The 56,131-nt window shown below is 70.0% G+C and carries 51 protein-coding genes (2 of these 51 only partly in view); 15 read left to right on the forward strand and 36 right to left on the reverse strand.

The genetic code is table 11. The features are described 5' to 3' along the window. Positions 1–956 carry the 5' portion of a deoxyguanosinetriphosphate triphosphohydrolase gene (locus tag ACLBXO_RS00620; protein ID WP_447684154.1) on the reverse strand. The gene continues 295 nt to the left of window position 1, outside the view, so the window shows 956 of its 1,251 coding nt (coding positions 1–956); its start codon is at positions 954–956; its stop codon lies off the left edge, out of view. Between the two features lie 153 nt (positions 957–1,109). Between ACLBXO_RS00620 and ACLBXO_RS00625 the strand changes: the two genes are divergently transcribed. From ACLBXO_RS00625 to ACLBXO_RS00635, 3 genes are all read left to right on the forward strand, one after another. After that, on the forward strand, positions 1,110–1,436 hold the full coding sequence (locus ACLBXO_RS00625; RefSeq protein WP_020092036.1) for a HesB/IscA family protein: 327 nt from the start codon (positions 1,110–1,112) through the stop codon (positions 1,434–1,436). Between the two features lie 145 nt (positions 1,437–1,581). Next, entirely contained in the window at positions 1,582–3,492 is a 1,911-nt protein-coding gene (locus tag ACLBXO_RS00630; protein ID WP_447684155.1) for a hypothetical protein, read from the forward strand. A 70-nt stretch (positions 3,493–3,562) separates the two neighbouring features. Further along, positions 3,563–4,078, forward strand: a complete 516-nt coding sequence (locus ACLBXO_RS00635; RefSeq protein WP_331318024.1) for a DUF2165 family protein — start codon at positions 3,563–3,565, stop codon at positions 4,076–4,078. A 66-nt stretch (positions 4,079–4,144) separates the two neighbouring features. On the opposite strand, the gene ACLBXO_RS00640 is transcribed toward ACLBXO_RS00635, so the two are convergent. The 5 genes from ACLBXO_RS00640 to ACLBXO_RS00660 all read right to left on the reverse strand — a co-directional run bounded on the left by ACLBXO_RS00640 (position 4,145) and on the right by ACLBXO_RS00660 (position 9,200). Next, positions 4,145–5,371, reverse strand: coding sequence for an MFS transporter (locus ACLBXO_RS00640; protein WP_447684156.1), 1,227 nt, complete (start codon positions 5,369–5,371; stop codon positions 4,145–4,147). A 340-nt stretch (positions 5,372–5,711) separates the two neighbouring features. Beyond that, positions 5,712–6,542 (reverse strand): isocitrate lyase/PEP mutase family protein, encoded by an 831-nt coding sequence (locus ACLBXO_RS00645; protein ID WP_447684157.1) that lies wholly within the window; start codon positions 6,540–6,542, stop codon positions 5,712–5,714. A 173-nt stretch (positions 6,543–6,715) separates the two neighbouring features. Next, positions 6,716–7,450 carry an ABC transporter ATP-binding protein gene (locus ACLBXO_RS00650; RefSeq protein ID WP_447684158.1) on the reverse strand — a complete coding sequence of 245 codons (735 nt, stop codon included), beginning with the start codon at positions 7,448–7,450 and terminating at the stop codon, positions 6,716–6,718. Further along, a complete protein-coding gene (locus tag ACLBXO_RS00655; protein WP_331318018.1) occupies positions 7,431–8,168 on the reverse strand; it encodes an ABC transporter permease in 738 nt (245 codons plus the stop codon). Before ACLBXO_RS00655 ends, ACLBXO_RS00650 begins: the two co-directional genes overlap by 20 nt. Positions 8,169–8,219: 51 nt before the next feature. Next, entirely contained in the window at positions 8,220–9,200 is a 981-nt protein-coding gene (locus ACLBXO_RS00660) for an ABC transporter substrate-binding protein (protein ID WP_447684159.1), read from the reverse strand. 186 nt (positions 9,201–9,386) lie between these two features. Here ACLBXO_RS00660 and ACLBXO_RS00665 point away from each other — a divergent pair, with 186 nt between their 5' ends. Further along, positions 9,387–9,764, forward strand: a complete 378-nt coding sequence (locus ACLBXO_RS00665; RefSeq protein ID WP_447684160.1) for a 4a-hydroxytetrahydrobiopterin dehydratase — start codon at positions 9,387–9,389, stop codon at positions 9,762–9,764. A 12-nt stretch (positions 9,765–9,776) separates the two neighbouring features. Here the strand turns inward: ACLBXO_RS00665 and ACLBXO_RS00670 are convergent, their stop codons facing one another. The 4 genes from ACLBXO_RS00670 to ACLBXO_RS00685 all read right to left on the reverse strand — a co-directional run bounded on the left by ACLBXO_RS00670 (position 9,777) and on the right by ACLBXO_RS00685 (position 15,465). Continuing rightward, complete coding sequence (locus ACLBXO_RS00670) at positions 9,777–9,998, reverse strand: hypothetical protein (protein WP_331318013.1); 222 nt, start codon at positions 9,996–9,998, stop codon at positions 9,777–9,779. Between the two features lie 178 nt (positions 9,999–10,176). Then, positions 10,177–13,242 carry an efflux RND transporter permease subunit gene (locus ACLBXO_RS00675; protein WP_331318012.1) on the reverse strand — a complete coding sequence of 1,022 codons (3,066 nt, stop codon included), beginning with the start codon at positions 13,240–13,242 and terminating at the stop codon, positions 10,177–10,179. A 22-nt stretch (positions 13,243–13,264) separates the two neighbouring features. Continuing rightward, a complete protein-coding gene (locus ACLBXO_RS00680; RefSeq protein WP_331318010.1) occupies positions 13,265–14,365 on the reverse strand; it encodes an efflux RND transporter periplasmic adaptor subunit in 1,101 nt (366 codons plus the stop codon). Next, positions 14,362–15,465 carry an efflux RND transporter periplasmic adaptor subunit gene (locus ACLBXO_RS00685; protein ID WP_447684161.1) on the reverse strand — a complete coding sequence of 368 codons (1,104 nt, stop codon included), beginning with the start codon at positions 15,463–15,465 and terminating at the stop codon, positions 14,362–14,364. The genes ACLBXO_RS00680 and ACLBXO_RS00685 overlap by 4 nt, the downstream gene beginning before the upstream one ends. Positions 15,466–15,562: 97 nt before the next feature. On the opposite strand from ACLBXO_RS00685, the gene ACLBXO_RS00690 reads away from it, so the two are divergent. After that, the gene (locus ACLBXO_RS00690) at positions 15,563–16,126 is read left to right on the forward strand and encodes a TetR/AcrR family transcriptional regulator (protein ID WP_331318008.1); all 564 of its coding nucleotides are present in this window, start codon (positions 15,563–15,565) and stop codon (positions 16,124–16,126) included. Positions 16,127–16,136: 10 nt separating this feature from the next. Here the strand turns inward: ACLBXO_RS00690 and ACLBXO_RS00695 are convergent, their stop codons facing one another. The 3 genes from ACLBXO_RS00695 to ACLBXO_RS00705 are packed head-to-tail and all read right to left on the reverse strand — an operon-like array spanning position 16,137 to position 19,530. Further along, positions 16,137–17,201, reverse strand: coding sequence for a sensor histidine kinase (locus ACLBXO_RS00695; protein ID WP_447684162.1), 1,065 nt, complete (start codon positions 17,199–17,201; stop codon positions 16,137–16,139). Continuing rightward, positions 17,198–17,650 carry a response regulator gene (locus ACLBXO_RS00700; protein WP_447684163.1) on the reverse strand — a complete coding sequence of 151 codons (453 nt, stop codon included), beginning with the start codon at positions 17,648–17,650 and terminating at the stop codon, positions 17,198–17,200. The genes ACLBXO_RS00695 and ACLBXO_RS00700 overlap by 4 nt, the downstream gene beginning before the upstream one ends. Next, positions 17,647–19,530, reverse strand: a complete 1,884-nt coding sequence (locus ACLBXO_RS00705) for an MHYT domain-containing protein (RefSeq protein WP_447684164.1) — start codon at positions 19,528–19,530, stop codon at positions 17,647–17,649. The genes ACLBXO_RS00700 and ACLBXO_RS00705 overlap by 4 nt, the downstream gene beginning before the upstream one ends. Positions 19,531–19,931: 401 nt before the next feature. Between ACLBXO_RS00705 and ACLBXO_RS00710 the strand changes: the two genes are divergently transcribed. Beyond that, on the forward strand, positions 19,932–20,624 hold the full coding sequence (locus tag ACLBXO_RS00710) for a hypothetical protein (RefSeq protein WP_447684165.1): 693 nt from the start codon (positions 19,932–19,934) through the stop codon (positions 20,622–20,624). Positions 20,625–20,629: 5 nt separating this feature from the next. Here ACLBXO_RS00710 and ACLBXO_RS00715 read toward each other — a convergent pair whose 3' ends face one another. Further along, complete coding sequence (locus ACLBXO_RS00715; RefSeq protein WP_331318002.1) at positions 20,630–20,908, reverse strand: hypothetical protein; 279 nt, start codon at positions 20,906–20,908, stop codon at positions 20,630–20,632. A gap of 471 nt (positions 20,909–21,379) precedes the next feature. Between ACLBXO_RS00715 and frc the strand changes: the two genes are divergently transcribed. Beyond that, positions 21,380–22,657 carry a formyl-CoA transferase gene (gene frc, locus ACLBXO_RS00720; protein ID WP_331318000.1) on the forward strand — a complete coding sequence of 426 codons (1,278 nt, stop codon included), beginning with the start codon at positions 21,380–21,382 and terminating at the stop codon, positions 22,655–22,657. Between the two features lie 191 nt (positions 22,658–22,848). Next, entirely contained in the window at positions 22,849–23,781 is a 933-nt protein-coding gene (locus tag ACLBXO_RS00725) for a methionyl-tRNA formyltransferase (RefSeq protein WP_331317998.1), read from the forward strand. A gap of 12 nt (positions 23,782–23,793) precedes the next feature. Here ACLBXO_RS00725 and ACLBXO_RS00730 read toward each other — a convergent pair whose 3' ends face one another. After that, entirely contained in the window at positions 23,794–24,465 is a 672-nt protein-coding gene (locus tag ACLBXO_RS00730) for a class II aldolase/adducin family protein (protein ID WP_447684166.1), read from the reverse strand. 113 nt (positions 24,466–24,578) lie between these two features. Next, positions 24,579–25,856, reverse strand: coding sequence for an oxalate/formate MFS antiporter (oxlT, locus tag ACLBXO_RS00735; RefSeq protein ID WP_012319745.1), 1,278 nt, complete (start codon positions 25,854–25,856; stop codon positions 24,579–24,581). Between the two features lie 480 nt (positions 25,857–26,336). Between oxlT and ACLBXO_RS00740 the strand changes: the two genes are divergently transcribed. The 4 genes from ACLBXO_RS00740 (at position 26,337) to ACLBXO_RS00755 (ending at position 29,371) form a co-directional block, all read left to right on the forward strand. Next, positions 26,337–27,029, forward strand: a complete 693-nt coding sequence (locus ACLBXO_RS00740) for a GntR family transcriptional regulator (RefSeq protein ID WP_331317994.1) — start codon at positions 26,337–26,339, stop codon at positions 27,027–27,029. 389 nt (positions 27,030–27,418) lie between these two features. After that, entirely contained in the window at positions 27,419–27,568 is a 150-nt protein-coding gene (locus ACLBXO_RS00745) for a hypothetical protein (protein WP_447684167.1), read from the forward strand. Positions 27,569–27,940: 372 nt separating this feature from the next. Then, positions 27,941–28,750, forward strand: coding sequence for an HD-GYP domain-containing protein (locus ACLBXO_RS00750; RefSeq protein ID WP_447684168.1), 810 nt, complete (start codon positions 27,941–27,943; stop codon positions 28,748–28,750). 126 nt (positions 28,751–28,876) lie between these two features. Further along, the gene (locus ACLBXO_RS00755) at positions 28,877–29,371 is read left to right on the forward strand and encodes a CAP domain-containing protein (RefSeq protein WP_447684169.1); all 495 of its coding nucleotides are present in this window, start codon (positions 28,877–28,879) and stop codon (positions 29,369–29,371) included. Between the two features lie 11 nt (positions 29,372–29,382). On the opposite strand, the gene recJ is transcribed toward ACLBXO_RS00755, so the two are convergent. The 7 genes from recJ to ACLBXO_RS00790 form a co-directional block, all read right to left on the reverse strand. Beyond that, positions 29,383–31,200 carry a single-stranded-DNA-specific exonuclease RecJ gene (gene recJ / locus ACLBXO_RS00760; RefSeq protein WP_447684170.1) on the reverse strand — a complete coding sequence of 606 codons (1,818 nt, stop codon included), beginning with the start codon at positions 31,198–31,200 and terminating at the stop codon, positions 29,383–29,385. A 130-nt stretch (positions 31,201–31,330) separates the two neighbouring features. Further along, entirely contained in the window at positions 31,331–32,728 is a 1,398-nt protein-coding gene (locus ACLBXO_RS00765; protein ID WP_012319751.1) for an NAD(P)(+) transhydrogenase (Re/Si-specific) subunit beta, read from the reverse strand. Positions 32,729–32,732: 4 nt separating this feature from the next. Then, a complete protein-coding gene (locus ACLBXO_RS00770) occupies positions 32,733–33,188 on the reverse strand; it encodes a proton-translocating transhydrogenase family protein (protein ID WP_020092006.1) in 456 nt (151 codons plus the stop codon). Positions 33,189–33,212: 24 nt separating this feature from the next. Beyond that, positions 33,213–34,442, reverse strand: coding sequence for a Re/Si-specific NAD(P)(+) transhydrogenase subunit alpha (locus ACLBXO_RS00775; protein ID WP_447684171.1), 1,230 nt, complete (start codon positions 34,440–34,442; stop codon positions 33,213–33,215). A gap of 205 nt (positions 34,443–34,647) precedes the next feature. Continuing rightward, positions 34,648–34,941 carry an aa3-type cytochrome c oxidase subunit IV gene (locus tag ACLBXO_RS00780; protein ID WP_012319754.1) on the reverse strand — a complete coding sequence of 98 codons (294 nt, stop codon included), beginning with the start codon at positions 34,939–34,941 and terminating at the stop codon, positions 34,648–34,650. Between the two features lie 122 nt (positions 34,942–35,063). Next, complete coding sequence (locus ACLBXO_RS00785; protein WP_331317983.1) at positions 35,064–36,425, reverse strand: ABC1 kinase family protein; 1,362 nt, start codon at positions 36,423–36,425, stop codon at positions 35,064–35,066. Positions 36,426–36,534: 109 nt separating this feature from the next. Beyond that, positions 36,535–38,406 carry a M3 family oligoendopeptidase gene (locus ACLBXO_RS00790; protein ID WP_447684172.1) on the reverse strand — a complete coding sequence of 624 codons (1,872 nt, stop codon included), beginning with the start codon at positions 38,404–38,406 and terminating at the stop codon, positions 36,535–36,537. Between the two features lie 248 nt (positions 38,407–38,654). On the opposite strand from ACLBXO_RS00790, the gene ACLBXO_RS00795 reads away from it, so the two are divergent. From ACLBXO_RS00795 to ACLBXO_RS00805, 3 genes are all read left to right on the forward strand, one after another. Continuing rightward, complete coding sequence (locus ACLBXO_RS00795; RefSeq protein ID WP_331317981.1) at positions 38,655–40,139, forward strand: sigma-54-dependent transcriptional regulator; 1,485 nt, start codon at positions 38,655–38,657, stop codon at positions 40,137–40,139. A 246-nt stretch (positions 40,140–40,385) separates the two neighbouring features. Beyond that, a complete protein-coding gene (locus ACLBXO_RS00800) occupies positions 40,386–42,413 on the forward strand; it encodes a L,D-transpeptidase family protein (RefSeq protein WP_447684173.1) in 2,028 nt (675 codons plus the stop codon). 142 nt (positions 42,414–42,555) lie between these two features. Further along, positions 42,556–44,055 carry a DUF882 domain-containing protein gene (locus ACLBXO_RS00805; protein ID WP_447684174.1) on the forward strand — a complete coding sequence of 500 codons (1,500 nt, stop codon included), beginning with the start codon at positions 42,556–42,558 and terminating at the stop codon, positions 44,053–44,055. An 81-nt stretch (positions 44,056–44,136) separates the two neighbouring features. Here ACLBXO_RS00805 and ACLBXO_RS00810 read toward each other — a convergent pair whose 3' ends face one another. The 13 genes from ACLBXO_RS00810 to bchC all read right to left on the reverse strand — a co-directional run. Beyond that, on the reverse strand, positions 44,137–44,388 hold the full coding sequence (locus ACLBXO_RS00810) for a hypothetical protein (protein ID WP_447684175.1): 252 nt from the start codon (positions 44,386–44,388) through the stop codon (positions 44,137–44,139). A 193-nt stretch (positions 44,389–44,581) separates the two neighbouring features. Beyond that, positions 44,582–47,272, reverse strand: a complete 2,691-nt coding sequence (gene ppdK / locus ACLBXO_RS00815) for a pyruvate, phosphate dikinase (protein ID WP_447684176.1) — start codon at positions 47,270–47,272, stop codon at positions 44,582–44,584. Positions 47,273–47,437: 165 nt separating this feature from the next. After that, positions 47,438–47,581, reverse strand: coding sequence for a DUF3096 domain-containing protein (locus ACLBXO_RS00820; protein ID WP_012319762.1), 144 nt, complete (start codon positions 47,579–47,581; stop codon positions 47,438–47,440). A gap of 111 nt (positions 47,582–47,692) precedes the next feature. Further along, the gene (gene pufC / locus ACLBXO_RS00825) at positions 47,693–48,796 is read right to left on the reverse strand and encodes a photosynthetic reaction center cytochrome PufC (protein WP_331317974.1); all 1,104 of its coding nucleotides are present in this window, start codon (positions 48,794–48,796) and stop codon (positions 47,693–47,695) included. Between the two features lie 10 nt (positions 48,797–48,806). Continuing rightward, positions 48,807–49,787 carry a photosynthetic reaction center subunit M gene (gene pufM / locus ACLBXO_RS00830; protein ID WP_331317973.1) on the reverse strand — a complete coding sequence of 327 codons (981 nt, stop codon included), beginning with the start codon at positions 49,785–49,787 and terminating at the stop codon, positions 48,807–48,809. Positions 49,788–49,864: 77 nt separating this feature from the next. After that, entirely contained in the window at positions 49,865–50,689 is an 825-nt protein-coding gene (pufL, locus tag ACLBXO_RS00835; protein ID WP_331317972.1) for a photosynthetic reaction center subunit L, read from the reverse strand. 80 nt (positions 50,690–50,769) lie between these two features. Next, positions 50,770–50,961 carry a light-harvesting antenna LH1, alpha subunit gene (gene pufA / locus ACLBXO_RS00840; RefSeq protein ID WP_012319766.1) on the reverse strand — a complete coding sequence of 64 codons (192 nt, stop codon included), beginning with the start codon at positions 50,959–50,961 and terminating at the stop codon, positions 50,770–50,772. Positions 50,962–50,971: 10 nt separating this feature from the next. Continuing rightward, a complete protein-coding gene (gene pufB / locus ACLBXO_RS00845) occupies positions 50,972–51,208 on the reverse strand; it encodes a light-harvesting antenna LH1, beta subunit (protein ID WP_012319767.1) in 237 nt (78 codons plus the stop codon). A gap of 127 nt (positions 51,209–51,335) precedes the next feature. Beyond that, on the reverse strand, positions 51,336–51,557 hold the full coding sequence (locus tag ACLBXO_RS00850) for a hypothetical protein (protein ID WP_331317971.1): 222 nt from the start codon (positions 51,555–51,557) through the stop codon (positions 51,336–51,338). Between the two features lie 35 nt (positions 51,558–51,592). Then, positions 51,593–53,059 carry a chlorophyllide a reductase subunit Z gene (gene bchZ / locus ACLBXO_RS00855; protein WP_447684177.1) on the reverse strand — a complete coding sequence of 489 codons (1,467 nt, stop codon included), beginning with the start codon at positions 53,057–53,059 and terminating at the stop codon, positions 51,593–51,595. Next, positions 53,059–54,588, reverse strand: coding sequence for a chlorophyllide a reductase subunit Y (bchY, locus tag ACLBXO_RS00860; RefSeq protein WP_447684178.1), 1,530 nt, complete (start codon positions 54,586–54,588; stop codon positions 53,059–53,061). The genes bchZ and bchY overlap by 1 nt, the downstream gene beginning before the upstream one ends. Positions 54,589–54,593: 5 nt before the next feature. Next, a complete protein-coding gene (locus tag ACLBXO_RS00865) occupies positions 54,594–55,598 on the reverse strand; it encodes a chlorophyllide a reductase iron protein subunit X (protein WP_447684179.1) in 1,005 nt (334 codons plus the stop codon). Continuing rightward, positions 55,595–56,131 carry the 3' portion of a chlorophyll synthesis pathway protein BchC gene (gene bchC, locus ACLBXO_RS00870; RefSeq protein WP_447684180.1) on the reverse strand. The gene runs 402 nt beyond the window's last position, so 537 of the gene's 939 nt are visible here — the last part of the coding sequence; its start codon lies beyond the right edge, outside the window; the stop codon is at positions 55,595–55,597. Before bchC ends, ACLBXO_RS00865 begins: the two co-directional genes overlap by 4 nt.

Below are 56,131 nucleotides of genomic sequence, written 5' to 3' on the forward strand. Positions count from 1 at the left end.
CGCATGATGTCGGCGTCGGCCGCCGCGATCTCCGGTGAGAACGCGATGACCGGCTGATCCGCGTTGCGGATGTCCTCGACGCGCTGCGGATCCAGGGCGGCGATGCGGCGACCGCCCTCGCGGATGACGTCCTCGACGAAGCGGGTGATCACCCGTCGGGCCAGCTCATGGATCATCCGCGACGGCTCCAGGCCCGGATGCAGCCGGTCGATCTCGCCGAGCAGCCCGGCCAGGAACGGGACCGCCCGCAGTTCCGGGATCTCGAACAGGCCGGCGCGCAGCCCGTCGTCGAGGTCGTGGGCGGCGTAGGCGATGTCATCCGCCAGGGACGCGGCCTGGGCCTCGGGGCCGGCCTGGCTCCAGAGGTCGAGGGGATTCAGCGCGTCGTATTCCAGGATCGCTGCCGCGATACCCCGGGCGGCGTAGCGGGGCGTCGGCCGGCCGTCCTCTGCGGTGAGCAGCGGGCCGTTGTGCTTGACGAGGCCCTCCAGCGTCTCCCAGGCGAGGTTCAGCCCGTCGAAGCCGGCGTAGCGCCGCTCCAGTCGCGTGACGATCCGCAGCGCCTGGGCGTTGTGGTCGAACCCGCCGTGGCGGGCCATGCAGGCGTCGAGGGCGTCCTCGCCGGTATGGCCGAAGCAGGTGTGGCCGAGGTCGTGGCTGAGGGCCAGCGCCTCCGCGAGGTCCTCGTCGAGCCCGAGGGCGCGGGCGAGCGCCCGGCCGATCTGGCTCACCTCCAGGGTATGGGTCAGGCGGGTGCGGTAATGGTCGCCCTCGTGATGCACGAAGACCTGCGTCTTGTGCTTCAGACGCCGGAACGCCGTCGAGTGGATGATCCGGTCCCGATCGCGCTGGAAGTCGCTGCGGGTCGGAGATCCGGCCTCCGGGATCAGGCGTCCCCGCGTCTGGGCCGGATCGGTGGCGTAGGGCGCGCGCCAGCGCTCACCGTTCGGTCGCACGGGATCCGCTCTGAAACGCACGCACCCTGGTCATGACGGCTCCCCGCCCGGCGCGTTGCGGCGCCGGCTTGCGGCCCATATCTTGTGGGCCGAGGCGCCTTCGGCAACGGGCCGGGCGCGCCGTCCACTGAACGAATGCGTGGCCAGAGACCGATGGCTGAGATCACCCTGACCGCCCGCGCGGCCAAGCGCATCAACGAGATCATGGTGGCGGAGCCGGCCGGCTCGTCGCTGCGGATCAGCGTCAATGGCGGCGGCTGCTCGGGTTTCTCCTACGCTTTCGACATCACCCGCGCCCGGGAGGCGCAGGACGTCGCGATCGAGCGCGACGGCGCCACCGTGATCGTGGACCCGGTCTCGCTCGAGTACATGAGCGGCTCGACCATCGATTTCGTGAACGACCTGATCGGCCAGTCCTTCAAGATCGAGAACCCGCTGGCCACCGCGTCGTGCGGCTGCGGAACGTCCTTCTCGTTGTAGCGCCCGGCGTGGCGCCGCCGCGCCGTTGCGTCCGTACGACACCGGTCCCGGCACGATCGCCCGGGCCGACGCGCGCGATTGCCTCGCCCGGCAAAACGCGGCACGGCTAGGGTATTCCCGCGAGAGCCCCGGTCCGGACCCTGCCATGAACCACCCGAAGGCCCGTTTCCGCCTCCGGTCGGCCTGGGCGACGGCCGCCGTGCTGGCCCTCCTCGGGCTCGCGCCGACGCCGCTCACTGCGCAGGAAGGCGCCGCCGCCGTCCAGGACGTGACGGTGACCGACGTGGTGATCCCGCTCGGCGGCACGCTGCTGAAGGCGCCGAAGCTGACGGCGAGCGGCACACGCCTGTCCAAGGAGGACCTCGCAGCGATCCTGCGGCCCGATTCCAACGTGCCCTGGGAGCAGCGGCTCGCCCGGCTCGATGCCGGCAGCCTGACCGCTCCGGTCCTCACCTCCGAGAACGCGGGTCCCGGCGACAACCGGCAGACCGTCACCTACCGCGACGTGGTCGCCCGCGACATCCGGGCCGGCCGCGTCGGGGAGCTGACGGCGGCCGGAGCGACGGTCAGCTCCGTCGCGGGGCCGAACCACGGGTCCGGAACCTACGGTCAGGTGCGCGCCACGGATCTGGATCTCGCGGCGCTCAGCCGGCTCTACACGGTGCCCGGTGACGGCAAGGGACCAGTCCAGCGCGTCTACGGGACGATCCAGGTCTCGGACGTCACCTACTCGGACGCGCGCGGCACCACCGTGAAGATCGCCCGCCTCGACGGCCGGGATCTCGGCGGCCGGCAGGTGCCGGACGGCTGGGGTGGCGCCTTCGCCATCGTGGCGAACGGCTTCGACGACTCCAGCGACCGGCGCCCGCTGGCCGCCGCCGCCGCCGATCTGATCGACGCCACCTCGATCGGCAGCCTTGAGATGCAGGGCCTGAGCGTCAGCGATACCGATCCGAAGGGGCCGGTGCTGTTCGAGATCGGCCGAGCCGCCTACACGTCCGCGGGCTCGGAGGGCGGCACCACGCTGGACAACCTGTCGATGAGCCGCGGCGCCCTGCGGATCCATGTCGGCCGCGTCGCCGCGCTGGGGACATCCCTGGCGCCGACCGTCGCGACCCTCCAGGGTATCGCCGCCGAGCCGACGGGCGGGGTCGGCTTCTCCGACGTCGAGATGCGCCGGCTGACACCGAAGCTCGGCACGCTCACCCTCACCGACCTGTCGATCGATCTGCCGCCCGAGGCCGAGGCGGCGCCGCCGCGCGACGTCCGGCCCCCGGCCCGCGGCGCCCTGCCCGAGCCGGGCCGGGGGCCGCGGCCGCCCGAACCCAGGCCGGCTGACAGGACCGGGGATCCCCTGGCGGTCACGGTATCGCCGCGGCCGGCCCCCCGCATCGCCCTGCGCGAGGCGGCCCTGGCCTTCGGCCCGATGACCGAGGGCGTGCCAAGCGCCACCCGCATCAGCCTCACCGGCCTGAGCCTGCCCGCGGATCTGCTCGCGGGCGCGCCGCTCGTCGGCCTGCTGCCGGCCTACGGCTACCGGGACCTCGACCTCAACCTCGTGGCCGACGCGAGCCTGGACGAGAAGGCCCGCGACCTCGCCCTGCGGGAGGTCACGATCTCCGGGCGCGACATCGGCACCGTCCGCCTGTCCGGCACGCTCGGGGGCATCGGGCCCGAGCTGTTCTCCGGAACCCTGCCGGCGGCGACGATGGTGATGTTCTCGGGCAGCGCCAAGACCCTGGATCTGACGGTCGAGAATGCCGGCCTGTTCGAGCGCTTCCTGGCCGCGCAATCGAAGGATCTCAGCCTCAAGCCGGACGAGCTGCGCAAGGAATACGTCACCGCCAGCCTGCTCGGCGTGCCGATCATCCTGGGCAACAGCGCGGCGGCCAAGGGGATCGGCGCCGCCATGGGCCAGTTCGTGATGAAGCCCGGCAAGCTCGTGGTGCATGCCAAGTCCAAGGAGCCGGCGGGGATCGGCTTCATCGATCTCGGAGCGGCGCGATCGCCGGCCGCCGTCCTCGACCGGCTGGAGGTCGAGGCGAAGGCGAACTGAGGGACGCGGCGACCGGGGGAGGCTCGGGCCGTCACCGGTCGCGGTGCCCGTCTGTCAGGAGGGGCCGATCGTGCTCGCCATCCGTCTCTCGAAGGCCGCCCTCGTCGGTGCCCTCGCGCTGACCTGCACGCTCGTCGTCTACGGCAACGTCGTAGAGCCGGCGGTCAACCTCGCCTTCGTGCAGCACGTGCTGTCGATGGATACGATCCTGCCGGATTCGGGGATCGCCGACCGCTCGATCACCGATCCAACGCTGCAGCGCGGCGCCTTCACGCTGATCGTCGCCGCGGAGGCGCTGACGGCGCTCCTGCTCTGGATCGGCGTCGGGCTGATGCTCGGTCGGCTCCGGGCCCCGCGCGACGACTTCGCCCGGGCCAAGAGCTGGGCGATCGCCGGCCTGAGCGTCGGCTTCCTGCTCTGGCAGGCCGGCTTCCTGGGCATCGGCGGCGAGTGGTTCGGCATGTGGATGTCGAAGTCCTGGAACGGCCAGCAATCCGCCTTCCGCTTCGCCATGACGGTACTCGGCGTGCTGATCTACGTCGCCCTGCCGGAGGCCGAGGATCCCGACGGGATCCGCGGGGGCTGAAATGCTGGCGGCACCAACGCGGCACGCTTCCGCTGGTCCTGCCGGAGTCGAGCCTCCGCGTCGGGCTCACGCTGCGCCGGATCGGCCCGCGCCGCGCGCCGTCGTGAGCGCCAGCGCCGCCGCGGCGAGCGCCAGGGGCGCGAACGACACCCGGAGAACCGTGTCCCAGCCGTAGCTCGTCAGCAGGCCCCCGGACGAGAACGAGCCGACGGCCACCATCCCGAACACGATGAAGTCGTTGATCGACTGAACCCGCGTCCGCTCCTCCGGGCGATGGCACTCCAGCACCATCGCGGAGGCGCCGACGAAGCCGAAGTTCCAGCCGACGCCCAGGAGGATCAGGGACAGCCAGAAATGCCCGACATCCACGCCCGCCAGCCCGACGAGCGCGGCCGCGCCCGTCAGGGTGAGGCCAGTTGCCACGACGCGGGACGCGCCGAAGCGCGTGATCAGCCGCCCGGTGAAGAAGCTCGGCCCGTACATGGCGATGACGTGCCATTGCAGACCGAGATTGGCCTCCTCCTGGGCGTGGCCGCACAGGCGCATGGCCAGCGGGGCGGCCGTCATGACGAAGTTCATCAGCAGGTACGACACGGCCCCGCAGATCACCGCGATGACGAAGCGTGGCTGAGCCAGGATGACGGCCAGCGGGCGCCCGCGGGAGCTAGCCTCGGCGGCCGGCCGCGGCAGGCGGACCCCGGCCAGGACGAGGGCGGCCGCACCGGCGACGGCCGCCTGGGCCAGGAAGGTGGCGGCGAACAGGTGGGGGGCCCACAGGTTCATGGTGTGGGTGACGAGTTGCGGCCCGATCACCCCGCCGAAGACGCCGCCGGCCATGACGGCCGAGAGAGCCCGCGGCCGCCGTTCGGCCGGAACGCAGTCCGCGGCGGCGAACCGGAACGAGAAGACCACGGCCGCGTAGGCGCCTCCGAAGAACATCGCCGCGCAGAACAGCCAGAAATTGGCTGTGGCGATCGCCAGAGCCGAAAGCAGGCCGACGAGCACCCCGCAGCCGGTGCCGACCGTGAACACGGTCCGGCGCCCGTAGCGCCTGGCGACGCTGCCGGTCGGGAGCGCGCAGGCGGCCATCCCGACGACGAAGATCGAGATCGGCAGCGTGGCCAGGAGCTTGCTCGGCGCCAGCATGTTGCCGACGACGGCACCCGTCGCGAAGACGACGGTCGAGTTCGCCCCGGCAAGGGCCTGCGCGACGGCCAGCCTGACCACGTTGCCGCTCCCCGACCGGCTGGCGGTGGGTGCGCGGTCGATGGCGGAATGGGACACGCGGGACATCGGGACGCTCGAGTTTCGACCAGCCGCCCCTGTCAATCGGGCGGGCGACATGTGGGGCCGATCGCGAAGGATCAGCTTCGACGCGCGCATCGGTACAGCGCCGGCTAGCAGGCGTACATGCGCGAGCCGGCGATGGCGTGATCGGCCGCTCGGTCGGGCCGCTGACGGAATGGGCGAGACGACGTCGGCAGCGTGTGCGTTGTCGTGAGTCGCATTCTCGCGCACTGAGCCGAGGCCGGGCTGATCGAGCTGCGGTCCCACGTGGTCGGGATCGTCGACCGGGCCAGCCTCGCCACGGCCGGTCGGCGGTGTCGCGGCGCGTGCCGCGCAGCGGCCGCGTCTAGCGCGGCTCGTCCGCCATGTAGGCTCTCGCCTCGCTGCCCGGCATGGCCTCCGCCGCGTAGGTGAAGGTGCCCCGCTCCAGCACCTCGCGGGCGGCGCGCGCGAGTCCGCCGAGGGCCGCCCGCGCGAACGACCCGCCGACGCTGATCCGCTTCACACCGGCCGCCGCCAGCTCGGCCACCGTGTGCTGCCGCGGCGACAGGCCGGCGACGACGTTCACCGGACGGCCCACCGCGGCGCAGACCGTCCGGATGGCCTCGAGGTCAGGCAGGTTCGGGGCGTAGAGCACGTGCGCCCCCGCCTTCTCGAAGGCCTGGAGGCGCCGGATCGTGTCGTCGAGATCGGGCCTGCCGCACAGGTGGTTCTCGGTGCGCGCGGTCAGCACGAACGGGAGCCCGCGCGCGGCCTCTGCCGCGGCGGCGACCCGCTCGACGGCGAGGTTGAAATCGAAGATCGGCTCGGCAGCGTCGCCGGTCGCGTCCTCGATCGAGCCGCCGACCAGCCCGATCTCGGAGGCCCGGGCGATCGTCAGCGCGCACGCGTCCGGGTCGGCCCCGAACCCGTCCTCCAGATCGGCCGTCACGGGCAGGTGGGTCGCGTCCACGATGGCGCGGGCGTTCTCCAGGATCGCGTCGCGCGACAGGGAGGCGCTGGAGTCCCGCCGTCCGATGGCGAACGCGAAGCCGGCGCTCGTCGTCGCCAGGGCCTCGTAGCCGAGGGCGGTCAGGATCCGCGACGAGCCCGCGTCCCAGGGATTCGCCACGACGAACACCCCCGGCCGCTCGTGCAGCGCCACGAAGGCCCGATATTTGGCATCCAGGTCGGCCATGCGCACCTCCGTCGATCGACCCTACGCTCCGCAGGCCGCCCGGGGAAATGGCCGATGCGGCACCCGATCGATGTCGGGGCTCCGGACGGATGGTCGTTCGGATCGGCCGGTGCCCGGATCTCAGCCTTCGATCCGGGCGCGGCCGGTCGTGCGATCGACTCGCGCACCGCGCGTCACTGCGCGATGATCGCGGGATGTTGCGCGGCGAGGTTCGCCCGGGTCGCCTCGGCCCAGGCGCGGTCGCGCGCCCGGCGCGGCCGGTCGAGGCGCACGTCGGCGATGAGGCTCGCCGGTCGCCGCGAGACCAGCAGCAGGCGGTCGGCGATCCCGATCGCCTCGGCGACGTTGTGCGTGACCATCAGGACGCTCATGCCGGTTCGGTCCACCGTGTCGACCACGAGGCCGCGCAGCTCGGCGGCGGCGGCGTCGTCGAGGGAGACGAACGGCTCGTCGAGGACGAGGACGCGCGGGCCGTCGACCAGCGCGCGCGCCAGCGCCACGCGCCGCTGCATGCCCAGCGACAGGGCCTTCGGGTAGCGCGACCGCCAGGCCGTCAGGCCGAGCCGAGCGAACAGATCGTCGAGGTCACGGCCGCGCCGCGCCCGGGGCAGACCGAGGCGGACGTTGTGCTCGACGCTGCGCCAGGGCAGCAGCCGCGGGTCCTGGAACACGATGCCCGCCCGGTCCGCGCCGGAGACGCGGCCCTCGAACGCGGTGTCGAGGCCGAGCAGGATCCGCAGGGTGGTGGTCTTGCCGGCGCCAGACGGTCCGATGAGACAGACGATCTCCCCGGCAGCGACGCCGAAGGTCAGGTTCCGGACAGCCTCGACCGGCTCGGCCCGCGCGGGCCGGTACCATTTGGACGCGATCGCGACCTGGAGGACGGGGTCAGCGCCAGCGACGGACATACGCTTCGAGCCGCTGGAGGAGGAGGACGTCGATGCCGATCATCACGGCCATGAAGACGAGGCTGTAGCCGATGATGGCCGCCACGTCGGTGCTCTGGACGAAGTAGTAGTTGATCGCGAAGCCGACTCCGTCCGGGCGCCCGAGCAGCTCCACCACCAGCACGATCTTCCAGGCGAGCGACAGGCCCGACCGCGCCGCCGTGACCATGTAGGGCTGGAGCTGCGGGATCAGGATATCGAGGGCCCAGCTGCGCCGGTCGAGCCGGTAGGCGCGGGCCATCTCGTCGAGGCCGGGATCGAGGTTCCGCGCCCCCTCCCGCACGATCACCGCGACGTTCGGCAGCTTGTTCAGCACCACCGCGAGGATCGCCGCGGTCTCGGTCAGCCCCACCCAGACATAGGCCAGGACCGTGATCACCAGGGCGGGCGTGTTGAGGAGGACGAGCAGCGGCGTGTCGAGGGTGAGGTCGGCGGCCTTGGAGCGCCCGAGCGCGACGCCGAGGAGGACGCCGAGGACCATCGCCACGGTGAAGGAGATCGCCACGCGGAGGAGCGTCATGCCCACGTTGTGCGCGAGGTCGCCGCGCTCCGCCTCCTGAACGATGAAGCGCAGCACCGCGAGGGGCGCCGGCAGCAGGCGCGAGCCCGCCTCCAGCGCGGCGATCTGCCAGGCGGCGAGGAGCACGGCCAGGGACGCGATGCGGGTCAGCGCGCCCATGCGGTCCCGGTGCTCGGGACGGCCGAAACGCGTGCCCGCCGGGCGGGCGCCTCAACCATTGCGGCCGGTGTAGTAGAGATCCGGCGGGAGCGCGTCGCCCTTGCCGACGAGGCGGGCGCCGCCGAGCCGCGCCATCACCGCGTAGAGCTTCTCGGCGTCGGCGCGCTCCTCCGCGATGGTGCGGCGCGGGATGCCGGCGAGGAAATCGTGCTTCAAAGCCTCGAAGGTCGCCTCGTCCTCCGCCGCCATCAGCGGGCGCACGATCTGCCACGTGCTCGGATCCGAGGCGAGCATGTCCTTGGCGGCCCGCGAGGCCCGGGCGAAGGCCGCCACGGCCGCGGGCTTCTCCTTCACGGTGGCGTCCTGGAACAGGTAGCCGATCAGCGCCACGTCGCCGGGGACCCCGAGGGCGTGCATGATGTCCTCGGCCCCGACCAGCTGCCGATAGCCCTTGGCCTTGAGGCGGGCGCAGTAGGTCCAGTAGGTCAGCGCGGCGTCGAGGCCGCCCTGCTCCAGCTTCAGCGTGATCAGCGGCGGCGCGCCGTAGGCGATCTCGGCGGCCTGCTCCAGATCGATGCCGGCCGCGTCCTTGGCCTGTGCCCGGAGGAGGAGCCAGTTCTTGTCCAGGGGGCCGCCCGCCACTCCGAGGCGCTTGCCCGCGAGGTCCTTGAGGCTCTTCACCGGGCTGTCGCCCGCCACCATCACGCCGCCCTCGGAGGTCGAGTACGGGATGAAGCGCACCGCCTGACCGTCGTTGCCGAGGCGCGCGGCCCAGAGAAGGTCGCCGATGATCGTGTCGACCTGTCCACCGATGAAGCTGATCCGGGCCGCGTCGTTGCCGGCGAGCTTGACCGCGTCGAGCTCGAAGCCGTTGGCCGTGTCGAGGCCGCGGGCCTTGATCACCGCCGCCTCCCAGGTCGACGTGCCGAAGGGCAGGCTCCCGAGGCGGATCGTCGGCACGTCGGCGCGCGCCGCCCGCAGGCCGAGGCCGCCGAGCAGGCCCCCGGCGAGCATCGCGCGCCGTGACAGCATCACGCCTTCTCCCATCGTATTGCGCAGTCTTCAGCGGCGGCAGACTGGAGTGCCGACCGAGCCGGACGCCATTGGCAAAAGGTCATAGGGCTCACACCGGTTTCCGTCCACCGTGGCAAACACGCTTGCGCGCAACCGGCCGCGGCGGCACCCTCGACCGCGACGGTTTCATCGGAGACGAAGATCATGAGCGAGCGACGCGAAGGTGCACTGGACGAGGCAACCGTGGAGGCGCGGCTGAAGGCCGAACTGCCCGCGTGGCGACTGGAGGACGGGTGGATCCGGCGCACCTACAAGACGTCCGGATGGAAGAGCACCCTGATGGTGATCAACACGGTCGGCCACCTCGCCGAGGCGGCGTGGCACCATCCGGACATCACGGCGTCCTACGCCTGGGTCGAGGTCCGGCTGATGAACCACGCGGCCAAGGGCATCACCGACAAGGACTTCGCCCTCGCCCGGAAGATCGAGGAGGTCGTGTCCTGGCAGCCGGGCCTGGAGGGACAGGGGCTCGAGGGCACCCCGACCGATCCGCGCTTCGCCTACATCAAGTACGAGAAATAGCGGCCGCCGGCGTCATCGGGGCTCCTTCACCCGGCGGCACTCCGTCTTCAGGTAGGCGGTCTTGCCGATCTCCTCGCGCAGCTCGGTGCGGGCGATGATCTCCTGCCAGCCGGTGGCGCAGCCGAGCTCGTTGGCGACCCGGACCTTGCGCACTTCGAGCGCCTCGGCGTCCGTGCAGGCATCCTGGGCGATCCCATTGGCGCAGACCAGGACGACGGCGATGAAGGCGTTCATGGGCGGGACGGTCCTCGTTACCGTCGCACCCTACGCGCCGAAGCGCCGTCGGGTCTCGCGCGGCGTGGTCCCGCCCGCGCGAAAGATCGTCACGGTCGGCCCGCCCTGAGGGGGCGGAGGGGCGGGCCGACCGTTTCTCGCAGCGCCCGCAGGCGCTGCGATCGCGTGAACCGGCCGATCAGCCGGCGTGGGCCGCCGGCGTGCCGCCCGCATCCGGGCGGATGCGGTAGCAGCCGATGTAGAGGGCCGGAAGGAACAGGAGCGTCAGGAAGGTCGCCGCCAGGATGCCGCCGATCATCGCGAAGGCCATGGGCCCCCAGAACACCTCGCGGGCGATCGGGATCAGGCCCAGGCTCGCCGCAGCGGCGGTCAGGAGGATCGGTCGCATGCGGTGGTGGGTCGCCTCGAAGACCGCCTGCCAGGGCGCCATCCCCTCGTCGCGGAACTCCTCGATCTGGCTCACCAGGATGACCGCGTTGCGGATGATGATCCCGATGAGCGCGAGGATGCCCAGGATGGCGACGAAGCCCATCGGCTTGTCGAACAGGAGCAGCGCCGGGACGACGCCGATCAGGCCGAGCGGCGCCACGGTGAAGACGAGCAGCATCCGCCCGAAACTCTGGAGCTGCATCATCAGCAGGAACGCCATCGCCAGCAGCATGACCGGGACCACAGCCGCGATCGGGCCCTGACCTTTGGCCGATTCCTCCACGGCGCCGCCGGTCTGGACCGTGTAGCCTTCCGGGAGCGCCTTGATGAAGGCGTCGATGCCCGGCTGCAGCGCGGCCACGACGGTGGCCGGCTGTGTCGCGTCGTGGATCGTGGCCCGCACCGTCACGGTCGGCAGGCGGTCGCGGCGCCAGACGATCGGCTGCTCGAGATCGTAGCCGATCCGCGCGAAAGCCAGCACCGGGACCACCGTGCCGTTCGCGAGACCGACCTGCAGCGACTGCAGCGTGTCCAGCGAGGACCGCTCGGCCGCGCGGGCACGGCCGACGACGTTGACCAAGTAGATCGAGTCCCGGACCTGCGTGATCGCTTGCCCCCCCTCGATCCCGTTCAGGATGCCGGCGACGTCCTGGCTGGTGACGCCGAGCTGGCGCGCCTTGTCCTGGAGGATCTCGACCCGCAGGACCTTGCCGGGCTCGTTCCAGTCGAAGGTCGGCACGTCGAGGCGCTTGTCGGCCGCCACCACGTTGGCGAGGTCGAGGGAGAGTCGGCGCACCGTCTCCATGTTCGGTCCGCTGAGGCGGTACTGCACCGGCCGGCCCACGGGCGGGCCGAGGCTCAGGGGTTGCACCAGCACGTCGGTGCCGACGAAGTCGCGCAGGCCGATGGTCTGGAGGCGTGCCATCACGCGGTCGCGCACCTCCAGCGACTTCGTGACGATGACGATCTGGCCGAAGAACGCGTTGGCGAGCTGCTGGTCGAGCGGGAGATAGAAGCGCACCGCACCCTCGCCGACGTAGGAGGACCAGCTCGTCACGTCCGGGTCGCCCTTCAGGTTCGCCTCGAACCGGTCCATCTGCGCCCGGGTCTCGGCGATGGTGGCGTTCTGCGGCAGGGTCAGGTCGACCAGCACCTCGGACCGGTCCGAGGACGGGAAGAACTGCTGCTGCACGTGGCCCATCCCGACGATGGCCGCCGCCATCAGCCCGAGGCAGACCACCACCGTCGTCCAGTGCCAGCGCATGGCGAGCCGCAGAGCCCAGACGAACAGGCGCGTGAAGATCCCCTCCTTCTCCGTGTGGTGCCTCATGGTCTTCGGCAGGAGCGTGACGCCGACGAGCGGCGCGAACAGGACCGCGACGACCCAGGAGACCAGCAGCGCGGCCGCGATCACCACGAACAGCGAGTAGGTGTACTCGCCGGCGCCGGAGCCGTTGAAGCCGATCGGCAGGAAGCCCGCCACGGTGACGAGGGTCCCGGTCAGCATGGGGAAGGCCGTCGACGTGTACGCGAAGGTGGCGGCCTTCCGGAGCGTGTCGCCGCGCTCCAGGCGGGCCACCATCATCTCGACGGTGATCATGGCGTCGTCGACCAGCAGGCCCAGCGCGATGATCAGCGCGCCGAGGGAGATGCGCTGCAGGGTCACGTCCATGATCTGCATGACCACGAACACGATCGCGAGCACGAGCGGGATCGACACCGAGACGACGAGGCCGGCGCGGACGCCGAGGCTCACGAAGCTCACCGCGAGCACGATGATCACGGCCTCGACCAGGGCCTCGGTGAAGCCGCCGACCGCGTGCTCCACCTGCTTGGGCTGGTCCGACACGAGGTGGACGCCGACGCCCACGGGCAGCCTCGCCTCGATTGCCCGCATGCGCTCCTTCAGCGCCTCGCCGAAATGCAGCAGGTTGGCGCCGGGACGCATCGCGATGGCGAGGCCGATCGCGGGCTTGCCGTCCACTCGGAACAGCGGCGCCGGCGGGTCCTCGTAGCCGCGGCTGATCTCGGCGATGTCGGCGAGGCGGAAGAAGCGGTCATTGACCCGCAGGTTGAAGTCCTGGAGCGAGGCCTCGGACGCGAATGAGCCGCTGACCCGCAGCGAGATGCGTTCCGGCCCGGCCTGGACGACGCCCGAGGCCGAGACAGCGTTCTGCGCCTGCAGCGCTTTGATGAGCGCCTGGAAATCGATGCCGTAGCCGGCGAGCTTCCGGGTGGAGAAATCGAGGTAGATCGTCTCGTCCTGCGTGCCGATCAGCTGGGTCTTGCCGATATTCGGCACCCGCAGGACCTCGGTGCGGATGCTCTCGACGTAGTCGCGCAGCTGCCGGTGCGTCAGGCCGTCGGCCGTGAACGCGTAGATGTTGCCGTAGACGTCGCCGAACTCGTCGTTGAAGAACGGGCCCTGCACGCCCTCCGGGAACTGACCTTTGATGTCCCCGAGCCGCTTGCGGACCTGGTAGAAGGCCGGCTGGATCTCGTTCTTCTTGAGGGTGTCGCGGAATTGGACGAACACCGTCGACGATCCGGGCGTCGTGTAGCTGCGGACGTAATCGAGGCCGTTGAGCTGCTGGAGTTCCTTCTCGACCCGGTCGGTGACCTGATCGAGGGTGTCCTTGATGGTCGCCCCCGGCCACGTGGTCTGCACCACCATGGTCTTGATTGTGAAGGGCGGGTCCTCCTCGCGGCCGAGACGCGTATAGGCCATCAGCCCCGCGACCAGCGAGACCAGCATCAGGAACCAGACGAACGAGCGGTGCTCGAGCGCCCAGTCGGAAAGGTTGAAGTCCTTCACGCGCAAACCCCGTGCGGCCGGATCAGACGGCGCCGTCGGTCAGGCGCACGGCCTGGCCTTCCTTCAGGACATGGACGCCCGCGACCACGACGCGCTCGCCGGCCTTGAGCCCGTCGACGACCGCCACGCGGCCGTCCTCCGCATTGTCCCGCGCCGCCACGGTGACGTCGCGGCGCGCCACCGTCTTTCCGTCGGCCGACACGACCCAGACCGAGCGGCGGCCGTTATCCTCGAGCAGCGCCGACGCGGGCAGCAGGACGGTGGGCGGGACCTTGCGCATCAGCGACACGTTGATGGTCGCGCCGAGCCGGAAGGCCGGGCCGGGATCGTCCAGGGTGATCCGGATGCGCTTGGACCGCGTCCCCGACTCGGCGAGCGGCGCGATCTCGCGGATGCGCCCCCGTGCCGTCAGCTCCGGCGCGCTCTGGAGCGCGACGGTGAACACGCCGTCCGCCGGCAGGGCCCCGGCATGGGTCTCGGGGATGTCGACCACCGCCTCGCGGACGTCCGGGCGCGCCACGGTCACGACGCCCTGGCCGGCGCTGAGCACCTGGCCGACCTCGGCGAGGCGCTGCGTCACGACGCCGTCGAATTCGGCCTTCAGTTCGGTGTACCCCATCTGGTCGCGGGCCTTCTGAAGGCTCGCCATCGCCTGATCCACCCGGGCCCGGGCGGTCTCGCGCTTGGCGACCGCCTGGTCGAGGGTGGCCTGGGACACGGCGTTGCCGGACATCAGGCGCCGGGTCCGCGATTCCGCGGCCTCGGCATTCTCGGCCTGCGCCTTCGCGTCGGCGAGGTCGGCCTCGGCGCGGGTCAGGTCGAAGCGGGTCACGATCGTGTCGAGGGCCGCGAGGCGCTGACCGCGGGTGACGAGGTCGCCGACCGTGACGTCCCGCGCCACCATGCGGCCGGGAATCTGAAAGCCGAGCTGCGCCTGGTAGCGCGGCTCGATCGTGCCGGCGAACGGCCCGAACGTGACGGTGTCGCTCGGCACGACCACCTGCGTGAGAACCGGACGGACGGGGGCGGCCGCAGCGCCCTCCCCGCTGTCACCGCCGTGCCCGTTGCATCCGGCGAGCGCCGCCGCGACGAGGCCCAGGACGAGATACTCGCGCGCCGTCATGGGCGGTCTCCGATCTCGGCGGCCGCGACGGTCTGGCCGGGGCGCAGGAACTGGATGCCGGCGACGACCACCCGCTCGCCCGGCTCGACGCCGCGCTTCAGCGCGATGATGTCGGGGCCGAAGCGGTCGATCTCCACCGCCCGGACCGAGACGGTCCTGCGCTGCGGATCGTAGATCCACACGGAGGGCCGACCGTCGTAGCGGTACAGCGCCGACCAGGGCAGGACTACGGATTCGTGCGGCGCGAAGCGTCCGCGGCCGATCACGACGGCCCCGAGCCCCATGGCGGCGGGCGTCGCCTTGAGGCCGATCTTGACCCGCACCGTGCCGCTCGCGGCGTCCACCGTGGGTGAGATCTCCCGCACGGTCCCGACCGCGGTGACGGACGGGTCCGACTGGAGCGCCACCGCGATGGTGTCGCCGGCCGGCGGCTGGGCCAGCAGCGATTCGTAGACGTTGAAGACCGCGTCGCGGGGCCCGTCCTGGGCGACGACCAGCACGGTCTGGCCCGACTGGACCACTTGGCCGACCTCGAAGCTGCGGCTCGTCACCACGCCGGACACGCCCGCGCGCAGCTCCGTGTACGAGAACTGCTCCTGCGCTGTCCCGAGCGCCGCCTTGGCCGAGTCGACCGCCGCCTGGGTCGTGCGCAGCTCCTGCTCGGCGTTGTCGTAGGTCGAGCGGGTCGTGAAGCCGCCGGCGAGGAGCTGCTTCTGGCGCTCGTAGGACATCTTGGCCTGGGTCAGCAGCGCCTCGGCCGAGGCGAGGGCGGCCTTGGCGTTGTCGAGATTGGCCTGCTGCGTCAGGGGTTCGAGGACGGCGAGGACCTGGTTGGCGCTAACATGGTCGCCGACCTCGACGCGCCGCTCGGCGACCTTCCCGTTCGTCCGGAACGAGACGTTCACCTGCGCCTGCGCCTGGATGTCACCGGTCACCACGACGTCGAGCGCGAGCGGTGTGCGCCGCGCCTGCACCACGCGGACCCGCGCGAGGGCTGGATCGAGCGCCGCTTCCGGCTCGGCCCGGGCGCACCCGATCGACGCCAGCGCGGTTAACATCAGCAGGACAGATGTCGATGGGAGGAAGGTGATGCGGCTCATGCGATCGACCTTGTCGGCCCGACTCGTGCAAATTGCGTGGCGCGTCTCTACGCCATCCGTTACATACCGTCCAGACGGTTTTTAATGCAGGTACGTGATGCAGGTGAAGCGACAGCGACTGGCGGCGCGGCCCGAGATCATCCTGGAGGCGGCCGCGGCGGTGCTCCTGAAAGCCGGCGTCCGGGGCCTGACCATCGACGCGGTCGCGGTCGAGGCCGGTCTGAGCAAAGGCGGTGTTCTGCACCATTACGCGTCGAAGGACGCGCTGGTGGCGGCGCTGGTCGCCCGCAAGCTCGCGGATGTGCGCGCGGAGATCGACGCCTGCGCGCGGGAAATACCGGCCGGCCCGTCGCAACTGCCCAGAGCGATGGTGGCGCATATCCGCACGCATTACTGCGAGGACAACGAGGCCGCGCGCGCGCTGCTCCTGGCATCGATGGAATCGCCGGAAGCGCAGAAGGACTTTCAGGCGTTCGTCGCGGATCAGCTGGACCAGCTCGGACGGATCGAGGGCGCGCCCCCGGGCGAGGGCTCGGTCCTGTACTTCGCCATCCTCGGCCTGTTCATGAGTCGGGCGCTGGGCTTCCAGCAGCTCGACGAGGACGCGCTGGCGCCGATGCTCGACGCCCTCGACCGCATCGCCCGGCGAGCGGGCGGCTAGGTCCGGACGCTCAGGCCTGGAACGCGAGCACGGCGCGCGTCCCGGCGCTTCGAGGGGCGTACGACAGGGCCGAGCGCAGGTTCGACGCCATGGCGCGCACGATGCGCGACCCGAGCCCGGTGCCTCGGATCTCGCCCTCCCCGGTCCAGCCGATGCCGTCATCCTCGACGGCGAGCAGCACGGTGTCGTCGGCGTCCCGCTCGACCGCGACGCGGATCTCGCCGGAGGTGCCGACCGGGTAGGCGTACTTGTAGGCGTTGGTGACGAGTTCGGTCACGACGACGCCGACCGACACGGCCTTGTCGGTGGAGAGTCTCACCGGCGCGGCCCGGAGGCGGATCGCGTGGTCGCGCCCGCTCGCGCGCATCGCGGCCTGCAATTCCTCGACGAGGCTCTGCAGGTAGGCGTCGAGCTCGACCGATTCGACGTCGTCCGAGGTGTAGAGGCGGCGGTGGATGCCGGCGATCGCCGAGATGCGGGCCTGCATCTCGTCGAGCGCGGCCTTCGCTGCCGGGTCGGTGACCGCGTTGCGCTGCATGTGCGCGAGGGCCGCGACGAGGGCCAGGGAATTGGCCACGCGGTGGTTGACCTCGCGCAGCAGCAGCTCGGCGCGGTCGCGCGCCTCGCGCATCTCGGCCTCGGCGCGTTCCTTGTCGCGCCGCAGGCTCTCCTGGCGCAGAGCGGTGGCGACGGCCTCGCCGAGCAGTTCCCGGAACTGGCCCTGGACGTCCTTCCAGACGTAGTCGACCGCCCCCGCCTTCAGGGCCGCCACGGCGACGCGGCTGTCCTCCGAGCCCGTCACGTAGATGACCGGCGGCGCCTGGGGCAGCGCGCGGATTTCGGGCAGCAGATCGAGCCCCGTCTGCCCGGGCATGTGGTGGTCGAGGGCGACGGCATCAATTCCGCCCTGCGCGAGCCGCGCCAGTCCCGCCGCGCCCCCGGGGCAGAGCTCGACCACGTAGCCGCGCGCCTCCAGAGCGCGCCGGACCAAGCGGCCGAGACCGGGGTCGTCGTCGATGTAGAGGATGCGTGCCGCCGCAGCGGTGCCGTCCCCGCTGGCACGCGCGGCATTCATGGGTTCTGCGGAACCTGCATCACCGAGAAGAACAGCCCGAGCTGGCGGATCGCGTTCGCGAAACCGTCGTAGCTCACCGGCTTGGTGATGTAGACGTTGGCCCCGAGGTCGTAGCAGCGCTGGATCTCGCGGCTGTCGTCCGTCGTGGTCAAGACCACCACCGGGGACCGCCGCGTGTGCGGGTTCGCTTTGACCTTCTCAAGGATGTCGAGGCCGGTCATGTCCGGCAGGTTGAGATCGAGCAGGATCAGCAGGTGCCGTCGGGCGCTCGCCTCGCCGGAGCCGTCCGCACCGAGCAGGTATTCCAGCGCCGACGTACCGTTCCGGAACGGCACGATGTCGTTGTTGACGCCGGCGCGGCGGATGTTCCGCTCGATCAGGCGCGCATGTCCCTCGTCATCCTCGATCATCACGATGCTGACGGGATGCACGGGCGGCTCCACGCTCATTCGGCGGCGATGGGCGCCGGTTCAGGGTCTATCCGGATCGCTGTAGCGGTCCCGCGCGGCAAGGTCACGTCGAACGTCGTGCCGACGCCGAGTTCTGAACGGATCTCGATCCGTCCGCCGAACGACCGGACCAGGGCCTTCACGTGAGCGAGGCCGATCCCCTCGCCCGGGCGGTCCTGGGCGCCCGAACGGCGGAAGAGTTCGAAGACGCGGGCATGGTCCCGCGCCGCGATCCCCCGACCATTGTCGGCGACGGAGAAGCAGACGCCGCGCTCGCCCACGGCCTTGGCCGTGACGGCGATGTGTCCGGGCCGGCTGGGGTCGAGGTATTTCACGGCATTGTCCAGCAGGTTGCCGAACACCTGCTCGATCGCGAGCCGGTCGGCGACGATTTCCGGCAGGTCGCGGGCGATCGTCACCGTGGCGCCGACCGCCTCGGCCTGATGCCGCTGGGCGTCCGCCACGCCGCGGAGCAGGCTCGTCATGTCGAGGGCTTCGGGCGAGAACTGTCGCCGGCCCTCGCGCGAGAGCTTCAGGATGGCGGCGATCAGCCCCTCCATCCGGTTCACCGCCGCCTTGATGAAGCCGAGGGCCTCGCCGAGGTCGGCGTCGAGCCGCTCCGCCGCCGGATGATCCCGGAGGGCCGCGGCGATCTCGGTCCGAGTCGCCTCCAGCTCGCTCGTGAATCCCATCACGTTGACCAGCGGCGCGCGCAGGTCGTGGCTGACGATGTAGGCGTAGCGCTGGATCTCCTCGTTCGATTCGCGCAGGTCCGCTTCGGCCTGACGCTGCTCGGTGATGTCCGTGTGCACGCCGACCCACTCGCGGATCTGGCCCCGCGCGTCGAGGACGGGGATCGCGCGGATCGCGAAGTGCCGCCACGTCCCGTCGCGGACACGGACCCGGTGTTCGTGAACGTAGGTGCGCCGCGCCCGGACGGTCGCGTTCCAGCTCTCGACGGAGGCCTCCATGTCGTCGGGATGCACCGCGTCGGCCCAGCCGTAGCCCTGGTATTCCTCCCGCGTCTGCCCCGTGATCGCGCTCCAGCCCGGCTGCTCGCCGAGCATCCGGCCCTGGGCATCGTTGGTCCAGAGCACGCCGCGCACGGCCTGAACGGCGGCCCGGAACCGCGCCTCGCTCGCCTGGAGCTCGCGCTGCACGCGCTGCTGGTCCAGCGACGAGGCGAGCATCGCCAGGAACAGGATGAGGAATGTCGCGCCGGCGACGTACAGGGCGAGGTTCTGCTGGCCCGGGACGCCGGTCACCGCGTGGGCCGCTTGGGCGCCTGCCGCCTCGGCGGTGATCGTCGCCGCGGCCATGCCGGTGTAGTGCATCCCGGCCACTGCGAGGCCCATGACGCAGGCCGCGGCGAGTTTCTGCCACACGCCGTGCCGCCGGAAGGAGAGCCACAGGGCGGCGGTCGCCGCCGTCACGGCGATCGCCACCGAGAGCGCGACAATGGTCGGGCTGTAGGCGAGGTCGCCCGGGATCCGGAGCGCGGCCATGCCGGTGTAGTGCATGCCGGCGACGCCGGCACCCATGAGCGGACCTGCCACGAGGAGGCCGCCGGCTCCGACCCCGACCCGCGCTACCCACATGAAGGCGGCCCCGGTCGCCGCGACGGCGATCGCGAGCGACAGCAGGGTGAGTCCGAGATCGTAGACGGCCGGCATGCCCATCTCGAAGGCCAGCATGCCGACGAAGTGCATCGACCAGATGCCGCCGCCCATGGCGAGGGCGGCGCCGGCGATCCACGGCCAGCGCGGTCTGGCGACCGGCCCTCGGATCCGCGCGCCGAGATCCAGCGCGGTGTAGGACGCGAACACCGCGAGACCGATCGACAGGGCGACGAGAGCCGGGTTGTAGCCAGTATGGACCATCGACTGCGATCGACGCGTGAAGGGCGCTGATCGCGATGTACCGCGGGTCGAGGGCGGGCGCCATCGCGATTCCGGGCCGGCCAAGCCTCTGGAATACCGAGACACCATGGCGGTCCCGTGCCCGTCCCGAACTGGTGCCGGGTGGGGCGGGGATCGGCGGCGACGCGGAGCGGAGTCCCGACGGGCGTGACAGGCTCGGGCAAGCAGGAGCAGCGACGATCGACCGTCGCCTCCGGCCAGCCGCGATCGGCGGACAAGCACCAGTCGTCGCACCAGTCGTCGCCCGCTGGCGCGCGGCTGGCGCTTCGAGAAAAAAATCGCGTGCGTCACGCGGCGGCGGTCTCTCCCGGCGTCCGCGCGCGTTCTAGGTTCTGTCGATCGCTCATCGCGAATGCAGGTTCATGAACGGACACGGCGCTGAACGACTTCCGGACGACCTGCGCGAAGCTCTGGCTCAGGCTCTGTACGATCGCGAGCGGACGGAAGGTGAGGATCGCGCCGCCTGGACCGACTCGAACCTGGAGGCCCGGCACCCGGGTCTGCGCGAGCGCTATCTCCGGTCCGCCGACGCTCTCGCGGCCGGCCCGCTGGCCGACCTCCTGGCCGCCCGACGCGCCGACGAGGAGGAACTGCGGGTGCTGCGCCGTCAGCGGATGGCGCCCGAGCGGGAGCGGGAACTGCTCGAGGCCAACAACCGCCTCCTCGCCCGCGCCGAAGCGGCCGAGACGGCGCGGGACGCCGCGGAAGAGGCGCTCGCGACGCTGCGCCGCGAGCGGGATGTCGCGCGGGAGGCGGAGGCCTTCTGGCAGCAATTCGCCTTCGACGCCGACGATCTCGCCACCCGGCGCCTCATCGAGCAGACCGACGCCCGCGCCGAGGCCGAGCGGCGGGCGATCGAGGAGCGGTGCCGGCGGGAGCGCGCGGAGGCGGCGCTGCGCCTGTTCGCGGACCGCGCCGACGTCATGCCCAAGGAGGGATGGGCGTCGGAACTGGCGAAGGCCAATCGCGACATCCCGCTCTGGTGGTTCCACGCCGCCCGCGTCGCCCTCGAGCCGCCGGATCTGACCCGGCCGACCGAGAGCGGCGAGGCCTGACGGAGTCAGGCGGCCGCGGGCTGCTTGGCGGACGTGTCCCGGAACAGCGCCGTGCAGCCGGAGCCGCGATGCATGCTCAGGATCGACGCGCGGTCGATCTCCGGATGCGTCTTGAGCACCTTCTGAACGCAGGCGAGCACGCGCTCGTACTGCGCGGCGTCGTAATTCGGTTCCAGCGGGCTGACGGCAATGTAAGTCTCGACCACGAGAACGCGCTCGGCGCGGTCATGGGCGACATCGACGGCGATCCAGGACGACTTGATCAGGCTGGTGCTGGCGAGCATGGGCGTTCCTCGTGCAGCGTTACATCATTCAACCCACGTCGGCGGGACACTTTCCATCCCGCGGCGAGGGCAATTTTGGCGAAATCATGGACCGCCCGTCACCGAATGCCAAGGGGGCGGCGCTGTCGACCCCATGCACGCTGTGCAGCGTGTTGAGCGCGAGCCCGCGCCGGCTTACGGTCGGTCCCCGGCCGGCGCCGAAGCCGTCCACAATAGGCACTCGCATCTGGCGAATGGCATGTGGTATACAAATCGGCGGACTCGTCACCCCGGGTTCGCGTGACGGTTTCGCGATACGACGAGACTGCGCGTTGGGAGGGAGAGCAGACATGATCCGTTCGAGGATGGAAGGCACCTGCCCCGGCGTCGCGGCACGCGCGTCACGGGTCCGTGCAGGCATCGAACCGGTATCCCGCGCGGCCTGAGCCGCCCTCCGACATCCCCAGACCGACTCCAGCTCCGAGACCGATCATGACCAAGGCCCTCGAAGGCGTCCGCATCCTGGACTTCACCCACGTTCAATCTGGCCCGACCTGTACGCAGCTCCTGGCCTGGTTCGGCGCCGACGTCATCAAGGTCGAGCGGCCGGGTGTTGGCGACGCCACGCGCCAGCAGCTCCAGGACATCCCGGACGTGGACAGCCTCTATTTCACGATGCTGAACCACAACAAGCGGTCGATCACGCTCGATTCGAAGAACCCCAAGGGTAAGGAGGTTCTCTGGCGCCTGATCAAGGAATGCGACGTCCTGGTCGAGAATTTCGCGCCCGGCGCCCTCGCCCGCATGGGCCTGACCTGGGAGAAGATCCATGAGGTCAACCCGCGGATGATCCTGGCCTCCGTGAAGGGCTTCGGCCCGGGCCGCTACGAGGACTGCAAGGTGTACGAGAACGTCGCGCAATGCGCCGGCGGCTCCGCTTCCACGACGGGCTTCCGCGACGGCATCCCGATGGTGACAGGCGCGCAGATCGGCGATTCCGGCACCGGCCTGCACCTCGCCCTCGGCATCGTCACGGCGCTGTATCATCGGACCCAGAGCGGCCTCGGTCAGAAGGTCGACTGCGCCATGCAGGACGGCGTGCTCAACCTGTGCCGGGTCAAGCTGCGCGACCAGCAGCGGCTCGCCCACGGGCCGCTCAAGGAGTACAGCCAGTTCGGCGAGGGCATCCCGTTCGGTGAGGCGACGCCGCGCGCGGGCAACGATTCCGGTGGCGGTCAGCCGGGCCGCATCCTGCGCTGCAAGGGGTGGGAGCAGGATCCGAACGCCTACATCTACGTCATCACCCAGGCCGCCGTCTGGGAGCCGATCTGCGACATCATCGGTGAGCCGGACTGGAAGACCGATCCGAATTACGCCACCCCGAAGGCCCGCCTGCCGCACCTCAACGAGATCTTCACGCGGATCGAGGCCTGGACGATGAAGGTGTCCAAGTTCGAGGTGATGGACACCCTGAACAAGTACGACATTCCCTGCGGCCCGATCTTGTCGATGAAGGAGATCGCCGAGGACGAGTCGCTGCGGAAGACCGGCACAATCGTGGAGGTCGATCACCCGACCCGCGGCAAGTACCTGACGGTCGGCAACCCCATCAAGCTGTCGGCGAGCCCGAGCGAGGTGACCCGCTCGCCGCTGCTGGGCGAGCACACCGACGAGATCCTGCGCTCCGTGCTGGGCTATTCGGAGGCCGAGGTCGGCGAGATCTCGGAATCCGGCGCGATCGGCGTGGTCCAGAAGATCGCGGCGGAGTGATCGATGTCCGGCGATCCGGGGGCGAGACCCCGGATCGCCGGTGTTACAATCCGGGGGCGTGCGTGTCGCGCCGCCCCGGTTACCGGGTGACGCCGTTCGAGAGCCAGGGCACGGTCGCGCCGCCGAGCCCGCGTTCGGCACGTTTCTCACCGGCTCCCTCAGGGCCCGGATGACACCACCCAGGAGCCTGCATGCGCATCGCCTTCATCGGTCAACAGGATTTCGGAAAAGCGGTCCTTGAGGCGTTCCTCGCACGAGGCGATGAGGTTGCGGCTGTGTTCTGCGCGCCGGAGAAGCCCGGCGCCAAGCCGGACGTCCTGAAGACGGCGGCCGTCGAGAAGGGGCTGACGGTCTTCCAGTTCCCGAGCCTGAAAAGTCCCGAGGCCGAGGACGCGATGCGCGGCCTGAACGCCGACATCGGCATCATGGCCTACGTGCTCCAGTTCGCGCCGCAGAGCTTCGTCAACATCCCGAAGCACGGCACGATCCAGTACCATCCGAGCCTGCTGCCGCGTTACCGCGGCCCGTCGTCGATCAACTGGCCGATCGCCCGGGGCGAGTTGCAGACCGGCCTGACGATCTTCCGGCCCACCGACGGCCTCGACGAGGGCCCGGTCATCCTGCAGAAGACCTGCCCGATCGGCGCCGACGCGACCCTGGGCGACATCTACTTCGACAACCTGTTCCCGATGGGCGTCGCGGCCATGCTCGAGGCGGCGGATCTGGTGGTGGCCGGCCAGCATGTCGAGATCGATCAGGACGAGGACGCCGCGAGCTACGAGGGCTGGTTCCGCGCCGCCGAGGCGGAGATCCACTGGTCGTCCCACGCCGAGCAGATCTACAACCTGATCCGCGCGGCCAACCCGGCGCCCGGCGCCTGGACCACGCACGGCGGCAAGAAGCTCCAGATCTTCGACTGCAGCCTGAACCGGATCCGCAAGCTCGCCGACGTCGTCGGCAAGCCCGGCGAGGTGGTCGCCGTCGACGATGAGGGATTCAGCGTCTGCGCGCAGGGTGGGCGGATCGAGGTCCGCAAGGTCAAGGCGGAGGGCGGCAAGAAGGTCGCGGCGGCCGAATTCGCCCGGGAGGCCGGACTGGCGGTCGGGCAGGTTCTGGGCCGCTAGGCCGATGGCGCGTCAGGTTGTCTCCGGCGCGGTCGGCCGCGCCGCGTTCAGACCGTAGCCGCGGAAGCGCTCGACCGTGGCGCCGATCTCGTCCTCGGACAGGATGAGCGGCGTCCCGATCTGCCGCGCGACGGCGTATTGCTGGCAGAGTATCTCCAGCTCGACGGCGAGCCACAGGGCCTTCTCCAGGCTGGCGCCGGCCGCGATCATGCCGTGGTTGGCGAGGAGGCAGACGTTGCGGCCGACGAGCGCCGCGAGCGCCAGGTCCGAGAGCTCCGCGGTCCCGTAGGGCGCGTAGGGCGCGCAGCGCACCGTCGGGCCGCCGAAGGCCGCGATCATGTAGTGGACCGCCGGGATCGGCTCCCCGCAGATCGCGAAGGCGGTGCAGAAGACCGGATGCGCGTGGACCACCGCGTGGAATTCCGGACGCGACGCGAGGATGTCCCGGTGGAAGCGCCATTCCGACGAGGGCTTCTGATCCGGCGCGTGGGTTCCGTCGAGGCCCATCCGCACCACGTCGTCCGGACCGGTCCGGTCGGTGGGCATGCCGGAGGGGGTGATCAGGAGCCCGTCGCGGAAGCGCACCGAGACATTGCCCGACGTGCCGCGGTTCAGCCCCTGGGCGTCGAGCGCCCGCGCCGCCGCCACGACGCTTTCCCGCGCGATCCGCTCGTCCTTGTCCATGCCCGATCTCCGGAAGGCCCGGTTCCCGGTATGCAGGAAGCCCGGCGCCGTAAAGACGGCGCCGGGCTCATTCGCGTCGGTTCGGCGCCGCAGCGCCGGTCGATCGGGACCCGCTACTGGGCCAGCACCGGCGCGAGGCCCGCCTCGGGCTTCTTGGTGTAGGCGGCGCGCATCGGCTTGAGGACGAACAGCGCCAGCAGGGCCGCGAGGATGTTGAGGGCCGCGGCCGCGAGGAACACCGTGTGCCAGCTCCCGGTCATGGTCGTGAGCACGCTGGTGTAGGGGACGATCAGCGCCGCCGTGCCCTTGGCCGTGTAGAGCAGGCCGGCATTGGTCGCCGCGTACTTCGAGCCGAACGTGTCGCCGCAGGTCGCCGGGAACAGCGAGTAGATCTCGCCCCAGGCGAAGAACACGAGACCGGTCAGCAGCACGAAGGCGATCGGGTTCTGCCCGAACTGGCTCAGCGCGTAGATGCCCAGGCCCTCGATCGCGAAGGACAGGAACATCGTGTTCTCGCGGCCGATATGGTCGGAGACCCAGCCGAAGAACGGGCGCGTCACGCCGTTGAGCACCCGGTCGAGCGTGGCCGCGAAGGTCAGCGCCGGCAGCGTGATCCCCAGGAGTGAGACCGGGACGTCGGCGATCTTGAAATCCTTGGCGATCGGGCCGAGCTGCGCGGTGGCCATCAGGCCGCCAGCGGCCATCATGACGAACATCGCGTACATGACCCAGAAGATCGGCGTGCGGACCATCTCCGAGGGCTTGTAGTCCCGCTTGGACTGGCTGACCCGGGCGACCTCCGGAACCTGACCCTTGGCCGGAGCGCGCAGGAACAGGGCGATCAGCATGACGATCACGCCCTGACCGATCCCGAAGTAGAAGAAGGCCGCCTCGTAGCCCTGCGACTTGATCATCGCCTGGATCGGCACGACCGTGAGCGCGGAGCCCGCGCCGAAGCCCATGGCGGTGATGCCGGCGGCGAGGCCGCGCCGGTCGGGAAACCACTTCAGCGAGTTGCCGACACAGGTTCCGTAGACGGCGCCCGCGCCCGTGCCGCCGATCGCGGCCGCGATGTAGAGCACGGTGAGGGAGTCCGCGTAGGAATTGATCACCCAGGCTATGGCGCAGAGAAGGCCGCCGAACAGCGTCACGATCCGCGGGCCGTACTTGTCGACGAACCAGCCCTCGATCGGGACCAGCCACGTCTCGGTGACGACGAACAGCGTGAAGGCCACCTGGATCGCCGCGCGATCCCAGCCGTGCCGCTCCTGCATCGGGCTCACGAAGAAGGTCCAGCCGTACTGCATGTTGGCGATCATGCACATGCAGACGACGCCGAAGGCGAGTTGGAGCCAGCGGCCGCGCCCCACCGGTTTGACGATCTCGGACATACCGTTCCCTCCTGGGCAGTATTATTGTTGGGATTCGTGTTCGGACCGGATCTATGCCCTGCCGCAGCGCAGCTTGGCAGAACAAGTTGGCCGGGATGCTTCGAAAAATTCTTGGCCCGCAGGCAAATAATGTCTCGAGTACAGCAACACTCGCGTCGGGATCAGAGCCTCACGTCTGATGGTCGACGGTATGCCAGCAGAATGGTGCTGGTATCGCCGGAGGCTGTCAATCGAACATGCAAAAAAATACACGTTTTCGGGATTGGATTAAATCGGTGGCCTCGAACGTGGGTCCGAGGGCCCGGCATCGCGGTTGTGCCGCCGCAATTTTTGAGGCGCCGAATGCCGGCTCGGGTCACAGGTCTGTGGGACCGCTCCGCGATCGACTAGGATCTCGCTAAGGTTTGGGTTAGGTCCTCTGTGAGCGCACGACAGAGAATGCGTGCGAGACATCATGCGCGTGAGCTGACTGGACGAGGGATGTCGAATTCCGAACCGCTGAGCGTGAAGCCCATCGTCGCCAGCTCCAGTCTCCGGACATTGGCCTACGAGGCGCTCAAGACGGCCATCACCAACATGGACATCTACGGGCGTCCGGACGAGGTGCGGCTGGACGAGCGGAAGCTGTCGCAGGATCTCGGTGTCAGCCGCACGCCGGTGCGCGAGGCCCTGACGGTTCTAGAGCAGGAGGGCTTCGTCCGTTCCGAAGCGCGGCGCGGCGTCTTCGTGATCAAGAAGAACAAGCGCGAGATCGTCAGCATGATCCACGCGTGGACGGCGCTGGAGAGCATGGCGGCCCGCCTCGCCTGCGCACGCGCCACCGATGCGCAACTGCGCTCCCTGCGCGAATCGTTTCCAGAGTTCTTCGAGGGTCAGCCGTCCGAGCATATCGACGAGTACTCGGACGCGAACATCCGCTTCCATCAGCGCATCATCGCACTCGGTCACTGCGAAGCGATCGCCGATCTGACCAGCAACCTGCTGATGCATGTCCGTGGCATCCGCAGCACCGCGCTTCGCCAGGGCGACCGCGCGGAACATTCGATCCGGGAGCACGTCGCCATCATCTCGGCGCTCGAAGCGCGCGATGCCGATCTGGCCGAGCGGCTCGTCCGCGAGCACGGCCTCGGGCTCGCTCAGCACGTCGACACCTACGGCGACTACCTGGACTGATCAGGACCCGATCCCGACCCGACGGCTGCGCGGTGCGCGTCGCGGCACACGAACGCGTGCGCGTGTGCTCTGCCGCCGCGATCGACGTCGTTGACCACGTCAGATCTCACGGGCGGAGATCTCGCAACACCGCTCGCATCAAATTGTATTGCGCGCGATCATTGTCGCGCCGCAAAAAATTCTGCGGTCGTCAGCTTCATGAGATCGCGCGTCAGCTATCCGTTCGAAAGCATGAGTCGGGGGTTTTTCCGCCCGGGTGGCGTCAACTCCCGCGCTCTATGCATGCACGGCATGATCGGTATTCGTAATCTGGCATACCAAGGTGCGGGGCGGCATCGTACTTACTGCATCGCAACATGAGGCGGATCCAGACCGCGCCGGAGTAACCGATGATCGCCAGCTTCCTCGCCATTTTCGTCGCCTTCGCCGCCTGCCAAGCGCTGCTGACCGTGAAGTACGCCGACTTTCTCTCCGCCGGCGAGCGCGGTGGCAAGTCCGTCGCGCCGACCGGCGATGTCGCGACTGCCAAGCTCGCCTGAGGACAGAACCGGTCCGCGGCGCTCGAGAGTGCGTAGGGGTAACGCTTTCCTCAAATTTTACGCGTAGGGTGAACCGATCGTTGACCGTGCGGGCGAGGAGCTACCGCGTTGGCTCTCGGTGTCGCAGCGCGTTCCTCGGACGGTCCCTTCGTCCTCCTCGTGTCGGATCGCCCGTCGGAACGGTCGGCCCTTGAGCGTGCCATTGCGCTCGTGATGGATTGCCGGTCGATCCCGCCAAATGGGCCGCTGCCACCGGAGCGGCCCCATCTCGTCGTCTTGGACCTCCCGCCGGCGCATGCGGCCAAGCTGCAGGCGACTCTATCTCATCACGGTCCGCCGGTTCCGCGCCTCGTTCTCGTGCGCGGCGAACCCATGCCGGCCGCCCGTTACCTGCGCCAGCTTCCGGCGGCGTCGCCCCGGCAGCTCGTTCTGGCGAACGTCTTCGGCATGATCGAGGAGGCGACGCGCTCCGCCGAGTTGCGGCAGCGCCGCCTCCTCGAGCGGGTGTCGGGTGCCACCGCCGCCGTCGCCGAGATCTTCGACAGTGCCGCGCTCGGTGCCCGATTGCAGCGCGTCGACGCGGATCGCGGAACCGAGCTCGTCCTGGCGGCCGTCTCCGAGGTCGGGATCTCCGAGTGGCTCGCCGAGGTCTGGCGCCACGAGATCGGCGTCTATCAGCACACCCTCGGCGTCGCGGGTCACGCCGCGACCTTCGGCTCGCAGATCGGGCTCAGTCAGACCGACCTCACGTTGCTGGTCCGCTCGGCGCTGCTGCACGACATCGGCAAGGCGCGCATCCCGGTGGAGATCCTCAACAAGCCGGGGCCGCTCAATCCCGAGGAGGTGCGGCTGATGCAGCGCCATCCCGATATCGGCGCCGACCTGCTGCGCGTGCACGGCGATTTCGAGGAGGCGGTGATCGACGTGGTCCGCCATCACCACGAGCGCCTGGACGGGAAGGGATATCCCGACAGGCTGTCCGGTCCCGACATCTCGGACCTCGTGCGAATCGTGACGATCTGCGACGTGTTCTCCGCCCTGACCGAGCGGCGCACCTATCGGCAACCCGCCACGCCCGCGGAGGCTCTGTCGATCATGACCGACAGCAAAGGGCACCTTGATCCGGATCTGCTGCGCGCCTTCGCGCCCTCCATGCTCAGGGGCAGCGCCCTGGCGGCCTGACCGCGGCCGGGCGTGGCGCTGGCGCCACGCCGCCCGGCGGGATCGTCCAGGCGCATCGCGCGCCGCGCTTTCGCCGCAACCGCGCCGGAGGGAGGCGGTCCCGTCTCACGCAACGCCGTCCGGACCGTGCCCAAGCTCAGTCTCGCCCTCGCCGCCGCCCTCCTGCTGGCCCTCACCGGGTGCGGCGGTCTCTCGGTCCTGCCCGAGACCCCCGTCGAGAACGCGACGCACACCGCCGTGCTCGATGAGGTCGCGGCCGCCGCGGCGATCTCGGCCTACCGGGTCCAGCACGGCCTGAGCCCCGTCGTGGTCGACCCCGCCCTCGTGAAGGCAGCGGCGTTCCAGGCCGGCAACAACGCCCGTCACGGCCAGCTCAGCCACGAGATCGGGGGCAGCTTCACCTCGCGCATGGCGTCGGCCGGTCTCGCGAGATCCTGGGCGGCCGAGAATCTCAGCGCCGGGTCCGAGACCCTGGAGCAGGTGCTCGCCCGCTGGAAGGCGAGCCCCGAGCACAACAAGAACATGCTGCTGCCGCAGATCCGCAGGATCGGGATTGCCCGGGTCGACGCCCCGACCACGCGGTACAAGCGCTTCTGGGCGCTCGTGATGGCCGGCGGCTGACGCCCAGGCGCTCAGGGCTCGGACTGCGCGAGATCGACGATGCGGAGCTGGGCGCGCTCGGCGCCGCGCCAGCGGTCGCAGGACAGCGTCCCGGCCACGTGCATCTCCCGGCCGATCCCGTTCAGCAAGGCCAGGCCGAGCGGCCGCTCGGCCGCGCGGAAACAGATCGCCCCGACCACCTGCCCGTCGCGGCTGCGCAGCCGGGCCCTGACATGGTTCGAGCCGACCACGCCGGCATCGACGAGACGATGCCGGCCGAGCGCGAAGAGCGGCTCGGGTGCACCCTGGCCGAACGGGCCGGCCTGCTGCAGCAGCCGGACCGTCTCGGCGGTGGCGCCGCCGGCGCTGAGGCCGCCGTCGATCAGCAGGGCGTCGGCGGCCCGGGCCACCGCGACGCTCGCCCCGAGCAGCATCGCCAGATGCGCCTCGAAGCGCGGGATGTCGTCGGCGCGCACCGTCACGCCGGCCGCCATGGCGTGGCCGCCACCCTTGCTGGCGATCCGGGTCTCGACGCAGGCGCGGACCGCGAGTCCCAGATCCGCGCCGGGAATTGACCGACCCGAACCCGTGGCGGTCCCGTCCGGGCGGATCGCGAAGGCGAAGGCCGGGCGATTGAAGCGCTCCTTCAACCGCGAGGCGATGAGGCCGACGATGCCGGGGTGCCACTCGGCGCTGGCGGTCACCAGCACGGTGCGGGCCGGATCGAGCGTCAGGGCGCGGTCCATCTCCGCCTCGGCCTCCAGGACGGCCTGCGCCTCGATCGCCTGACGCTCGCGGTTGAGGCGATCGAGGTCGGCGGCGATCCGGGCGGCTTCGCCGGGATCGGCCGTGGTCAGCAGGCGGGCGCCCAGGGCGGCGTCGCCGATGCGCCCGCCGGCGTTGATGCGCGGCCCGAGCACGAAGCCGAGATGCCACGCTTCCGGCGGCTCGCCGAGCGAGGCCGCGTCCAGCAGCGCCGCGAGGCCGGTGCGGCCGCGATGGCGCATCACCGTGAGACCCTGGGTCACGAAGGCCCGGTTGAGCCCCGTGAGAGGCACGACGTCGGCGACGGTCGCGAGGGCGACGAGGTCGAGGGCGTCGGTGAGCTGCGGTTCGGGGCGATGGGAACCGAAGAAGCCTTCCTGCCGCAGGGCACGGTTCAGCGCGACCAGGGTTAGGAACACGATGCCGGCGGCGCAGAGATGGCCGAGGCCCGAGAGGTCGTCGAGGCGATTCGGGTTGACCACGGCGCGGGCCGGCGGAAGGACCTCGGAAGCCGCGTGGTGGTCGAGGACGATGACGTCGAGGCCGGATTTCTCGGCCTCCTCCAGCGGCGCGTGGCCGCTCGTTCCGCAATCGACGCAGACGAGGAGCGTCGCGCCCTCCGCCGCCAGCGCGGTGATCGCCGCGACGTTGGGGCCGTAGCCCTCGGTGATCCGGTCGGGGATGTGGATCGGCGCGCGCAGTCCCAGACCGCGGAGGTAGCCGGCGAGCAGGGCCGCGCTCGCGGCACCGTCGACGTCGTAGTCGCCGAACACCGCCACCGTCTCCCCGCGCTTCACCGCGCCGACGAGGCGGCGGACCGCCGCCTCCATGTCGAGGAGCGTGTCCGGATCCGGCATCAGGTCCCGCAGCCGCGGCGCGAGGTGGCGCGGTGCGGCCTCCGGGACGATACCGCGTCCCGCCAGAACCCGGGCCAGAAGCTCCGGCAGCCCGTGGGCCTGGACCATCTTGGCGATGTGATTCTGGACGGCCGCGCCGCCGCAGCGCTCCTGCCAGCGCCGACCCGTCACGGAGGCGGCGACACCCAGGAAGGGCGGTGGTTCGGCGAGGAGCGGAGCGGACGACACGGGCGGCACCCTACACCGGGCCGCGCGGCGAATCTTGCGCCCCGCCGCAACAGCGACGGCGAACCCGATCCGACAACGAGAAAGGGCGGGCATCGCTGCCCGCCCCTCGAAGCTGCCGGAGACCTGAGTCTCAGAGCGACTTCAGGATGTTGTCGACGACCTTCTTGGCGTCGCCGAACAGCATCATGGTGTTGTCGCGGAAGAACACCTCGTTCTCGACACCCGCGTAGCCGGAGCCCATGCCGCGCTTGATGAACAGCACGGTCTTGGCCTTCTCCACGTCGAGGATCGGCATGCCGTAGATCGGCGAGGCCTTGTCGGTCTTGGCGGCCGGGTTGGTGACGTCGTTGGCGCCGATCACGAAGGCGACGTCCGCCTGCGGGAACTCGCCGTTGATGTCCTCCAACTCGAACACCTCGTCGTAGGGGACGTTGGCTTCGGCCAGCAGCACGTTCATGTGGCCCGGCATGCGGCCCGCCACCGGGTGGATGGCGTACTTCACGTCGACGCCCTCCTTCTTCAGCATGTCGGCCATCTCGCGCAAGCTGTGCTGCGCCTGCGCGACCGCCATGCCGTAGCCCGGGACGATGATGACCCGCTCGGCGTTCTTCATGATGTAGGCCGCGTCGTCGGCCGAGCCCTGCTTCACGGGCCGGGTCTCGACCTGGCCGGTGCCGGCCGCGGCGGTGTCCCCACCGAACCCGCCGAGGATGACCGAGATGAACGACCGGTTCATCGCGTGGCACATGATGTAGGACAGGATCGCGCCCGAGGAGCCGACGAGCGAGCCGGTGATGATCAGCGCGAGGTTGCCCAGGGTGAAGCCGATGCCGGCCGCCGCCCAGCCCGAGTACGAGTTGAGCATCGACACGACCACCGGCATGTCGGCGCCGCCGATCGGGATGATGATCAGGCCGCCCAGCACCAGCGAGGCGATGACGATCAGCCAGAAGATCGCCTTCGACTCCGTGCCGATGAACAGCGCGATCAGCAGCACGAGGCCGGCCGCCAGCAGCGCGTTGATGAGGTGGCGCTGGGGCAGCATGATCGGCTTGCCGGACATGCGCCCGTCGAGCTTGGCGAAGGCGATAACCGAGCCCGTGAAGGTGATGGCGCCGATGGCCACGCCCAGACCCATCTCGAACAGCGACTGCTTGTGGAAGTGGCCGTTCTCGATGATGCCGAAGGCCTGCGGCGCGTAGAGCGCGCCCGCCGCCACGAACACGGCCGCGAGGCCGACCAGCGAGTGGAAGGCTGCCACGAGCTGCGGCATCGCGGTCATCGGCACGCGCTTGGCGATCACGGCACCGGCACCGCCGCCGATGCCGAGACCCAGCAGCACGAGGATCCAGGCGCCGGCACCCGCCGGCGGGTGGCCGACGAGGGTGGTCAGGATGGCGAGCCCCATGCCGACCATGCCGTACAGGTTGCCCTGCCGGGAGGTGGTGGGGTGCGAGAGCCCCCGCAGCGCCATGATGAACAGGACGCCGGCGACGATATAGAGAAGGGAGGAGACGTTCTCTGACACCGGCTCAGCCCTTCTTCTTGTACATGCCGAGCATGCGCTGCGTGACCAGGAAGCCGCCGAAGATGTTCACGCTGGCGAGCACGATGCCGATGAAGCCGAAGAACCGGGCGAGGCCCGTTCCCTTCTCGATCAGCGGAACGCCGACCGCCAGGATCGCGCCGACGATGATCACCGACGAGATCGCGTTCGTGACCGACATGAGCGGGGTGTGCAGGGCCGGGGTCACCGACCAGACCACGTAGTAGCCGACGAAGATCGCCAGCACGAAGATCGCGAGCCGGAACACGGTGGGATCGACCGCGCCGCCAGTGGCAGCGCTCAGTCCGTGGCCCATGCCGTCGGCGATGACCTGCGCCTGGTCGGCGGCGTTGCGCGCCACCGCGGCCGCCGCGCGCGCGGCGTCGGCCAGGACGCGGGCCTGATCGGCCGCCTGATCGGGAGGGACGATGACGTTTGCCATTCTGCTACTCCTCTCGGCCGGGCTTCACTGCGCGCCCGTCGGGGCGGCCGCGCCGGACGCCTTGCTGGCCTCCGACTTGGCCAGCCCCACGGAGGCGGCTTCCGAGGCTGCGCCATCGGTCTTGGGCTGGAAGGATGCGTGGACGACCGAGCCGTTCCGGGTGAGGTTGGTGGCCTTCACCAGCTCGTCGTCCCAGTTGATCGCCAGCGCCTTCGACTCCTTGTCGATCAGGGTCTCGACGAAGGCGTAGAGGTTGCGGGCGTAGAGGCTCGACGAGGTGGCGGCGAGCCGCCCCGGCACGTTGACGTGGCCGACGATCTTCACGCCGCGGTCGTTCGTGACGACCTCGCCGGCCTTGGCGCCGGCGACGTTGCCGCCGCGCTCCACCGCGAGATCGACGAGGACCGAACCCGGCTTCATCGACGCCACCATATCCTCGGAGACGAGCTTCGGCGCCGGCCGACCGGGGATCAGCGCGGTGGTGATGACGATGTCCTGCTTGGCGATGTGGCCCTTGACCAGCTCCGCCTGCTTCTTCTGGTACTCGGCCGACATCTCCTTGGCGTAGCCGCCGGCGGTCTCGGCCTGCTTGAACTCGTCGTCCTCGACGGCGACGAACTTGGCGCCGAGCGACTCGACCTGCTCCTTGGTGGCCGGGCGCACGTCGGTCGCGGTCACGACCGCGCCGAGGCGCCGGGCGGTCGCGATGGCCTGGAGGCCGGCCACGCCGACGCCCATGACGAAGACGCGGGCGGCCGGCACGGTGCCGGCGGCGGTCATCATCATCGGCATGGCCCGGCCATACTCGGCGGCGCCGTCGACGACCGCGCGGTAGCCGGCGAGATTCGCCTGCGAGGACAGGACGTCCATCACCTGCGCGCGGGTGATGCGGGGCATCAGCTCCATGGCGAAGCCGTCGATCCCGGCCTCGGCCATAGCCTTGAGGGCGTCCTCATTGCCGTAGGGGTCCATGATCGCGATCACGGTGGCGCCGCGCTTCAGCTGCGGCAGTTCCTCGGCACTCGGGCGCCGCACCTTGAGCACGAGGTCGGCATCCCCGGCGGCGTCGGCGGCGCTCCCGGCGATGCTGGCGCCGGCGGCCTCGTACTCGGAGTCCAGGATGCCGGCTTTCTGGCCCGCACCGGACTGAACCACGACGTCGGCACCGAGGGTCTTGAACTTCTTGACGGTCTCAGGAACCGCGGCGACGCGCGGCTCCGCGGAGTCCGTCTCGGACAGCACAGCAATGCGCATGCGAGGGTTCCCCTGGAAAAGCTCGGCCTTTCGAATGCGCGAACCGGCGCAGCTTTTCGAGAGGCGGATCTACGATACCGCGTTGGATGCGGCCGGAATGTAACTTGCGCCCAATTTAATTGCCAACAATGCGTAGGCGCCCCGCTCGGCAGGCGAGCGGGCTCGTCATCCGCGGCGACGCTCGATGCCGCCGCGCACGACCATCTCAGGCGAAGAACAGGTAGAGGACCAGGAGAATGCCGACGACCAGCGGAGCCTTCCACCCCACGGCCGGCGCGAGGGCGCCCACCGCGCCCGCGGCTCCGGAGGCGATCACGCCCACGATGGCCAGCAGCCACGCTTCGCGGATGCCGCCGATAGCCAGGGCCAGCACCCAGCAGATCACGACGCCGGTGGCGATTTCGACGAACCGGACGAACCCGCGATAGGTCTGCTCGTGAGTCTTCGCGTCCATCGCCGGGCTGTAGGTGTGCCCGGCCACCGTGTCACTCTCGGCCATCGTGCGCTCGTTTCCCTAAGACGCGACTTCTTGCGGTCGCGGTCGGATGTAGCTCAAGCGTTTACCTGCCGCAATCGGACGCACGCAAGTTGATCGCTCTCTCGGTGGATCTTCGCGCCGGCTCAGGCCGGTTTCGGCAGATCCGCCGCCGCGAGCGCCCTGCCCTGACGCTTCGTGAGTTCGTCCAGCGAGAAATGCTCGATCTCGGCCTCGAACAACCGGTGGTAGTTGAGTTCCGATCTGAGGTGGAGAAACACCGCGCCGAGGCCGACGGCTGCGCGGTCCATGAAGACGAATTCCTGCGGTACCGTGACGGGCCCCCGCTCCTTCAGGGCCTGATGGACCTGGAAGGCCTGTCGCCGACCGTACTCCCCCGGCTTGACCCCGTCAGCGACGGTGCGCGTGCGGTCCTCGAGCAGCGGCCCGTAGATGAAGCGCGCCCAGATGTTCAGGATCTCGATCTTCTCCTTGTCGAGGTCCTTGAAACCCCACACCTCGTAGGCGTGGACGATGCGGGCGTCGTCGTTCTCCAGCAGGCCGCGGTAGAGATCCACGACGCCGCCGACGAATCGCGGATGGAAGATCCGCACGCAGCCGTAGTCCAACAGGTTGATTCCCGCGGCCTCGCCGGCGTCGGAGAACACCGTGTAGTTGCCGAGATGCGGGTCGCCGTGAATGACCGCGGCCCGGCTGAACGGGTGCCACCACGCCTTGAACATCGCCTGCGCGATCCGGTTACGGACCTCGACGGGCTCGTCGGCGAAGCCCAGGATCTTGTCCCCGTCGAGCCAGCCGAGCGTCAGGAGGCGCTTCGTCGACAGTTCCGGATAGACGCGCGGCACCCGCACGGCCGCGATGTCCTTGAGCACCGCCCCGTACAGCGCCGCGTGCTTGGCCTCGCGCTCGTAATCGAGCTCCTCGCGCACCCGGGCGCCGATCTCCTTCGCGATCTCGCGCGTGTCGAGCCACGTGTTCATCCGGCGGTGCAGCGCGAACGCGACCTCCAACTGCTTCAGGTCGGCCTCCACGGCCGATTGCATGTCCGGGTACTGGAGCTTGCAGGCGAGACGGTCGCCGCCCTTGGCGGTGGCGCGGTGGACCTGGCCGAGCGACGCCGCCGCCGCGGGCTTGAGGTCGAAGCTCCCGAAGCGGTCCTGCCAGCCGGCACCGAGCTCCGACTGCATCCGCCGCCGGACGAAGGCCGCGCCCATGGGCGGGGCGTCCGCCTGGAGCTTCTGCAATTCGGTGGCGTACTCGGGCGGGAGAAGGTCCGGGACGGTGGCCAGCAGCTGGGCCACCTTCATGATCGGGCCTTTCAGGCCGCCGAGCGCCTGCGCGAGGGCGGCGGCGTTGGTCGTGCCCTCCTTTCCGAACAGCCGCGCCATGGCCATCCGGGCGGCGACGCCGCCGACATTGGCGCCCACGCTGGCGTAGCGCCCGGCGCGGGCGGAGAAGCGGTTGGCTTCGCGGTCGGTCTCGGCCATCTCTCGATCTGCTTGTCTGATGATGATGCGCAGATAAGCCGCCCCTGGCCGCGAACCAGGGGCGTGGGTCCCTGCGCCGCGGGCATCGGCCGGGCCCGCAGCACTCCGCTCAGGCCTGGCCTTCCATGCTCTCCAGCTCGACGATCATGCTCTCGATCATGCCGAGTCCGATCTGCCAGAAGCCGGGATCCTTCGCGTCGAGGCCGAAGGGCGCGAGGAGTTCGCCGTAGGGCTTCGAGCCGCCGGCCGCGAGCAGCGCGAAGTACCGGTCCACGAAGCCGTCCTCCGCCCTGGCGTAGACGCCATAGAGGGAGTTCACCAAGCAGTCGCCGAACGCGTAGGCGTAGACGTAGAACGGCGAGTGGATGAAGTGCGGGATGTAGGCCCAGAAGGGCTCGTAGCCCGAATCCAGCGTGATCGCCGGGCCGAGCGATTCCGCCTGGACGGACAGCCACAGCGCGTTGATCTGGTCGGTGGTCAGCTCGCCCTTGGCGCGGGCGAGGTGGACCTTTCGCTCGAACGAGTAGAAGGCGATCTGGCGCACCACCGTGTTGATCATGTCCTCGACCTTGGCGGCGAGCATGGCCCGGCGCTGGGTCGTGTCGGTGGTCGCGGCCAGCAGCCGGCGGAAGGTCAGCATCTCGCCGAAGACGCTCGCCGTCTCGGCCAGCGTCAGGGGCGTCGGCGCCATCAGCGCGCCGTTCGGCCCCGCGAGCACTTGGTGGACGCCGTGGCCCAGCTCGTGCGCCAGCGTCATCACGTCCCGCGGCTTACCCTGGTAGTTCACCAGCACGTAGGGATGGACCGAGGGCACCGTCGGATGCGCGAAGGCGCCTGGCGCCTTGCCGGGACGCGTCGGCGCGTCGATCCAGCGCTCGTCGAAGAAGCGCCGCGCGATCCCCGCCATCCTCGGCGAGAACGCGTCGTAGGCGGACAGAACCGTGTCGCGGGCCTCAGTCCACGGGATCGTGCGCTGCTCCACGCGGGGCAGCGGCGCGTTGCGGTCCCAGTAGGGCAGCGCCTCCTGCCCGAACCACTTCGCCTTGAGCGTGTAGTAGCGGTGGGACAGGCGGGGATAGGCGGCGCGCACCGCGTCGACGAGGGCTTCCACCACCTCGGGCTCGACCCGGTTCGACAGGTGGCGCGCGTCGGCGACGTCCTTGAACCCGCGCCAGCGGTCGCTGATCTCCTTGTCCTTCGCCAGCGTGTTGGTGATGAGCGTGAACACGCGCAGCTGGCCGCGCAGCACCGCGCTGATCGCGCCGGCGGCCTCCTTGCGGACGGCGCCGTCCGGATCCTGGAGCTTGTTGAGCGTCGGCTCCAGCGGCATCTCCTCGCCCTGCACGGTGAAGCGCAGCGACGCGATCGTCTCGTTGAACAGCCGGTCCCAGGCGGCGTTCGACGTGACCGACTTCTCGAGGAACAGCTTCTCTGTGCGGTCGTCGAGCTGGTGCGGCTTCTCCCGCCGCAGGTCCTCGATCCACGGCGCGTAGTGGGCGAGCGGCCCCGCGGCCATCGCGGCGTTCATGGCCGCATCGTCGACGCGGTTCAGCTCCAGGGCGAAGAAGAGGAGGTCCGCCGAGGCGCTGGTCAGCCGCTCGCGGGTGTCGCCGTAGAACTTGGCCCGCGCCTCGTCGGTGGTGTCGCCGGAATACACGAGCCCGGCGAACGACATGAGCTTGCCCAGCAGGTCCTCGATGCCCTCGTAGGCCCGCACCGCCTCGGCCAGACGCGCGGACGCGTCCGGGCCCGCGGCGAGCTCGGCGATCCGGCCGGCATAGGTCTCCGAGAAGCGGCGACACTCCTCCTCGGCGCGGGTCATGTCGCCGGAGAACTTCGGATCATCGAGGCCGGAATAGAGATCCGTCAGGTCCCATTCCGGGAGATGGCCGAGGTCGGCAGCCTTCGCGGCGGCGCGCGCGGCACTCACGCCCTCCGGCAGGCGGACAGTCGCCGGCGAGGCGGTGTGGCTCGGCATCATGGTGTGCGATCCTCTCCAAGGGCTCCGGCCCCGTACCCTGATATCGAGCGTGCCGCCACGCGTTCAACGCGGACGGTTCGTCGGACCGGCCCGCGTTCGGTGATGGCGCCGTGCAAACGTCGTTAAGCGGCACTTTACGACTGTCGGTCACCCTACGGCTCGAAACGAAACAGTCGCCGAATCAGAGGCCGCGACCGGGTCGACCCGCGTCGCGTGTCCGGCCTTCGCGCGCCGTTCAGGGAGCCGCTATGTCCGCCACCGTGCTCATCGTGGACGACGATCCGGTCCAGCGGCGCCTGGCCGAGGCGGCCGTGCGCCGCTTCGGCTTCGAGGCGCGGATCGCCGAGACGGGCGCGGACGCGCTGACCCTGCTGAGATCCGAGGGGGCGGATGTCGTGCTCCTCGACCTCGTCATGCCGGGGCTCGACGGGCTCGGTGTCCTGGCCGAGATGCGCAAGGGCGGCCTCGCCACGCCGGTCATCGTCCAGACCTCCAACGGCTCCATCGACACGGTGGTCAGCGCCATGCGGGCCGGCGCCGTGGATTTCGTCGTCAAGCCGGCGGGCGCGGAGCGGCTCCAGGTCTCGATCAAGAACGCCCTGCGGGTCGACACGCTCGAGGAGGAGGTGCGCCGCATGCGCCGCCGGGCTTCCGGGGCGCTCACCTTCAAGGATCTCACCTCCAAGAGCCCCGACATGGAGCGGGTGATCCGCCTCGCCGAGCGGGCGGCCAAGTCGAACATCCCGGTGCTGATCGAGGGCGAGTCCGGCGTCGGCAAGGAGGTTCTGGCCCGGGCGATCCAGGGCTCCGGCGACCGGCGCGGCAAGCCGTTCGTGACGGTCAATTGCGGGGCGATCCCGGAGAACTTGGTCGAGTCCACCCTGTTCGGCCACGAGAAGGGCGCGTTCACCGGCGCCACCGAGAAGCATGCCGGCAAGTTCGTCGAGGCCTCGGGCGGGACGCTGTTCCTCGACGAGATCGGCGAATTGCCCCTCGACGCGCAGGTGAAGCTTCTCCGGGCCCTTCAGGAGGGCGAGGTCGATCCCGTCGGCGGCAAGCGCTCGGTGCGCGTGGACATCCGGCTCGTCTCGGCCACCAACCGGTCGCTGCTGGACCTCGTGAAGCAGGGCAAGTTCCGCGAGGACCTCTACTACCGCCTCAACGTCTTCCCGATGACGCTGCCGCCCCTGCGCGCGCGCCGCGAGGACATCCCGGACCTCGTCCGCTCGTTCTGCGCCCGGTTCTCGGCCGAGGAGGGCAAGCGCGTGCGGGCGATCAGCCCGGAAGCGATGGCTCTGCTCACGCGCTATCCCTGGCCGGGCAACGTCCGGCAGCTGGAGAACGCCCTGTTCCGCGCCGTCGTTCTGGCGGACGGCGACGAACTGACGGTCTCCGAATTTCCGCAGATCGCCGCGCAGGTCGAAGGCTTCGACGTGCGCATCCCGGCGGCGCCGGTCCAGCCGCAGATGCCGGCCTACGCCCCCGAGCCCGTGCGCGAGATCGTCCGCGTGGAGGTCCGCGACCCGCACGCCATGTCGCTCGTCGCCGAGGAGACCGGCGAGATGAAGCCTATGGACGTCCTGGAGGCGGAGATCATCCGCTTCGCGCTCCAGTTCTATCGGCAGCGGATGTCGGAGGTCTCGCGCCGCCTCGGCATCGGCCGCTCCACCCTCTACCGCAAGCTCAAGGATCTGGGGCTGGAGGACGACGCTAAAGCCGAGGACGCCGCCTGATCGAACGCCGCGTGCGCTAGCGCACCGCGTGCATTCGTTTCGGCCACACCCGGTGGAATTCTCGACCCTGCTCCACGCGGCCGGCAGAAGATTGAGCTGATCCTAAGCTGACCAGCATTGAAAATGACACATTCATCTGCAGGACCGACCCTCTATTCGCGACAACTGCGGTTGCTGAAAGCCACGCTTGCGCGGATAATCACAATCTGAGCGTGCGGTCCCGCCGCCGCACCCCGGGAGATCACGATGCGCGTCCCGCGCTCCAGCCTCATCGCGCTGGCCGCCCTCCTCGGCGGCACGCTGGCCCCGGCCGGCTCCCTCCGCGCCGCGACGGTCGCGCTGGACCAGCCGACCACCGATATCCCGGCATCCCCACCGATCGCGCCGAGCGCCCCGCCGGCACCGCCGGCGCAGGCCGATCCGTCGGGGCCCGCCGCCACGGCCCTTCCCGACTACAAGCCGGAGGCGCCGGCGGCCGAGCCGGCCCCGGCTCCCGCTGCGGCGGCTCCGGTCGCCCCGACGGACCCGCTCGGCGCCGCGATCTTCGCCCGCTTCGCGGATGCCGCGCCCCTGCTGCTGCGGCTCACCGGCAAGGACCGGGACGCGATCCGGAGCTTCTACGAGGCCCGCAGCTTCAGGCCGCTCTGGATCTCCGGGGGGGCCTGGACCGAAGCCGCGAAGGCGGTCTCCGCGCGGCTGGCGGCCGCTGGCGAGGACGGTCTCGACCCGCGCGCCTACACGGTCCCGGCGCTGGCGGATAAGCCGGACGACAAGGCCGTCGCCGACGCGGATCTGCGCCTGTCGGCGGCCGCGGTGCTCTACGCCCGGGATGCCCGCGGCGGCCGGGTCAACCTCGCCTCGATCTCGCGGCTGATCACCCCGCACCTCGATCTTCCCGCCGGGAACGACGTCCTGGCGAAGCTCGACGAGGCCGGCGCGAAGGCCGGCGAGGCGCTGCAGGCCTACAACCCGGCGACCGCCGGCTATCTCGCTCTCAAGGCGCGGCTCGCCGCCCTGCGCGGACCCGCGCCGTCCGCCGTGAAGCCGCTGCGCCTGCCGGCGGGGCCGGTTCTCCGCATCGGCATGCGCGATGCCCGCGTCCCGCTGCTGCGGGCGCATTTCAACCTCGAGAGCCGCCCGGCCGGGACCCTGGACAAGGGGCCCGGCGAGCCTGAGGAGTACGATTCCGTCGTCGCCGACGCGGTGGCCAAGTTCCAGCGCGGCCGCAATTTGCCGGGGAACGGCGTCCTGAACGTCCAGACGGTCCTGGCCCTCGCCGATGCCGGCCGTACGGCGCGGCCGACCGGCGGCGAGGCCGAGATCATCGTCAACATGGAGCGGTGGCGCTGGCTGCCGGGCGACCTGGGCTCGGATTACATCCTGGTCAACGTGCCGGAGTACCGCCTGCGCGCCTACCGCGGTGGGGTCATGCGCGACGAGGCGCGGGTCATCGTCGGCAAGCCGGAATCGCGCACGCCGCTGTTCTCCGGGCTGATGGAGTACGCGGTCGTCAACCCGTCCTGGTACGTCCCGCCGTCGATCCTGAAGACCATGGCGCCGAAGCTGGCCGGCTACGGCGGCAAGACCTGGGGCGGCTACGAGGTCGTCCGGCGCGGCGGGCACATCTCGTTGCGCCAGCCTCCGGGCGAGCGCAATGCCCTCGGCTTCATCAAGTTCATGTTCCCGAACCAGCACGCGGTCTACCTGCACGACACGCCGAACCGCTCGCTGTTCTCCGCGTCGAAGCGCGATTTCAGCCACGGCTGCGTGCGCGTCGACGATCCGTTCCGCCTCGCCGACGTGGTGCTGCCGAACTGGTCGGAGGATCGGTTGAAGAAGCTGATCGGCAAGGGCGAGCGCACGATCCGGCTGCCGGAGAAGCTCCCGGTCCACCTCGCCTACTTCACCGCCTTCGTGGACGACGGCGGCACCTACCGCACGCTGCCGGATCTCTACGGCTACGACGCGCCGATGCGCGCTGCGCTCGGGCTGCCGGGCGGCGGAGGGCCGGCGATCGCGCGGCTCCCGGACGAGCCGCCGCGGCGCAAGGCCGAGCGCGCCCCGAAGCCGCCCGCGACCCGCACGGTCCATCGCCGCGCGCCCGAGCGCCCGGTCGCGGATGCCGACGCGTGGCCGACCGGGCGCTACGAGGAGGCGGAAGCGCCGCGCCGCGCCCAGCGCCGCGCCGCTCGCGCCGACAGCGCGCCGGAATACGGCGAGCCGGGCCTGTGGACGCCCGCGCCGCAGCAGGCGGCGCCGCGCGGGTGGTGGTGACCCACCGGCGCCAGTAGCAACTTTCACGTGCGCGGCCGCACAGCCGGGCACGATTTCGCCACGGTCGAGCCTTAGCCGTTTCGGTCGCGAACCCGGATCAACAGTCGTCCGGTCAAGCTGCCGGGAGAGGATCAGGACCGTCGTGCCCAGTCTCCCGCGCGCCCTTCGCCATCTCACGCTCGCCCTGTCCGGCCTGGTGCTCGGACTGATCGCCGGGACTGCCGAGACCGAGGACGCGGTCGCCAACGGCGACACCCGTTCCCTGTCGATCTACCACACCCACACGCAGGAGAGCGCGACCATCACGTTCAAGCGCGATGGCCGCTATGACCGCGCGGCCCTCGAGCAGCTGAACTGGCTCCTGCGCGACTGGCGGGTCAACGAGCCGACCAAGATGGACCCGCGGCTGTTCGATACGGTCTGGGAGGCCTATCGCCAAGTCGGAGCGACCCAGCCGATCCACGTCGTGTCGGCCTACCGCTCTCCGGGCACCAACGCGATGCTGCGTCGCCGCTCCAAGATGGTGGCCGAGTACAGCCAGCACATGCTCGGCAAGGCGATGGACTTCTTCCTGCCCGACGTGTCGATCGACCGGATCCGCGAGGTCGGTCTCCGGATGCAGCGCGGCGGCGTCGGCTGGTATCCCCATGCCGGAACGCCCTTCGTCCACCTCGACGTGGGCTCCGTGCGGATGTGGCCGCGCATGACCCACGACCAGCTCGCCCGGCTTTTCCCGGACGGCAAGACCGTTCTGCTTCCGAGCGACAACCGCCCCTTCCCCCGCTACGAGGAAGCCAAGGCGGAAATCCTGGCCCGCGGCGGCACCGTTGCGGGGCTGACGACCCAGATGGCGAGCGGCGAGGAGGAGGACGGGCCCGGCCTGTTCGGCTTCCTGGCGAGCCTGTTCGGTGGCGGCCGGTCGGCACCGGAGCCCGCGCCGGTGCAGCCCCCGGTGGAGACCGCGAAGAAGTCGCGGCGCGCGCCCGTCGTCGCCGTGGCGAGCGCCGATCCGCAGGATCCGGTCGGGGCGCGCGCAGCCCTCGCCTACGCGGCGCCCGCGGCCGACGATGCCCTGCGCGGCTCGCTGGTGGAGCGGGCGCAGGCGAAGGGTGGCGACGCGAAGCGCGTCGACGCCAGGGCGCTCCTGACCGCCGGTCAGCCGACTGCCGCGGACGATGAGGTGGCCGCCGTCACAGCGCCGCTCCCGCCGCGGCGCCCCTCGGACATGGCCGCGGTCGTGGCGAGCCTGAACATGCCGCTGCCGCCGCCTCGGCCGGTGCAGTTCGCGGCGCTGGAGCGCGGGATGGCCAACCTCGCGTCCGCGGGCGAGATCCGCGCTCTCGACAAGCCCGCGGCGGCGGCTCCTGCGCGGCCGCGCTCTCTCGTGGCGCCGGACGCGGACGCGAAGGCACAACTTCGGGCATTGTTCGATTCCGTGTCGTCCGGCGCAGGCGCCGCGCCAGCGAGCCGGGCTGTCCCCGTGCACGTGGCCGCCACGCGGCTGCGCGGTACCGCGCCCGACGCCGTCGTCGGCGCGGCGCCCGACCGGGTCACTACCCGGTTCAGTCCCCGCAGCCCCGGCGACGACCTGACGACCCGCTTCACCGGCTCGGCCGCGCGCGCCGTGGCCGGGGCGCGGTGAGCCTCGCGCCGCGGCCGGACCATCCTCGTCGACGCTGCGAAGTGATCGAGCCCCGCGCGGCGGCGGATGTCGCTTTCCGGCTCAGCGCAGAGGCTTGGACAGATTGACCGCCAGTGCGCCGACGAGCGTGGTCGCGTAGCTGTCTTCCTGCGTCGCCGAGATGCGCTCGGCCTCGTTGCCACTGTTGGCGGCGACGGACATCATCAGCATGACTGCCGTGACGAGACCGCCGAGACCGGCGACAAGGGCGAGATAGGCGCGGACGGCGGCGCGCGGGACAGCCGCGACCGCTTCGGTCTCGGCGAGGCACAGCGGCGATGGGCTGTGAGGCATGGTGACGGCCGATTCTGACGGGCGTTGCTGAACCCGACGCGGGCCGATTAGGCGCACGCCGGGGGTGCCCGTTCAATCGAAGAACGCCTCACAATGAGTCGAGTTCGACCGAAAGGCGAGTTTTTCCACCGATCCTCATACGAGCGGATGATATCCGAAAGGGGGACGCCGCCCGGCATCCCCCGGCCCGGCCTCAACCTTCCTTGCCGGCGACCTTGCCGAGCGCCGCCTGGGCGGCCGCGAGCCGGGCGATCGGTACCCGGTAGGGCGAGCAGGACACGTAATCGAGCCCGACTTCCTGGCAGAAGCCCACCGAGGCGGGGTCGCCGCCGTGCTCGCCGCAGATGCCGAGCTTGATGTCCGGGCGCGTCTTGCGGCCGCGCTCGACGCCGATGCGCACCAGTTCGCCCACGCCCTCCTGGTCGATCGTGATGAACGGATCGGCCGGCAGGATGCCCTTCTGGGTGTACGGGCCCAGGAAGGTGGCGGCGTCGTCGCGGGAGATGCCGAGCGCCGTCTGCGTCAGGTCGTTGGTGCCGAAGGAGAAGAACTCCGCGGTCTCGGCGATCTCGTTGGCCTTGAGGGCGGCGCGCGGCAGCTCGATCATCGTGCCGACCTGGTAGTCGAGGGCCGCGCCCTTCTCCTCGGCGACGGCCTTCGCCATGGCGTCGATGCGGGCCTTCACGATGTCGAACTCGGCGCGGGTGAAGACCAGCGGCACCATCACTTCGGGCGTCACCGCCTTGCCGGTATCCGCGGCCGCCTGGACGGCGGCCTCGAAGATCGCCCGGGCCTGCATCTCGGCGATCTCCGGGAACGCGATCGCGAGACGGCAGCCGCGGAAGCCGAGCATCGGGTTGTGCTCGGACAGCTCGCGCGTCCGGTGGCGGATCTTCTCCTCGGAGACGCCCGTCGCCTTGACCACCTCGGCGACTTCGGCGTCGGTGTGCGGCAGGAACTCGTGCAGCGGCGGGTCGAGGAGGCGGATCGTGACCGGCAGGCCGGACATGATCGTGAACAGCTCCAGGAAGTCCTGCCGCTGGTAGGGCAGGATCTTCGCGAGCGCCGCGCGGCGGCCCTCGGCGTCGTCCGCCAGGATCATCTCGCGCACCGCGATGATGCGGTCACCCTCGAAGAACATGTGCTCGGTGCGGCAGAGGCCGATGCCCTCGGCGCCGAAATTGCGCGCGGTGCGGGCATCGGTCGGCGTGTCGGCGTTGGCGCGGACCTTCATGCCGCGGATCGCGTCGGCCCATTCCATGAGGGTAGCGAAGTCGCCCGACAGCTCGGGCTCCAGCATCTTCACCTCGCCCTGGATCACTTGGCCGGTGGACCCGTCGATGGTGATCTTGTCGCCGGCCTTGAGGGTCGCGCCGCCGACCGTCAGGGTCTGCGCCTTGTAGTCGATCCGGATGGAGCCGACGCCGGAGACGCAGGGCTTGCCCATCCCGCGGGCGACCACCGCCGCGTGGCTTGTCATGCCGCCGCGGGTTGTGAGGATGCCCTCGGCGGCGTGCATGCCGTGGATGTCCTCGGGCGAGGTCTCGATCCGCACCAGGATGCACTTGCGCTCGGCCTTGCGGTGCGCCTCCGCGTCCTCGGAGTTGAACACGATCTCGCCGGTCGCCGCGCCGGGCGAGGCCGGCAGGCCCGAGGCGATGACCTTGCGGTCGGCCTTCGGGTCGATGGTCGGGTGCAGGAGCTGGTCGAGTGCGCCGGGCTCGACGCGGCCGATCGCCTCCTCGCGGGAGATCAGACCCTCGCCCGCCAGATCAACGGCGATGCGCAGGGCGGCCTTGGCCGTGCGCTTGCCGTTGCGGGTCTGGAGCATCCAGAGCTTCCCCTTCTCGATGGTGAACTCCATGTCCTGCATGTCGCGGTAGTGCGATTCCAGGATCCCGTAGATCCGGGTCAGCTCCGCGAAGCTCTCGGGCATGGCCTTCTCCATGGAAGGCTTGTCGCTCTCGGCCTCGATGCGGGCCTTCTCGGTGATGTTCTGCGGCGTGCGGATGCCCGCCACCACGTCCTCGCCCTGCGCGTTGATCAGGAACTCGCCGTAGAGCGCCTTCTCGCCGGTGGACGGGTTGCGGGTGAAGGCGACGCCGGTGGCCGAGGTGTCGCCCATGTTGCCGAACACCATGGCCTGCACGTTGACGGCCGTGCCCCAGCTCTCCGGGATGTTGTTCAGCTCGCGGTACTTCTTGGCGCGCGGGATCATCCAAGAGTTAAACACGGCGCCGATCGCGCCCCAGAGCTGGTCGTCGGCGCCCTGCGGGAAGTCGGAGCCGTGCTCCTCGCGCACGATCTTCTTGTAGGTCTGGATTAGCGTCTTCCAGTCCGCCGCGCCGAGCTCGGTGTCGAGGTCGAAGCCCTTGCCCTCCTTGTACTGCTCCAGCGCCTCCTCGAAGGCGTGATGCTCGACGCCGAGGACGACGTTCGAGTACATGGTGATGAAGCGGCGGTAGGAATCGTAGGCGAAGCGCTCGTCGTCGGCCTCCTTGGCGAGGGCCAGCACGGTCTCGTCGTTGAGGCCGAGATTGAGCACCGTGTCCATCATGCCGGGCATCGAGGCGCGGGCGCCGGAGCGAACCGAGACGAGGAGCGGGTTGGTCGAGTCGCCGAACTTGCGGCCGGTGAGCGCGCCGACCTGCGCAAGCGCGGCCGAGACCTGGTCCTTGAGCTCGGGCGGGTAGGCCTTGCCGTGGTCGTAGAAGTAGGTGCAGACCTCGGTGGTGATGGTGAAACCGGGCGGGACGGGCAGGCCCAGGTTGGACATCTCGGCGAGATTGGCGCCTTTGCCGCCGAGCAGGTCGCGCATCTGCGACTTGCCCTCTGCCTTGCCGTCACCGAAGGCATAGACCCACTTCGCGCTGCCGGTCGCCATGTCGATCCCGTCCGTATCTGGTGCCCGGCGCCGGCCGAGCTGATGGGCGGGGTTGGACCATCCCGCAGCGCAACGCAAGATGAACGCGCGATGGCCCTGTGCGTGCGTGACTGACGGCGCGCGCGGTCTGTCAGGCCCGCGCCGTCGCGGTGCGGGCGCGGGCCCTCAATGCAGGATTCCGAGCCCGATCACGCCGACGACGATCAGGTAGATCGCGACGATGTAGTTGAGCAGCCGCGGCATCACCAGGATCAGGATCCCGGCCAGGATCGCGATCAGCGGCTGGAGGTTCGAGATGGTGATGGTCACGGGCACCTCCTGAGGGCCGAGCTTGGCCGCCGGTATCGACGTCCCTACCCCGCGGAGGTTCCCTGTAGCTTGAGCGGAGCGGCCGGCCGGTCCGGCCGCTCCGAGGGCCGATCAGGGCTTCGGCGTCGGCGTCTCGGTGCCGGGGATCGGATCCTTGGCCTCGCCGGTCGGCAGGCTCACGGCGATCGTCGGATGCGACAGCTCTGGATACGGTTCGATCACGTGGGCGCCGTTGAGTGGCTTGTTGGCGCCGTTGTGGCAGGTGGCGCAGTTGATCTTCGGCGCGTCCCCAAGTGCCCCGAGCCGGTTGCGCGGGAAGGTCGAAGTCAGGGGCGTCATGTAGTCTTGGTTCAGGTCCCGCACCATGCGGATGCCGTACCAGGCGTGGACGCGGTTGGGCGTGCTCGTGTCCCACTGCGCCACCGAGCGGGTGTTGTGGCAGAAGGTGCAGTTCACCCCGAGGGACTGCGACATGCTGATCATGATCGCGAAGGTCTTCTCCGCGTCCTGGATCGGCTTGCCCTTCGTCTCGGGCAGCGCCGTGGTGGCGTTGACCCGGACCGCGTCCTCCGACGTCTCCTTGTGCTGGTAGAAGGCCTGATAGACGTCGTAGGGCAGCGAGGTGTTGCCGACTTCCGCGGAGGCCAGGTTCTGGCTGTTGTTGCGCGGGATGAAGCGGCCCGCCCCCTGCACCGGATGGTCGAACCAGATGTTGGCCGGGACCGGGTTGCCGCGGTGGCACGTGTAGCAGGTCACGCCCGCCTGATGGACGTGATTCTCCTTCCACGTGGAGTTGATGTACTGCGTCATCTGGATCATGCGGCGGGCGACGCGCTTCTGGTAGAGCTCGTCGGACGCCATGTTCTCGGTGCTGTGGCAGTAGGTGCAACCCTGCTGCGGCGCGACCCATTCGGTGATCGACACCATCAGCCGATTGAACTGCTCGGCCGAGAGATCGCCCAGAACTTGGACGTTTTGGTAGACGGCCGACGCCTTGTCACCGCCCGCATCGGCCGGATCGGCCGGGGTCGGGGCGACGTTCGCGGCGGCGAGCGCCTCGTTGCCGGCGCGGGTCCGGATCAGGTCCATGCCCGTCCCGCGGAAGCCGGTCTGCTTGTTCGCCATCGGCGGATGGGTCCAGCCGGCGCCGCCGAACATCGCGATGGTGAGGAAGAGGGCCAGTGCGCCGCCGGCCACCGCCAGAATCGTCTTCATGACGGCCTCCTCACGGCTTCATGCCGGGTGCGAGATGGGCGGGATCCACGATCGGGCCGTAGACCTGCGGGTACGAGGGCGCGACGCCGTGCTTGACGGCCCAGAGGTACCAGTTGTCGACCACGGTCCCGGTGAGCAGGATGCCGATGCCGCCGGTCAGCGTCGTCAGCACGGCGAACCACCACGCCCAGCGGTGGATCGACTCCATCGTGGCGTTGAAGCCCATGGTCCAGCGCCAGAACAGGGCGGCGCGCTCGGTGGCCGTGCCGCGGTCGACGATCTGGTCGATCTCGCGCTCCGCGCCGTAGCGCGAGCAGGCCAGGATCGTGCCCCCGTGCATCGCGAACAGCAGCGTCGATCCGTAGAGGAACGTGATCGAGAGCATGTGGAACGGGTTGTAGAAGAGGTTGCCGTAGCGGAGCGAGAAGGCCGCGGTCCAGTCGAGGTGCGGGAAGATGCCGAAGGGCACGGCTTCCGACCAAGAGCCCATCAGCACCGGCCGGATGAAGCCGAGGACGAGGTAGAGCCAGATCGCCGAGGCGAAGGCCCACGGCACGTGGAGGCCGAGGCCCAGCGCCTTCGCACGCCGGTAGAGGTGGACCCACCAGAGCAGGATCGAGGCCGTCAGGAAGAAGCCGGCGATGAGCCACCAGCCGCCCTCATTGAGGGGGGGCAGGACCTTCAAGCCGTATTTCGGGAGCGGCGGCTCCAGGGCGAGCCACGGCAATTGCCGCACGAACTGCACCGGATCCCAGTTCACCGAGGCCCACATGTTGAGCCCGATGATCTCGAAGGCGATCACCCCGCAGGTGATCGACAGGGCCGCGATGTATCCGATGTAGATCGGGCCGACCTGGCTGTTGCCGATCAGCCCGAACAAGTAGCTGTTGAAAGGCTTGCCGACGCGCTCGTCGACCGCCACCGGAACGCCCTGATCCGGCACGAGCGGGCGAACCTGAACCTGCGTGAAGATGTTCTGGTAATAGGCCATGGCCTGCCCTCCCCCGAGTGCCGCGCTGGGCGCCGGCGACCCGCGTTAATCCCCTCGTTCCGTTCGCGTCCGACCCGTCATCGCCAGACCGGCAGGTTGAGCCACCAGCCCCACCATTGCGGCCACCCCTGGGTCCAGAACGGCCCGCTGATCACGATGCAGACCGCGCTCCAGAACCCCGCCGACAGGGCCAGGAACAGGCCGAGGCGGTGGATGCCGAGCGTGCCGATCGAGTAGCCGATCGTATCGCGGAAGAAGGTGTCCTCGTGCTCGGGCGTCTTGACGGTCTCGCCCTTCTGCGGATTGGTCGCCGACAGGATCAGGCCGCCGTGCATCGCCAGCGCGAGCGTGGTCGTGAAGAAGAACGTCACGGCCAGCATGTGTGCCGGGTTATAGTGGAAATGGAGATACTGGTATCCCGTGTTCGACACCCAATCGAGATGGCTGAGAATGCCGTACGGGAAGCCGTAGCCCCAGGCGCCCATCAGGAACGGGCGGATCACCACCAGGGTGAAGTAGGCGAAGATCGCCATGCCGAAGGCGACCGGCACGTGGTAGCCGATGCCGAGCTTGCGGCAGATCTCGACCTCGCGCAGCGCCCAGGACACGAACGAGCCCAGCGCGCACATGGTGATGATCTGCCAGAGCCCGCCTTCCTTCAGCGGCGCGAGCCTCAGGCCGTAGCTGATATCCGGCGGGGCGATGTTGATCTGCCAGACGTTCCAGGTCGGCCCGATCGCCGCGCCGTAGATGACGAGCGCGGTGCCCAGCACCGTGAAGAACATCCCGACCACGCCGAAGAAGCCGACGAAGAACGGCCCGACCCAGAAGTCGAACAGGTCGCCGCCGAGCAGAGTGCCGCCGCGGACCCTGTATTTGCGCTCGAAGCTCAGCATCGCCATGGCGGCTGCTCCTCAGTCAGGCCGGAGAAGAGGAAGGAAGGGTGACCGCGGCCCTCGCGCGCCGCGGTCCGGACCGGCGTTCAGGCCGGCATCTGCGGCAGCGCGAGCGTGATGGTGTTCTCGGCCGCCTTGTTGTTTCTCGGGCCGTCCAGCCAGTTGAACCGGTCGGTCGAGAGCAGGATGAAGTGGATCAGCAGCGCGAGGATGAAGAGGAAGGTGAACAGAGCCACCAGTGTGCGCCGCGGATCGAAGAGCAACCAAACCTTGTGCATTCGATCCTCCTCAGCCGATCATCGTGACGAGGGCGTGGGCCGCATCGCGGACGCCCTCGAGAGAGGCGTAGCCCTGCGGTCCGGGGAGCCACGGACGCCACAGCCAGACGAGGATGTGGGCAACCACGGCGATCGCCGTGAAGATGAGGAAGCTCGTCAGGAAGATCGCGTGGAACTCCTTGGCTTCCGGTTCCGTCAGCCCGGACAGGCTGCTCGGTCTTTCTGTTGTGACGGGTCCACTCGCCATCGTTCAGACCTCCGTGTGTTGGCCGCGCCTCTGGCGAGGCGCGACGGGTTCAGCCGCGATGCCTTGCGGCGGTCACGGCCCGACTTCCCCCGCGTGACCGGACGGAAGCGTCTCGCTCAGGGGCGTGTCAGCCCATGAAGGCGAAGGGGATCGCCTGAACCGCCATGGCGCGGGCTTCGCCGAAGACCGAGCGGCGCGCCGGCAACAGGCCGGGGCGAGCGGCCTCGCGGGCCGGCCGGAACCGGTTCAGCGTCGCGGCGGCGAGGAAGAACGGGTAGGTCGCCGCCAGGATCAGCCGGAACTGAAGCGCTTCCTGGTGCTGGCGGCCGGTCGGGACCATCGTTCGCATCGTCAGGTCTCCTCTGGGTGAAACGGAAAGGCGGCTCATGCGGGGACTCCCACCGCGAGGGCGGCGCGGGCCCGCGCCACATGGGCGGGCGCTACGGCGGCGGCCTCGGTGTCCCGGGCAGCCTGCTCGGCGGCGTCGCGCAGGCGCTTGGCGGCCGAGATGCGGGCGAGCACCGGCTGGGCCTCGACCAGGGCGTCGAGCGCCTGCCGGGCGGCCTCGTCCCAGGGCAGCTCGGCGTTGCGACGGGCCGGGGTCGCCTCGACCTTGTCCATGTCGCGGGCGAGCGGCAGGATGTGGAAGAGCGTGTCGAACAGGGCGTTGCAGACCTCCTGGACCAGGTAGGTCGCCCCGGCGTAGCCCATGAAGGGCGTGCCGGTGTGCCGCCGGATGATGGCGCCGGGGAACGAGGCCGGCACGTAGGTCGCCCGGGCGCCGCACTCGGCGAGGTACATCCGCTCGTTGAACGAGCCGAACAGCACCAGCGGCGGCTTCGCGGCGACGGCCGCCCGCACGGCCGCGTTGTCGGGCTTCAGACCGGCCGAGCGCCCGAAGGCGAAGTGGCAGGGCAGGCCCATCTCGTCTTCGAGGAAGTGGCGCACGCCGCGGGCGTAGGTCTCTGTGGCGACGATGCCGAAGCTCGCCGTGCCGAAGAAATCCTGGGTCACCGAACGCCAGAGATCCCAGACGGGCTTGATCGTGGTGTGGCGCTCCCGTTCGATGAACGGCTCGGGATCGAGCCCGAGGATGTCGCCCAGAGAGCGCAGGAACTTGGTGGTCGACAGGATGCCGATCGGCGCCTGCAGGTACGGGCGCTCCAGATCCTCGCAGAGGAGCCGGCCGAACTCCCGGTACAGGCAGATGTTGGCGTCCGCGTTGACCAGCTTCGGCACGTCGGCGAGGTGTGCGCCGAGCGGGAAGGTGAGGTTCACCTCGGCGCCGATCCCCTCCACCAGACGCCGGATCTCGGCGAGGTCGGAGGGCATGTTGAAGGTGCCGTAGGCCGGGCCGATCAGGTTCACCCGCGGCTTCTCGCCGGGCTTCTTCTCGGGCCGGGCCGGAATGCCCTTCTTGGCGAACTTCTTCGCCCCGTATTCTTGCCAGAGCCAGCGCATGGCCCGGTCGGCGGCCTGCCACTGATCCTCGTCGATGGTGCGGGGCAGGAAGCGCTGGAGGCCGGTGCCTTCCGGCGTCACGCCGCCGCCGATCATCTCCGCGATGGAGCCGGTGACCACCACGCTGGGCTGTCCCGGATCGAGGGTGGCGTGGGCGCGCTTCATGGCGCCCTCGGTGCCGTGCCGGCCGAGTTCCTCCTCGGCGAGGCCGGTCACGACGATCGGCAGTTCGTGCGGCGGCAGCGCGTCGGTGTAGTGCAGCACCGAGGTGACCGGCAGGTTCTCGCAGCCGACCGGGCCGTCGATGACGACCTGGAGACCCTTGATCGCCGTGAAGACGTAGACCGCGCCCCAGTAACCGCCGGCCCTGTCGTGATCGAGGATGAGCATCAGGCCATCTCCCCGATCGGCTTCTTCGGGCCCTCGATCTTCGGACCCTGGCGGCGCTGCGGCACCTCCTCCCAGACGCCGGCGGCGTGGCCGGTGCCGACGCCCTCGAAGAAGTCGCGCATGGCGTCGAAGCGCGCCCTGTTGCCGAGCGCTGCGTTGATCACCGTGGCGAGCGACCCGGCGCCGGCCGCGCCCATCAGCGGGCGTGCCGAGATCAGGTTGGTGAAGTAGAGGGCCGGCGTGCCGCGCTCCTTGGCCCGCTGCACGACCGGCGTCGTGCCGATGGCGAGATCGGGCTTCAGCGAGTCGAGGGCGTACAGATCGTCTTCCAGCGATGCCCGGTAGTGCACCTGCGTGCCGCGGGCCTCCAGCCAGTCGCGGTCGGCCTCCGACCAGGGCGTGCGCGGGCAGGCGGTGCCGACGTAGGGAACTTCGGCGCCGCTCTCGACGAGGAGGCGCGCCACGAGCAGCTCCGACCCCTCGTAGCCCGAGAGCGTGATCCGCCCCTTGATCGGCATCGCGCCGAGCGCACCGCGGATGCCGGGCAGGATCCTGTTCTTGGCGGCCTCGACGGTGGCGCGCGCCACCCCGCAGGCCTCGCCGATCCGGTCGAGCCAGTCGGCGGTGCCGTCGACGCCCACGGGGGCCGAGCCGACGATCGGGCGGCCGGCCGCCTCGAACTCACGGATCGAGGCCGTGTAGAACGGGTGGATCGCCGCGACAGCCGCGCAGTCGAGGGCGGCGTAGAGCTCGCGCCATTCCCGGGTCGGCACCACCGGCCCGGCCGCCAGACCCAGCGGCTCGAGGAGCGCGCCGATCACCACCGGATCGGCCGGGAAGACCTCGCCGAGGAGCGCCACGCTCGGACGCTCCGAGCGGCCGCCGCGCGGCGCTGCGACGGGACCCTGCTCGGCCTCGCTGCGGGCGACCTTCAGCATGGCGCCGGCCAGGACGTCCTTCGCTTCGGCATGAGTCGGCACACCGAAGCCCGGCACGTCGATGCCGATCACCCGGACGCCGTCGATCTCCTTCGGCAGCAGCCGGAGCGGCACGCCGGAGGCCGTCGGGACGCAGAGGTTGATGACGACGACGGCGTCGTAGTCTTCCGGCTTCGCGGTGGCGTGGACCGCCTCGCGGATGTCCTCGAACAACTTGCCGGTGACGAGCGTCTCGGAGTTGAACGGCACGTAGCCGACGCTGCGCCGCGCCCCGTAGAAGTGCGACGTGAAGGTCAGGCCGTACACGCAGCAGGCCGAGCCCGACAGGATCGTGGCGGTGCGGCGCATGCGCAGGCCGACCCGCAGCGAGCCGAAGGCGGGGCACATGCTCTGCGGCTGGTCGTGCGGTCCCTGCGGATAGTCGCTGCGCAGCTGCGCGAGCGTCTCCGACATGCCGGCGGCTTCCGCGGCCGCGACCATCGCGTCCTTGCCGGCGTGGCAGCCCAGGCCGTCGCTCTGCGCGGCGGCGAGGTCGACGGCGGCCGGTGCCTTGCGGGCCCGCAGATCGGCGATGTCGAGGGAGACGGCCATGCGCGTCAGACCTCGTCGTACACGACTTCGAGGGACGGCTTGGTCACGTGGGCGACGCCGCACATGTCCTCGTGGGTCGCCGGGACCAGGACCACGTCGCGGCCGGTCACATCGCTGGAGAACAGGGCGAGGAGCCCGTCCTGGGTGAGCGGCGTCGGCCGGTGCGGGGCTGCGTCCGCCACGTTGGCGGCGAGATCCGAGAACAGGCTGCCCCAGCGGCTCTCCGGCCGGCCGATGATCTCGTAATTCGCGCTCTTGCGGCGGATGTCGTCGTCTGCCGGGATCGAGGCCAGGACCGGGATGCCGGCGGCCTCCGCGAAGGCCTGAGCCTCGCCGGTGCCGTCGTCCTTGTTGATCACGAGGCCGCCGACGCCGACATTCCCGCCGAGCTTGCGGAAATACTCCACCGCCGAGCAGACGTTGTTGGCGACGTAGAGCGACTGCAGGTCGTTCGAGCCGACGACGATGACCTTCTGGCACATGTCCCGGGCGATCGGCAGGCCGAAGCCGCCGCAGACCACGTCGCCGAGGAAGTCGAGGAGGACGAAATCGAAGCCCCACTCGTGGAAGCCGAGCTTCTCAAGCAGCTCGAAGCCGTGGATGATGCCGCGGCCGCCGCAGCCGCGCCCGACCTCGGGGCCGCCGAGCTCCATGGCGTAGACGCCGTCGCGCTTGAAGCAGACATCGCCGATCGCGACCGTCTCGCCGGCGAGCTTCTTCTTGGTCGAGGTCTCGATGATGGTCGGGCAGGCCTTGCCGCCGAAGAGCAGTGACGTCGTGTCGCTCTTCGGGTCGCAGCCGATCAGCAAGACCTTCTTGCCCTGCTGGGCCATCATGTAGCTGAGATTGGCCAGGGTGAACGACTTGCCGATGCCGCCCTTGCCGTAGATCGCGATGATCTGAGTCTCTTTCTTCGCCGGCGCGGTGGCGACCGCGTCGGGCTCGATCGCGGCCTCTGCGCGGAGCTGGGTCGCTTGGGACAGGGCGGCCTTGTTGAGCTGAACGTTCACGCGGCGTCCCTCCAGTCGAGGATCATCTTCAGGCAGCCCGGATCCGCGAACGCGGTGCGGTAGGCGTCCTGTGCCCGCGCCGCCGGGGCACGGTGGGTGATCAGCCCGTCGAGCGAGAGCCGGCCGCTGTCGATCAGCCGGGTCACCGCCGCCGTGTCCTCGGATCGGAACTCCGCGGAGATCCGGATCCGGGCCTCGCGCATGAAGGCGGGCGGGAAAGCGAAGCTCAGGGGCGCCTCGTAGAACCCGGCGAGGACGATCTCGCCCCCTGGCGCGAGGCGGGCGATCAGGTCATCGAGGCCGGCGGCGTTGCCGCTGACATCCGTGATCGTCGCGTAGTCGCGGCGCGGATCCGCGTCGGGTGCGACGACGGCGTAGCCGTGGTCGCCCGCGGCCCGGACGGGGTCCGTCTCCCAGACTGTGGGCGCGGCGCCCGCCGCCAAGGTCAGGCGGGCGAGGAGGCGACCGAGCACACCGTGCCCGACGATGAGCGGCGTCGCGTTGGGTGTGAGGCGCCCGAGGGCGCGATGGGC

It is taken from the genome of Methylobacterium sp. C33D, assembly GCF_053345825.1.

Coding starts and splice junctions, on each gene's coding strand:
- ACLBXO_RS00685 (WP_447684161.1), bottom strand. CDS start 15,465: ATGAGCCGCATCACCTTCCTCCCATCGACATCTGTCCTGCTGATGTTA.
- pufL (WP_331317972.1), bottom strand. CDS start 50,689: ATGGCGATGCTGAGCTTCGAGCGCAAATACAGGGTCCGCGGCGGCACT.
- ACLBXO_RS00745 (WP_447684167.1), top strand. CDS start 27,419: ATGATCGCCAGCTTCCTCGCCATTTTCGTCGCCTTCGCCGCCTGCCAA.
- pufB (WP_012319767.1), bottom strand. CDS start 51,208: ATGGCGAGTGGACCCGTCACAACAGAAAGACCGAGCAGCCTGTCCGGG.
- ACLBXO_RS00785 (WP_331317983.1), bottom strand. CDS start 36,425: ATGGCCGAGACCGACCGCGAAGCCAACCGCTTCTCCGCCCGCGCCGGG.
- ACLBXO_RS00665 (WP_447684160.1), top strand. CDS start 9,387: ATGAGCGAGCGACGCGAAGGTGCACTGGACGAGGCAACCGTGGAGGCG.
- ACLBXO_RS00725 (WP_331317998.1), top strand. CDS start 22,849: ATGCGCATCGCCTTCATCGGTCAACAGGATTTCGGAAAAGCGGTCCTT.
- ACLBXO_RS00700 (WP_447684163.1), bottom strand. CDS start 17,650: ATGAGCGTGGAGCCGCCCGTGCATCCCGTCAGCATCGTGATGATCGAG.
- ACLBXO_RS00670 (WP_331318013.1), bottom strand. CDS start 9,998: ATGAACGCCTTCATCGCCGTCGTCCTGGTCTGCGCCAATGGGATCGCC.
- ACLBXO_RS00790 (WP_447684172.1), bottom strand. CDS start 38,406: ATGATGCCGAGCCACACCGCCTCGCCGGCGACTGTCCGCCTGCCGGAG.
- ppdK (WP_447684176.1), bottom strand. CDS start 47,272: ATGGCGACCGGCAGCGCGAAGTGGGTCTATGCCTTCGGTGACGGCAAG.
- ACLBXO_RS00770 (WP_020092006.1), bottom strand. CDS start 33,188: ATGGCAAACGTCATCGTCCCTCCCGATCAGGCGGCCGATCAGGCCCGC.
- ACLBXO_RS00655 (WP_331318018.1), bottom strand. CDS start 8,168: ATGGGCGCGCTGACCCGCATCGCGTCCCTGGCCGTGCTCCTCGCCGCC.
- ACLBXO_RS00795 (WP_331317981.1), top strand. CDS start 38,655: ATGTCCGCCACCGTGCTCATCGTGGACGACGATCCGGTCCAGCGGCGC.
- ACLBXO_RS00625 (WP_020092036.1), top strand. CDS start 1,110: ATGGCTGAGATCACCCTGACCGCCCGCGCGGCCAAGCGCATCAACGAG.
- ACLBXO_RS00690 (WP_331318008.1), top strand. CDS start 15,563: ATGCAGGTGAAGCGACAGCGACTGGCGGCGCGGCCCGAGATCATCCTG.
- pufA (WP_012319766.1), bottom strand. CDS start 50,961: ATGCACAAGGTTTGGTTGCTCTTCGATCCGCGGCGCACACTGGTGGCT.
- ACLBXO_RS00640 (WP_447684156.1), bottom strand. CDS start 5,371: ATGTCCCGCGTGTCCCATTCCGCCATCGACCGCGCACCCACCGCCAGC.
- ACLBXO_RS00775 (WP_447684171.1), bottom strand. CDS start 34,442: ATGCGCATTGCTGTGCTGTCCGAGACGGACTCCGCGGAGCCGCGCGTC.
- pufM (WP_331317973.1), bottom strand. CDS start 49,787: ATGGCCTATTACCAGAACATCTTCACGCAGGTTCAGGTTCGCCCGCTC.
- ACLBXO_RS00750 (WP_447684168.1), top strand. CDS start 27,941: ATGCCGGCCGCCCGTTACCTGCGCCAGCTTCCGGCGGCGTCGCCCCGG.
- ACLBXO_RS00645 (WP_447684157.1), bottom strand. CDS start 6,542: ATGGCCGACCTGGATGCCAAATATCGGGCCTTCGTGGCGCTGCACGAG.
- ACLBXO_RS00710 (WP_447684165.1), top strand. CDS start 19,932: ATGAACGGACACGGCGCTGAACGACTTCCGGACGACCTGCGCGAAGCT.
- oxlT (WP_012319745.1), bottom strand. CDS start 25,856: ATGTCCGAGATCGTCAAACCGGTGGGGCGCGGCCGCTGGCTCCAACTC.
- ACLBXO_RS00695 (WP_447684162.1), bottom strand. CDS start 17,201: ATGAATGCCGCGCGTGCCAGCGGGGACGGCACCGCTGCGGCGGCACGC.
- ACLBXO_RS00650 (WP_447684158.1), bottom strand. CDS start 7,450: ATGTCCGTCGCTGGCGCTGACCCCGTCCTCCAGGTCGCGATCGCGTCC.
- bchZ (WP_447684177.1), bottom strand. CDS start 53,059: ATGCTCATCCTCGATCACGACAGGGCCGGCGGTTACTGGGGCGCGGTC.
- ACLBXO_RS00715 (WP_331318002.1), bottom strand. CDS start 20,908: ATGCTCGCCAGCACCAGCCTGATCAAGTCGTCCTGGATCGCCGTCGAT.
- ACLBXO_RS00630 (WP_447684155.1), top strand. CDS start 1,582: ATGAACCACCCGAAGGCCCGTTTCCGCCTCCGGTCGGCCTGGGCGACG.
- ACLBXO_RS00800 (WP_447684173.1), top strand. CDS start 40,386: ATGCGCGTCCCGCGCTCCAGCCTCATCGCGCTGGCCGCCCTCCTCGGC.
- ACLBXO_RS00680 (WP_331318010.1), bottom strand. CDS start 14,365: ATGACGGCGCGCGAGTATCTCGTCCTGGGCCTCGTCGCGGCGGCGCTC.
- pufC (WP_331317974.1), bottom strand. CDS start 48,796: ATGAAGACGATTCTGGCGGTGGCCGGCGGCGCACTGGCCCTCTTCCTC.
- bchY (WP_447684178.1), bottom strand. CDS start 54,588: ATGGCCGTCTCCCTCGACATCGCCGATCTGCGGGCCCGCAAGGCACCG.
- frc (WP_331318000.1), top strand. CDS start 21,380: ATGACCAAGGCCCTCGAAGGCGTCCGCATCCTGGACTTCACCCACGTT.
- ACLBXO_RS00850 (WP_331317971.1), bottom strand. CDS start 51,557: ATGCGAACGATGGTCCCGACCGGCCGCCAGCACCAGGAAGCGCTTCAG.
- ACLBXO_RS00730 (WP_447684166.1), bottom strand. CDS start 24,465: ATGGACAAGGACGAGCGGATCGCGCGGGAAAGCGTCGTGGCGGCGGCG.
- ACLBXO_RS00810 (WP_447684175.1), bottom strand. CDS start 44,388: ATGCCTCACAGCCCATCGCCGCTGTGCCTCGCCGAGACCGAAGCGGTC.
- ACLBXO_RS00780 (WP_012319754.1), bottom strand. CDS start 34,941: ATGGCCGAGAGTGACACGGTGGCCGGGCACACCTACAGCCCGGCGATG.
- ACLBXO_RS00705 (WP_447684164.1), bottom strand. CDS start 19,530: ATGGTCCATACTGGCTACAACCCGGCTCTCGTCGCCCTGTCGATCGGT.
- ACLBXO_RS00660 (WP_447684159.1), bottom strand. CDS start 9,200: ATGCTGTCACGGCGCGCGATGCTCGCCGGGGGCCTGCTCGGCGGCCTC.
- ACLBXO_RS00740 (WP_331317994.1), top strand. CDS start 26,337: ATGTCGAATTCCGAACCGCTGAGCGTGAAGCCCATCGTCGCCAGCTCC.